Source organism: Sporosarcina sp. P3, from assembly GCF_002743415.1.
Classification (GTDB): domain Bacteria; phylum Bacillota; class Bacilli; order Bacillales_A; family Planococcaceae; genus Sporosarcina; species Sporosarcina ureae_A.
This window is the reverse complement of sequence record NZ_PDZE01000007.1, coordinates 57,672-114,078: the sequence shown is the minus strand read 5'-3', so window position 1 is coordinate 114,078 and position 56,407 is coordinate 57,672. Positions and strand designations below refer to the sequence as shown.

Genomic DNA, 56,407 nt, shown 5'->3' with positions numbered 1-56,407 from the left:
AGTCGCGCTCGCACTTTCCGTATTCATCAGTCATCCAAAGAATTGGTCTGCCGGAATTTTTATGGGGTTTTTTTATAGTGGTGCGGCAATGGGGATTATCTATTCGACTAAACAATCCTATTATGCGTATCGCAAACGTTAAAAACAGGCCTTCGCATAATGAGCGAAAGCCTGTTTTTCATAGTAATGGACAAAAACCGCAACGTATCAACCCAGGTACATCTTTAGAAAAACAACAAGTTTTGCGAACCGTCGTATTCAATAAAGCGGATGGTTCGGCGCCGTTTAAATAGCTTGCGAAACGAGAGTGATCAGCGATACCCGTCCATGTGGTATCGTTTTTTAGCGTCTCTAAATCCTCTCTTGCTTCCATCTCCGATCCTGGGTCAGATAATAATACATGATATTGCCAGAGCCAGAAACCGAAGATATTTTCCCATAAAGTAAGAGGAGATATGGATACCGCGCTACGCAATGAGGTAATCACGGCATGTGCATCATCCAGCACACGTTTAATATGTGCGTGTCTGTTTTCGTCATCAATCAGTTCCCAGTCTGCGCCATCTACAAATAGGCTAATCGTTTTATTACCGAACTCCTCCCGCGCACCGAACTGTAGATTTTCTGCCGATCCATTCCACATTTCGTCGTATGCAGCTAAATTATAGAGCTGCATGGCGAAAAACATACCCAGTCGACGTACGAAGAACGAGGTCGCGACAACTTCATTCGGACTTTGGCTGACCGTCTGGGCAACTTGGACGACACTCTGTACCTTTGAAGAATCCAGTACGTCCGCTAGCGTGAAGACGGGATGTGTGGGCTGTTCCAAGTAAACACTGTAACTATTCAATTCTCTGATTTGGTCTGATGTAAGTGTAGTCATATCTTCAGTATAATCAAACTACTTTGCGGAAACAACCCGAACGTGATGCCTGCCCAACCAGTTTACTAGGCCTTTACATACAATAGGCAGTGAAGAGGTGGTGAAGAGTGAAGACTCAAGAATTAGCTCGTAATGAATCATTTGAGGTGGAGCAAAGGGAATGGAAGTTGCGGCAACGCAAAGAACGCGGCAAGCAATTGCTGACGATTGTGTCGCCGGTATTCCTGTTGGTGCTATGGGAAGTGATGTCGAGAACGGGTATTTTAGATATTCGCTTTTTCCCGCCGCCTAGTACGATTGTGCAAACCTTTTATGACATGATTGTGAGCGGCGTGATGGCGAAACATGTTGGTGTCTCATTGTATCGGATTTTCATCGGATTTTTAGCAGGTGTTATTCCGGGTATTATCGTTGGTTTATTGATGGGGTTATACTCTCCAATCCGGCATTTCGTGCAACCGATCGTTATGGCGCTTATGCCGATTCCGACATTGGCATTATTGCCAATCATTATTATTTTATTCGGAATTGGAGATTTGTCGAAGGTCGTGACAATTGCAGGAAGTGTGTTTTTCCCAGTTGTCATCAATACGGCGGCGGGTGTATTAAATATCGATAAAATTTATTTGGATGTTGCCAATAATTATCAAACGAGCCAGTGGAACTTCTTCTTTAAAATCGCTCTTCCTGGTGCACTGCCTGTTATGCTCGAAGGAATCCAGATGGGGCAGGCAATTGCACTATTGACGATTGTGGCGGCAGAGATGATGGGAGCGACTTCTGGGATCGGTTATTTGATATGGACGTCCTATAAAGCCTTCTTATTACCCGAAATGTATGTGGGATTAATACTCATCTCCTTTTTTGGTTATTTATTCTCGCTTATACTGCGTGCGCTTCAAAATAAACTACTACCATGGAGGTGAAAGAAATGGAGGGGAAGCCAAAGATCACGGTGGATGGACTTATGAAAGCTTTTTATAAGAAACAGGGGAGTGTCATTGCGCTTGAAGATATATCCCTAACAGTGGATGAAGGGGAATTTGTTTGTCTTGTTGGACCGAGTGGATGCGGCAAAACGACACTGTTACGTATTTTGGCAGGACTTGAACAGCCGAGTGTCGGGAGTTTCACCATTGCGACAGAAACGAATGATCGTCCGTTGCAATCGATGGTATTTCAGGAACGTGGTGTCATTCCGTGGCTGACGGTACGCGAAAATGTAGCCTTCGGGTTGAAGATGCGTGACTTACCAAAAGCATTCATAAATGATCGAACGGACTATTACTTGAAGAAGACGGGATTGGAACGTTTCGCTTCTTTATACCCAAAGGAATTGTCTGGCGGAATGAAGCAACGGGTGAGTATTGCGAGGGCTTTTGCAAATGACCCGGAAATTTTATTGATGGATGAACCGTTTGGTGCACTTGATGAACAAAACCGCTTTATTTTGCAGGAAGAATTGCTGAGTATTTGGGCCGAAACGAAAAAGACGGTGTTGTTCATTACACATAGTATTGATGAAGCGTTATTGCTTAGTGATCGGATTTTATTGATGGGGGCTCAACCGGGTAAAATTATCGAAGAAATTATTATTGATAAACCGAGGCCAAGAAAGATGGAGGATGTCCGAAAAGATCCTGAAATGGCAGCCAAATTCATCGAGATCTGGCATCACTTACAAGAGGAAGTACAGAAATCAAGAGAATAAATGATAAAAGGAGAGATGATGTGGGGAAATGGATGAAGAAGGCAGGATTATTTAGCCTATTATCGGTCGTCTTGATGATGGGGGCATGTTCTCCAAAAGAAGTTGCGAAGCCTGTAACGAATGACGGCAAGCCGGCGTCAGGAGATTTGGCGCCGCTTGAGAAACAAGCGAAGGTATTTATAGCAGAAGATGGGGCTGCTTCTGGAGCTGGTTTCTATATTGCGAAAGAAAAGGGCTATTTTGAAGACTACAATATCCGTGTAGACTTTGCGGACTTTGCAAACAGCGATGACATGTTGCCTGCACTAGCTGCCGGTGAAGTGGATATCGCGGGTGGCGTTTCTACTGCATCATTCTTTAACGCGATTGCTCAAGGAATTGACGTACGGATCATCGCGGATAAAGGTCATAATATGCCCGGCAAGTCTTATTTCAGTTTCGTCATCGGTAATCATATGGTCGATGAAATTAAGGAGTACAGCGACTTTAAAGGAAAGAAAATCGCAGTATCGTCTCGCAACTCGATCGATGGATATATCTATGAAGAGATGCTGAAGCATGCTGGCTTGACAGAAGAGGATGTAGAATATGTGCATATCGCGGACTTCGGCGCAATGCTTGGAGCGATTGATTCAGGTACGATTGATGCAGCATTGAATATTGAGCCGCTTATCGCGCAAGGTATCCATCAAGGTTTTCACGTGCGTTTTGGTGACGCTACCGATTATGCACCTGAATCGCAGATCGCTATGGTGTTGGCTTCACCGCAGTTCATGGCGAATAAAGAACTTTCGTTACGCTTTATGGCAGCCTATCTAAAAGGGGTGCGTGACTATAATGACGCGTTCTTTAAAGATCAAGGTAAGGAAGAGATTATTGACATCATGGTGAAACACACGGCGCTGAAAGATCCTGAGCTATGGGAGAGAGTGTTTGTAACAGGGCTTGATCCGAACGGTAAAATGTTTATCGACGATATTAAGAAGCAGTATAAGATGTACAAAGCGAACGGCGCGATACGTGGTGAGATTGACTTCGATAAGTCTGTTGATCCATCGCTTGTCGAGCGTGCGATTAAAGAGATTGGAGTATACGAGGATTGATAGTTGGTGAAGTTGTCGGAGAAGTCATGATGTTTGTGACTTCTGGCGATGGCTTCATTTTTTGCTCTGGAAAGGCTGTTGGGGTAGGAGTGGCGTGTAGGAGGGGACGCGTTCCTGAGGGCTCGCGGCGAGCCAACTGTTCGCTAGTGCAAAGATACGTTCCTCACACATCATTTTCGCTGACAAAAGGCGGAATTCTCTATGAATTTGGCTATAATCTGACAGAAAATCATGCTAAAATAATAGGACTGATTAGTGGAAGTATGGTGAGGGGCATGAGGAAATACATAGGTGAGATTGGGTTGACGATCACTGCTATTATTTGGGGGAGCGGCTTTGTGATGAGCGCGCTCGCTTTGGAGTATTACACGCCGTATCAAATATTGGCCGTACGTTTTGCAATAGGGGCGCTATTACTTAGTGTCGTTTTCCATAAACGTCTACTTTGGGTGGACAAGTCGGTGCTATGGAAAGGTGCATTGCTTGGTGTATTGCTGTATGCGGCATTTGCTTTGCAAACGGTGGGCTTGCAGTTTACGACCCCTTCGAAAAATGCTTTTTTAACTGGTGTCAATGTAGTGATGGTCCCGTTTATCGCACTCATTTTATATAAGCGGAAGCTAGATACCTTTGAATTGTTTGGCGCGGTATTGGCATTGATTGGAGTGGCGGTTTTATCATTGCAGTGGTCCACCTCTATTAACATTGGCGATATGCTGACGCTCGGTTGTGCTGTGATGTTCGCGTTTCATATTTTCTACACGGCACGATTTGTCCGCACAGAAGATGCGATCTTGCTGACGTTATTGCAAATGGCTGCCGCCGCTGTGATCAGTTGGGTGACCGTAATTGGAATGGGCGAGATGTCATTCTCCATGGAACCAAAAGGTTTGAGTTCGGTGCTATACTTAGCTGTATTCTCTACGACTCTGGCATTCTTGATGCAGACAGTTGGACAAAAGCACTTGTCAGAAACGAAAGCGGCCATTATATTATCGACGGAATCAGTTTGGGGTATGATTTTCTCTGTAGCCCTTGCCTATGAACTGTTGACGTTCCGTATGTTCTTAGGTGCACTCATTATCTTCATTGCCATTTTATTGTCCGAAATTAGACCGCAACTGTTGAAAAAACGCATTTTGCCACAAGTGCGAAAGCGTGAAATTTGAAAAAGGGTTGTCCAACGGGTCATTAATTGACCTGAGGACAACCCTTTTCTATATTTTCTTTGCAGCTAATGAAGTTTGATAGCTATGCAATGACATGCCTCCGATAATGACCAGCACACCGACTAATGAAAGAGCGCTTGGTACTGGCAAGCTAAGCAATAGTATCTCTCCGAGCATGGCGAAAATTAATTCGACGGATTGCGTAGCTTCGACTGCTGCCAGTTTTCCTTGATCATGCTGCACCATATCCGTTGCCATGAAGAATAGTGAAGTGGCGATCACGCCTGAACTGACTGAGACAATTAATGATTGCACGACTTGGCTCATAGAGGGCAAGCCGACAGTTGCTGTTGCATAAATCGCCAGCAGTAACCAAATCGGTATCGTCATCAGTGTCATCGCTAGTACACGCTGGAACATATCGAGCCGTCCCCCGACTAGATTCATCATTTTTCGATTGCCGAGTGGATAGGAGAACGCAGCTATGACAAGCGGCAAGGTACCAAGGAGAATCGTTTTCGTCGATACGCTCCCTGCATGTGGAATCTGGATCAGCACAACCCCGACTAAGATGACCAATGAAATCACCAATGATGCAGCGGGAATACGGTGACGAATCGTGCGTATTTCGCCGTCTTCTGTTTTGGCTTGGAACGTGAAGAAGGGCGCTAGCAACACTCCAGCCACGATGGTCATCTGCCAGGTTCCTGCAACGAGCCACCCTGGACTATAACCAGCAGAAAACGTCAGAGGACCGTAAAACAGCACGAATGCTACGCAACTCCAGATGAAAAATGGCCAAGGTGCCGCATTCATCTCCCGCTTGACGCCAGACAGGCCACCGCGCATGGCTACGATGATCACTAGGAATGGTACCATGAAGAAATAACGCAAGGATGCACTCCACATCCAGCTGCCACCGTCCAGTTCCATCGACCGGTTCAGCACAAAAGTCACCGCGAAAAAGAGTGCAGACAATATGCCAATTCCAATTGCTTTCATGCGTTTAACCGCGCTGCTCTTGAAGTTTTAGCGCTTCAATAATGACTTGTGTAGCTTTCACCATATTGTCTGCTGAGATAAATTCGTATTTACCGTGGTAATTTTCACCGCCTGTGAAGATGTTTGGCGTTGGCATTCCCATGTAGGAAAGTTGTGAACCATCCGTACCGCCACGAATCGGTGCGATTTTAGGTTCAATATCGAGACTACGATAAACCTCTTCCATTACGTCAACAATTTCCATGACAGGCGTAATCTTCTCGCCCATATTGAAGTACTGATCTGTAACCGTCAGCTCTACCGTATGTTCACCGTGCTTTTCTTTTAAAAGTGCAGCAGTATCTTGTAAGAGTTGTTTGCGCGATTCAAAAGAGTTTTTGTCAAAGTCACGAATAATGTATTGATAAGTAGTTTTTTCTACGGAACCATTCGCTTCCATTAAATGAATGAAGCCTTCATAGTTCTCTGTTTCTTGTGGGATGTCATGTTCCGGCATAGCTTGATGGAACTCTGCCGCGATCAATAGAGAGTTGACCATTTTACCTTTTGCAGTTCCAGGATGCACATTCGTTCCGTGAAACGTTACTTCTGCGCCTGCCGCGTTGAAGCTCTCATACTGAAGTTCTCCAAGCGGACCGCCATCCATCGTGTAGGCGAAATCGGCACCGAATCGTTCTACATCAAACTTATGCGGGCCGCGTCCGATTTCTTCGTCAGGTGTAAAGCCGATACGTACTTTGCCGTGTTTGATTTCGGGGTGTTCAACTAAGTAATGCATAGCTGTCATAATTTCCGCGATCCCGGCTTTATCGTCAGCACCTAATAATGTTGTGCCATCCGTCGTGATCAACGTGTGGCCTACGTAGTTGTTGAGCTCAGGAAATGCATGCACGCTCATGAGGGTGGTTTCGTTCAATGAAATGTCTTTACCGTCATAGTTGTCGATGCGTTGCGGTTTGACGTTTGTCCCTGTATAGTCAGTTGCCGTGTCAACATGGGCTAGGAAACCGACTGTAGGCAGTTGTTTGTCGGTGTTAGCCGGTAATGTGCCGAATAGATAGCCGTTTTCATCAACTGAAATTTCTTCGAGACCGATGTCGGCCATTTCTTTTTCAAGCATGCGCAGTAGGTCCCACTGTTTTGCAGTAGACGGTGTCGTGTCCGAAGAAGCATCGGATTGAGTGTCAATTTTAGCATAGCGGATCAGCCGTTCGATCAGTTCTTCTTTCATGAAGCAGACTCCTCTCAAGATACGAATTAATGTTTTCATTTTAACAGAGCTGTATGAATATTTCGCTTAAAAAGAAAAAAAGAACCGAAATTCTCGGTTCTTGGAAATGGTTTAGGGTGAATTGCTGTTGGGGTTGGGAATTGGCGCTACGGAGGGGACGCATTTCTGGAGGGCCCGCGGTGAGACAACTGTTCGCTCCGCTCTCCTAGTTGTCTCACCTGATCGGGTTGATCCTCCCAGAGTCGCCCCTCCTACGCGCCAATCCCTTACAATCAGAGCGGGTGATACGTATTGAAGTCAATGAAATAAGTGTTGTAACTGGTTCTGTACTTTAACTTTAATAAGTTGAAACACAACAATAATTGAGACACTACCTACAATGAGCGATATAAGTACCTCCACTAGGTAAGTAGGATTGAAGCGGAAGTTGGGGGCGACTCCTGGGGAATCGAGTGATCTTGAGACCCTGGACTGAACGAAGTGAGGGAAGCGGCTCAAGATTGCTCCCCCGGAAAGCGTCCCCCAACTGGAGCTTCAATCCCCACGCACTCACTAATTAGCTTACATTTTTAAAGCGTTTAATTTACGACCATCAATTAAATATGTTAATCGTAGTGATAATGATCGGCATCGAGACAACGTCTATGAGGAAGGCGCCTACGATAGGAACGATCAAGAAGGCCTTGCGTGACGGACCATAACGTCCTGTAACGGCTGCCATGTTCGCCATCGCGTTAGGTGTCGCACCTAGGCTGTGGCCTGCGAAACCAGCAATCATAACTGCTGCATCGTAATCCTTACCGAGCAAACGGAACAGAATGAAGATCGCAAACAATGCGACGAAGACTACTTGTACAAAGACGATCAGCAACAATGGAAGCGCCAAATCCGCAACTTCCCACAGCTTGATGCTCATTAACGCCATCGATAAGAAAATACCAAGTGATACGTCGCCGATCAAGTTGATGCTCGTCATATGAACCGCATCTTCCTTCACGCGGTCCACAATGTTTCGTACAATCACTGCAACAAACATTGCGCCTACGTAACCAGGCATGACGAAACCAGTAGCGCTAGAGAACAGATCCCCAATTAACGTACCGCCTGCGATACAAAGTGTAATCAATAACGTTTGTATCAGGAAGTTATCGGTGTTGATTGGTTTTTCAAAGGATTCCACGGAATACGCTTCTCCGTGCTCGACTTCCGTAGATTTTAAATCATATTTGTTGATCAAGTATTTCACGATAGGGCCGCCAATGAGACCGCCTGCTACGAGTCCGAAAGTAGCTGCCGCAATACCGATGGATAATGCAGAATCAATTCCAAGACTTTCTAACGTTTCCCCGTAAGCAGTAGCACCTCCATGCCCGCCTTCCATGGAGACAGCTCCAGCCATCATACCGATCAACGGATGCAGACCAAATATGTAGGACATGGAAACCCCTATAGCGTTTTGAGCCAGTGCTAAGAAACCACAAGCTGCCCAGTAGATCATCAATAGTTTTCCGCCCAGACGGATTAGGCGAAAACTAGCGCCAAGACCGACTGTTGTGAAAAACGTCAGCATAAATAAGTTTTGCAAAGAAGTGTCCAATGTAAAACTCAGTAAATTGAAGTACTTTAAAATAGTCGCTAAAATTGCGAACAGTAAACCGCCGACAACAGGGGCAGGGATACAGAATTTCTGGAGAAAGCCGACTTTACGGACTAACATCGTACCCAGTGTTAGGAGAGCTAACGCTAAAAATAGCGTAGTAATTTGATTTAGCTCAATTGTCATGTGTTTCGACCTCCCAGCAATGCAAAGATTGCTTCATTTGTAAGATAAGCCCCGAGCTTAACCGTTTGATTATGATGGTCAAGTGACGGATTGATTTCGGAAATGTCGAATGAAAGGGTTTTCTTATGCGATGCAACAGTTTGTATGAAAGAGCGTACAATCAACGGATCCAATCCGAAGGGAGACGGCGCACTGACACCTGGAGCAAACGCAGAGTTCAAGACATCCGAGCATAATGTTAACAAAATAGCGTCCTGTTTTTCAATGAATAACTGTATTTTTTGTAATGTATCGTCTAAAGGACTTGTCGTAATCTGTTGTTCTGTGACATATGTCACGCCTTGTGCATCGGCTTCCGCGAACAATGCGTCCGTATTGCCGAATTCTTGAATCCCCAGCACGAGGTAATCCACATTCGGATCAGCGTCAAGCATCTGCTTGAACATTGTGCCTGAAGAAGGTTGTTCATCGTAGCCGCGCAAATCGAAATGAGCGTCAATATTTATGACACCAAGTTTCGCGTCAGGACCAAGAAAGTCTCGAACTCCTGTATAATGACCGTAAGCGGTTTCATGTCCACCGCCTAAAATGACAGGCTTCGTACGATACTGAAGGCTCTTTTGAACGACTGCGCCTAATTCAGCTTGCGCTTGTTCTAGCTGATCGTCTTCACACACGACAGTCCCTATATCAACTAGCTGACAGTTAGCAGGCAAGCGCCAAGGTAGTTTCGCTAGTTCGTTACGTAATGCATTCGGTCCTTCTGCAGCACCGAGACGGCCGTTATTTCGACGTACACCTTCTTCGGAAGAAAATCCGATGAGAGTACAAGTTTTATTGGTAGCGCTTTCTTTTAATTCGGAAAATTGGATGATTTGATGCATTCGGAAGGAAGCTCTGTCGGTCTCGTGATCAGTACGACCTGTCCAGTATTTTTCATTTGATGGAACTAACAATATACTTCACCCTTTCCAACGTGATATTCTTACTATACTGGTTTGTACTTATTAATTCTAATACATGTTTTTCATATACTTATGCATTCGGGTTATAAATGGAGGTGAGATGAATGGAATTCAAGCAATTGCAGTATTTTGTCATGGTAGTGCAACAGTCGAGCTTTTCTGAAGCGGCTAAAAAACTTCATCTTTCACAGCCTTCACTCAGTAAAGCGATCAAGAACTTGGAGTCTGAAGTAGGATTTCAGTTACTTGAACGAACGACCAAACGTGTCCAATTAACGGAATCGGGTAGAGTGATTTATGAACGCGCATTGCAGATTCTCCATGAGGCAGATATTTTACAGCAAGAAATTAAAGAAGTGAAGTGGACAGGCAGTGGAAGTGTGCAGATCGGTATGATTGAATCGGTGAAAAATTGGCTTCCTTCTATATTATTAGCACACCGTCAAGAGTTTCCATCGATGCATGTGAAGTTAATAGAGGTGTTAGGACGTGGAGATGTTGAACGAGCGCTCCGTCAGTACGCTGTCCATGTTTGTTTAACCAATCAATTTATAGAAGCTTCGGATATCGTCACGATACCTTTATATCAAGAGCAGTTAGCAGTTATTATGCATCCCGAACATCGTCTGGCCAGCAAAGATTCAATTACGCTAGCCGACCTAGAAGAAGAGACGTTTATTGTCACGAGTGTTGGGCTGCAAACTAGACAAGATATTTTTGCTGCGTTTGCTGAAGAAGGAGTGCGCATGAATATATGTTACGAAGTTGAGCGCTTTGAAACGATTGTAGAGCTTGTACGAGAGAATATTGGAATTTCAATTATTCCACAAAAATATTTTGCGCATCGATCCGATCCAACCCTCGTAATTAAAACGACAAATTCGAAGACGTTGACACGCACAGTGTATCTCACTTATTTGGAAAAACGTTATATGCCACCAGCTATTGAGGTGTTGATCGGTAGTATGCAAATGCAGCGTGACTCTTCTATGAACTGGAAAGAAGGGGGAGAACTAGATGAATAAGTTTTTATTCGGTATGTTAGTTGTCATCACGACAGCTTTAATGGGATCGTCATTTGCTATTGGGAAAATCGGGTTGGAATACTCTTCACCGTTGTTGCTAGTCGCATTGCGCTTCACTATTGCAGGAGCCATCATGGCGGTAGTCGTGAAGATTATGAAAAAGCCACACCCTAAAACATTTGGAGAGTGGAAGTGGCTTGTGCTGATCGGCTCATTGCAGACCGCTGCAGTGATGGGGTGTATTTTTATAGCGCTTCGCACGATTACGTCAGGTGAAACGTCGATTTTAACATTTACAAACCCATTGCTTGTTGTGGTCATCGGAACACTAGTACTAAAAATTCGTTACCGCTTGCAACAGTGGGTTGGTGTGATCTGTGGTTTGTTTGGGGTATTTATTACAATGGGCGGTCATTTGGATTGGAAAATTGGTACGGTGTTAGGGTTTTTATCGGCAGTAGCGTGGGCTTGCGCGACGTTGCTTGTCAAAGTACATGGCTATCGTTTTGATACATGGGTGATGACTGCTTATCAGATGTTATTTGGCGGATTGATCCTATTTTTAGCGAGTTATGTACTCGAGGAACCATTTTTCGTAGCGAATCCATTGTCATTGGCGATTTTGGGATGGCTTGCGATTGCCGCTTCCATTGTGCAGTTTTCTATTTGGTTTTATTTATTGCAAACAGGAAATCCCGAGAGAACGAGTGCATTTCTGTTTTTGGCACCGTTCTTCGGGACATTGTCGGGATGGGTTCTGTTGGATGAGAAGTTATCTATGTCATTAATTTTAGGGGGCATGCTCATCAGTTTGGGAATATTCCTCGTGAACTGGCGCAGCAAACGAGAGTTGAATAAAGGACTAGTTGACTTGCCATAGACGACAATAGGCTTCGAGTTCGCTGAGAAATGCTTGTACTTCGTTGGTGTTAGAATAGGTTCCTGTATAAAACGTGCGTTGAATAGGTGTAACTTCATAATGGAGTACGGTGAGTTCACCTGTTGCCAGTTCATGTTTGCAACTATGGCGCGATAAAATGGCAATACCTAGTCCACTCAGAACAGCTTGTTTGATACTTTCCGGCGAGTCCATTATAGTGGGTTTTGCTTGTACTCCGTATTGTTGAAGAGCTTGATCAATCAACGAACGGCTAGGGTCTTCCGTGTCTGGTAAAATCCAATGCGTATTTTGCAAATCCAGAATCGACGATCTTTTTTTATGTGCGAGCGGATGCGTAGCAGAAGCAAAGAGTAACAGTTCGTCTTGCATAAATGCGTTTGACAATGGTAAGTTGTCTCGTTCACTGCAACCGATATCGGCCTTTTTGCTTTTGAGTAAGCGCAAAATGTTAGAAGGTGAAGCAGTCGTCAGTTCCAGGCGCATGTCGGGGTATTTCGCATGTAGCCGAGTGAGAACGTCGGGTAGAACAGCTTGCGAAATAACCGGTGAAGCGGCAATGCGTAGAGTGCCTTTGAGTGCTGTGGTTTGTGTGGATTCTGCGTTTGTACGATTGGTCAACTTCATCATCTCCAATGCGTGTTTTTATAGTAAATGTCCTACTGGTATGACTTGTTTTTGTGTGAAAAAATAGCCTTGCATTAATCTGCAAGGCATCGAACGTGCAATTATAGAACTGTGTAATTTTTGTGTGCGACGACAGTCATGTTGGAAGCTGCTCCAATGTTTTCTGCGTCTTCTTCAGAAATTTTCACAATGACGGAGTTTTCGAGAATCTTGTGTATGGTTCCGGAAACTTCATGTTCATTACGGTTGAAAGATATGACTTCGTCTACATACCGTGATGCTACAAAATCAGAAACTGGACGATCTTTTCGTGGGAATGCCAATCGAATCAACTCCTTCAGTAGTATGGAATCTAATTTGTCGTAATTTGTCATTAACGCTAGACGAAAAGTACGTACAATAGCTTACTAGAACTAGTATAACACATTTTGAGAAATTAATCATCATACTAGATTTGTGTCGAATGAGCAAGTTTTTCGAACAATCATTTATGGAAGTTGACTGGTACCATCCACAGAGATAGCATAGTACGGATAATAGGCAAATCAATTGGTTGACAATATACCTCAAGGGGTATATTGTAGAGTTAACAATAAGGAGGTTGAGCGATATGGAATACGATGATAAAGTCAAAAATCGATTAAAGCGTCTAGAGGGTCAAATCAAAGGTGTCTTGCGTATGATGGAAGAAGGCAAGGACTGTAAAGAAGTGATCACGCAATTATCAGCCAGTCGTTCTGCTATTGATCGTACAATTGGTGTAATTGTGAGCTCGAATTTGATCGCCTGCATGGAAAATCTAGACGAAGTGGATGATCGTACGCAAGAATCTATCATTAACGAAGCGGTGGATCTTCTAGTAAAGAGTCGATGAGCAACATCACTTGACTCTTTTTTTTACAACATATAATATACCCCTATAGGTATTTTGTTTAGTAATTTTACAATAAAGGAGAAGAGAATATGACGGAGCAAAAGAAAACGACGATCGTGTTATTTAGTGGTGATTATGATAAAGCAATGGCCGCTTATATTATTGCGAATGGTGCAGCGGCGTATGATCATGAAGTTACGATTTTTCATACGTTCTGGGGATTGAACGCGTTGCGGAAAGACGAACCTATTAAGAGTAATAAAAGCTTCATTGAGAAGGCGTTTGGGAAAATGATGCCGCGTGGAGCAGATAGAATGGGATTATCTCAAATGAATTTTGCGGGAATGGGTCCTAAGATGATCAAGCAAGTGATAAAGAAGCATAATGCGATGACATTACCACAACTGATCGATATGGCAGTAGAGCAAGATGTAAGATTGATCGCGTGTACGATGACAATGGATTTACTAGGGCTTGGTGAGGGCGAACTTCTTAAGGAAGTTGAGTATGGTGGTGTAGCGGCATACTTAGGAGAAGCGCAAGATGGTCAAGTGAACTTGTTTATTTAATTTTTTTCTTAAAATGGATACCCTAGGGTGTATAGGAGGAATACAATGATTCAGTCAGATAATGTGTTAGATGCAAAAGGTCTTGCTTGTCCGATGCCGATTGTGAAGACGAGAAAGATGATGAAAGACATGGAAGACGGCCAAGTGCTTGAAGTCCAGTCGACAGATTCAGGTACTACTGCAGATTTACAGGCGTGGACGGAAAGTGCTGGTCATCAATACGTTGGGAATGTGAAGGAAGCGGATGTATGGCGCCATTTCGTACGAAAAGCAGGCCAGGAAGATCAGTCGCAAAAAGAATATCCATTTACAGTCGACAATGATCGCTTAATGGAACAGCTGCAACACCCTGACGCTGTGCTACTAGACGTTCGTGAAGAAGCTGAATATGCATTTGCTCACATACCTGGCGCCCTATCTATACCTCTTGGCCAGTTGGGTGAACGCATGGCGTACTTGAGTAAAGACAGCAAGATCTTCGTAGTATGTCGAACAGGTAATCGCAGTGATATGGCATGCCGGAAACTAGTCGCAAATGGATTTGAACGTGTCACGAATGTACTTCCTGGCATGTCGGAATGGAATAGCGAGACGGAAAATACAACAGGGGGTATGAATAAATGAGAATCATTCAATCAAGTGAAGTAGCGAAGCGCGTTATGGCGAAAGAATCATTATTCATTTTGGATGTGCGAAATGAAGGCGCATTTGAAGATTGGAAAATTGAAGGGGAGCAAGTGCGCCATTTGAATGTACCGTACTTTGATTTATTGGATGGCATTGAAGATATTGAAGGCCAGTTGCCAAAGGATGAAGAGATCCTAGTTGTCTGTGCAAAAGAAGGCTCGTCCATCATGGTGGCGGAAATCCTGGAAGAAGCAGGATTCTCTGTAGGTTACCTTTTAGGTGGGATGAAAGCGTGGAGCGAGTATCTTGAACCGGTAAAAATTGCCGATTTGAAATCGGGTGGCGAGCTCTATCAATTCGTCCGTCTTGGTAAAGGGTGTCTTTCGTATATGATCATGTCGGGTGGAGAAGCGGCAATCGTAGACGCAACACGTATGACGGATGTGTACGTGGATTTTGCTGCGAAACACGGCGTCAAGATCACAAACGTACTGGATACGCACTTGCACGCTGATCATATTTCGGGTGGTCGTCAGATCGCAGAAGCGGCGGGTGCAACATATTGGTTGCCTCCGAAAGATGCAGAAGAGGCAGTATTTGAATATGCAGCGTTAGAAGGTGATACATGTATTCAGATAGGTGATACGAAAATTGATATTCAAGCACTTTATTCGCCAGGACATACCATTGGTTCGACTTCATTTATCGTCGATGAGAGCTATTTAATGACAGGTGATATTCTGTTTATTGATTCGATTGGACGTCCAGATTTAGCGGGTTTAGCGGAGGATTGGGTAAGTGATTTACGCGAGTCTTTATATAGTCGCTACAAAAAAATATCAGAGGACTTAATCGTCTTGCCAGCTCACTTTATGGTAATAGATGAGTTGAATGAAGATGGTAGCGTGGCAGAGAAGCTTAGCGTATTGTATGAAACAAATCATGGCTTGAATATTCAAGATGAAAAAGAGTTTAGAGAATTAGTTACTGATAACTTGCCACCACAGCCAAACGCTTATCAGGAAATTCGCCAGATGAATATGGGGAAGATCCAGCCTGACGTGGAAACGCAACGCGAGATGGAGATTGGTCCGAATCGCTGTGCGGTACGGTAAATAGTTAGTTAAATGGATAATGAACACTAAAACCCAAATTAAAAGGAGAAGATATATATGAATACAACAACATTTTTAGACGCTAAAGGCTTGGCATGCCCAATGCCGATCGTACGTGCAAAGAAAGCCATGAAAGACTTGCAAGCAGGGGACATTCTTGAAATCCATACAACAGACAAAGGTTCAGTGTCCGATCTGACTGCATGGGCGGCTTCTGGTAATCATGAAATAAAAGATCAACAACAAGAGTCAGATGTCTTTAAATTCTGGATCCAAAAAGGATAAACTAAGGGTAGAGGGAATGGTTATCTCCCTCTTTCATCAGGAAGAAGGGAGAACATCATGACGATTCCATTTATTATTACAATCTTTCTCATTGGCTTCGTTGGCTCATTCCTTTCGGGTATGATGGGAATTGGCGGTGCAATTGTCAAATATCCAATGTTGTTATTTATTCCTGCGTTACTTGGCTTTGCTGCGTTTACACCACATGAAGTATCTGGAATTACTGCAGTTGAAGTGTTTTTTGCATCACTTTCAGGAGTATTCGCGTATAGAAAGAGTAACTTAATATTGAAACCACTTGTCCTCTATATGGGAATCAGTGTATTAGTCGGCAGTGTGATCGGCGGCGCTGGTTCTAGTATGCTAGCAGAAGCGACGGTTAACATCATCTATGGTATTTTAGCCGTTATGGCGGCAATTATGATGTTCATTCCTAAAAAGGGTCTCGACGATCAGCCGATTGATGAAATTACATTTAATCGCTTCATCGCTTCCAGTGCGGCCTTTATCGTCGGTTTGGCAGCTGGAATTGTCGGAGCTGGCGGTGCATTCATTATGGTGCCGATTATGCTCGTGATACTAAAGATACCGACACGCGTTACGATCGCTACGTCCCTTGCAATTACGCTATTGTCATCTGTGGGCTCGGCATCAGGCAAGCTCCTAACAGGTCAAGTACCTTATGGACCGGCGCTCGTCATGATTGTCGCAAGCATCATTGCAGCGCCGATCGGTGTAAAAGTCAGTCGTAAAGTAAACACCAAAGTATTACAAAGCATTCTAGCCATACTCATCATGGCCTCCGCCGTGAAAATCTGGTGGGACATATTCTAACCAAATAGGATCGTCAGCACATCGTTCACTAAACGTGTTGCTGGCGATTTTTTGGTGAAATCATAAGTGGAAACATCAGGGAACTCACTTCAGCACTTGCGGCTGGCTGTCGTTTAGTAAATGAGGGAGTCTTTACATAATGCTATCATTCGAGATCAACAAAACCTTCCTAGTCCAAGCTCTAGACGATAGAAATAACACCGCTTTCTAAAGATTCTATTAATAAACCCTTGCAATAGACTAGGAATAGCCGTATACTATTTTTCAACGATGGAAAACGAATAGACACACTCTTATCAAGAGCGGCGGAGGGATTAGGCCCTGTGATGCCCGGCAACCGGCGAAAGCAAAGGTGCTACTTCCTACAAACTCTCGGCAGTTTGGAAGATAAGGGGGGAATGAGCGAAAGCAGAGCCCTCTTCTTATTATGGAAGATGGGCTTTTTCTATATAGTGAATCACACCCACGTGTTCCTTGTCTAGTCCTAAAGAAAAGATATTCGAGGCGTCTCGGTGTTCCATCAATACATGAAAAAGGGGAATGGATATGACGAATTTACAGCCAGAAACGATACTATTACACGGAGGGCAAAAACCGGATCCGGAAACAGGTTCACGGGCTTTACCGATTCATCGTACGACTTCTTATGTATTCAGAGACACAGAACACGCACAAAATCTATTTGGCTTGAAAGAAGCAGGCAATATCTACACACGAATTACCAACCCGACAGTAGCTGTCTTTGAAGAGCGTGTCGCACAGCTAGAAGGCGGAACGGCAGCAGTTGCATTGTCTTCGGGTATGGCGGCCATTGCATTCTCTATTCTCAATATTGCTGGAACAGGTGATGAAATCGTTGCAGCGAGCAATCTTTACGGAGGTACATACAATTTATTCGCTGTGACATTACCGCGCTATGGCATCACAGTGAAATTTGTTGACGCATCTGATCCGAAAAACTTTGAAGCAGCCATTACGGATAAAACGAAAGCATTGTTTGCAGAAACAATCGGTAACCCGAGCTTGCAAGTCCTTGACGTGGAAGCTATTGCGAACATTGCACATGAAAATGGAATTCCGTTGCTCGTAGACAATACATTCCCTTCTCCTTATGGGTCAAATCCAATCGAATACGGAGCGGATGTAGTCATTCACTCGGCGACGAAATGGATTGGCGGACACGGTACGACTATCGGTGGTGTGGCAGTGGACGCGGGGAAATTCGATTGGACACAAGGTAAGTTCCCTGGCTTTACAGAGCCGGATGAATCATATCATGGCTTACGTTACGGAATCGACACGGCTGCTGCAGCTTTCGCAACGAAACTGCGCGTGCAATTGCTAAGAGACTTTGGCCCATGCCTGTCACCGGACAGTGCATTCAACTTGTTGCAAGGTTTAGAAACACTTCATTTACGTGTACCACGCCATAATGAAAACGCACAAAAAGTCGCGGCATTCCTGCAGGATCATCCAGCAGTTGAATGGGTAACCTATACGGGTCTAGACGATCATCCAACAGCGGAATTGGCCAACAAACATTTAAAAAACGGGTATGGCTCAATTATCGTTTTCGGTATCAAAGGTGGACGCGATGCTGGGAGACAGGTGATCGACAATGTCGAAATTTGGTCTCATGTAGCAAACGTAGGAGATGCCAAGTCATTAATCATACATCCGGCATCTACTACTCATCAGCAGCTGTCTGTGGAAGACTTGAAAAACTCAGGCGTTAGCGAAGAGCTGATCCGCTTGTCAGTAGGGTTGGAGTCAGTAGACGATATGATCGCAGATTTGAAACAAGCAATCGAAAAAGCTGTCAACTAATACAAAAAATGAACACTACGCATGTGCGCAGTGTTCATTTTTTATTTTCGTTTGATTTTTCTTCGCTCTTCCTTTAAAGATTTGAAAAGCGAGGTGATCATCATAATCAGTATGATGGAGAATGGTAAGGCGGCTATGATAATGACGTTTTGAAGTGCATCCAAACCACCAACATATAATAGAATAATCGCGATGGAGGACTGAATGACGCCCCAGACGATTTTCAAGTTATTAGGTGGAGTCAATGAACCATATGACGACTGCATACCTAGTACGAATGTAGCCGAATCCGCTGACGTAATGAAGAATGAAGTAATCAGCAAAATTGCGACAACTGAAATGACGAATGACCAAGGTAATCCACTGAACATCTCAAAAATTGTCAACTCTGTTGCAGTAGAGGCTAAATCGATAATACCTTGCTTTTGTGTTTCAATAGCTGTTGTACCAAACGCTGAGAACCAAATTGCACTCAATACAGTCGGTACGACGAGCACACCGATCATGAATTCGCGAATTGTTCTTCCTTTTGAAACACGGGCAATGAACATACCGACAAATGGTGACCAAGCTATCCACCAAGACCAGTAGAATAGTGTCCAGTCATTCAACCATGAACGATTTTCAGGTGTAAGTGGTGCTGTGCGGAAACTCATACGAATGAGGTTTTCTAAATATCCGCCAATAGAATCAGTGAACATATTGAAAATCAGCAATGTTGGACCGAGTGCAATGATAAAGACCAACAAAGTAAGAGCTAATACCATATTGGTATTGGATAAAATACGAATCCCTTTTCCAAGGCCGCTCCAAGCGGATAGTAAGAATAATACAGTCACGATCGCAATAATAATAAACTGAGACCAGAAACCGATTGGAACACCGAATAAGTAATTCAATCCAGCATTAATCTGGACCGCTCCAAATCCGAGTGACGTGGCGACACCGAAAACAGTAGCGAAAACTGCAAAGACGTCAATTACGGTTCCGAGTTTGCCATCTACGCGATCACCGAAAATCGGGCGAAGTGTGGAGGAGATTAAACCAGGCTGGTTTTTGCGGAACTGGAAGTATGCCAGGGCTAAAGCTGTCATACCATATATAGCCCAAGCGTGGAAGCCCCAATGGAAAAATGTTGAACGCATCGCTTCTTTATACGCTTCTTTTGTTCCAACAGGTGCAGTAGCTGAACTTACCGCATAATGTGAGAGAGGTTCCGCAGCTCCATAGAACACGAGTCCAATTCCCATACCTGCGGAAAATAGCATGGCGAGCCAAGAAAACATGGAAAACTGTGGCCTGTCACTATCTTTCCCCAATCGAATCCTGCCGAGCGGACTGAATATCAAATAGACTGAAATGAAGAATAGCATAGAAACTGTCAGTAAGTAATACCAGCCGAATGAATCTGAAATGAGATTCCTTATATTGAGCGTGATCGCCTCAAAGTGTTCAGGAGCGATTACACCATAACCGACTGCCAATACGACAGCTACTAATGTAATATAAAATGTTGATGAAACTTTTCTCATAGGTCCTCCTTATGTAAATGTAGTTTGTGAAATGAACTAAGTAAATAATCAAAGTCGTAGAATAAAATTGCACACATACACTTTAAAATACCCTTTTAATCATTCGTGTAAACGCTTGGAACATGACAATGTGTTGACAATGTCATCAGAAGTGAAAATAAAAAAGACGAGAAAATTCCTTCTCGTCCAATATGTAAGTTGGTTTCGTAGTGCAATTCATCTACTCGCATAGAATGCTCAGCCCGTACTTGTGACAGTATACATGAAACGTAGGGGTAATTTCCAGCCAGAGGAACGATTTCCTTTCATACAACAAGAACTGTGGCCATGTTATACTATAGAAACAAATGAAATGAGGAGGGAATTTTTCATGCAATATTCACAACCTAAGATGCTACAGCTCGTAAAGCATAGCCCAGAGTTAAACAGACGATTGAAAGAAATTATGAAAGAGCATGAGCTAGAGAAAAGCTTTGCATTGAAAGCACTTTACCATGCAGAAGTGAAAGACGGCGGAGTCTATCAGCGGGATTATCAGGAGCTGTAAGCATCCATTCATGTATATAGCGCACGATGTACTGGATGTTTGACGGAAAAATCGTAGCAGGTGGGACGCCGGATGAATTATTCAAAGGCTCTTATTTCTATATGACGTTGGTCAAACGTCCTCTTTTGTTCTAGAGCTAGTTGGATGAAAATCTTACAGCGCATTCAGCGGAAGTGTGGATTGCTATATGAACGGCCGAGATAACTTCTATATATACACACAAAAAGAGTAGCCAAAATTGGCTGCTCTTTTTGAGTGTGATAAATGAAAAACGAATGATTGTGTTTGACGTCGGTGCCTTCTCCACCGAAAATTACGAAGGATTAAACGGTTGATTACCTTCAGTTTGCTTGTTTTTCTTCGAATTGGCATTCTTTTTCTTCGCCGCATCGTTCTGTCCAATCACGTCAAAATCGTCAGGACTTAAATCATATCCAAAACCATATTCCTCGCGCATGTTCTCAGTATTCTTGTTGTTCTTCTTGTTGTTCTTGTTCTTCTCATTGTTAGGCATATTCGCCACCTCCATGACAAGAGTGTGGCATTCTGATTGAAGATTATACATCAGTTATGAGCGGTTGTGACGGTTTATAGAGCGGTTGGATGTGTTCTATGAGCGCTTGTGTGGCACGATAGAGCGGTTGTCGAAGTTCTATGAGCACTTGTGGATTTTTAAGAGCGGTTGAAGCAGTTTAATGAGCGCAAATGAATTCATTCGAAAACTTCTTAAGAATTTCTTCATATTTATCCTCAGTCTTTGTTAAGAGTGGGGTGATAGAATGAAGTTATTAGTGAGACGGGGTGACGTACATGGCAGAATTTACAGTGCTTGTGGCGGATGACGATAAGGAAATTCGCGAGGGAATTGAAATTTATTTGAAAAATGAAGGGTATCGTGTACTGAAAGCGAAAGATGGTCAAGAAGCGCTAGAGCTACTGGCGTTGAATGAAATCCATTTATTGATTTTAGATATTATGATGCCGAATATGGATGGGATCACCGCAACATTCAAAATACGGGAAATGCAAAACATTCCCATTATCATGTTGAGTGCGAAAGTGGAAGACTCGGATAAAATTCATGGTTTGTCGGTAGGTGCAGACGACTATGTGACGAAGCCATTCCATCCGCTGGAGTTGATGGCTCGAGTGAAGTCGCAACTCCGTCGGTACGTGCAGCTCGGAACATATGAAGGCCAAAAAGTCATTGAAGTCAATGGCCTAGTTTTGAATGAAGAAGAGAAGGAGCTGACAGTGGATGGGACACCGGTTCGGTTAACGCCAATTGAATTCAAAATTACGGAGTTACTGATGAAACATCCGGGACGTGTATTTTCAATTAACGAAATATATGAACGCGTGTGGAATGAACAGGCATATAACGCAGAAAATATCGTAGCAGTGCATATACGAAAAATACGAGAGAAAATTGAAGCGGATCCGAAAAATCCGCGGTATGTGAAGGTGGTGTGGGGCGTTGGCTATAAAATCGAAAAATAGAAACGGCTTGGTTGGGTCACTTATAGCTATTACGCTAGCGCTGGGAAGTCTGGTATATTGTGCCTCATTTACGGTCGACCTGTTCGTGGAGGGGTGGGAAAGATTAAGTATGGCCACCGATTACTTTAGACGAATTATACAAGGGGGAGCCGTGTGATGAATAAAAATATAAAACTGGCCATCTGGTCCGCACTTGTGACACTGGTATTGATCGCATTGCCGTCCATTATTCATTATGCACCGCAACTTGTTGGTAAGTCATTTACCGACCAAGAAGATTTTACCTACAGAATGGAACAAGTATATGATAATCTGTCGGCTACCGTACTGAATCCAGTCGACTTGAAAAAAGCGGAGAAGGAATTAACGGTCTCGCGAGATGAAATTGAAGAATACCGACAGCGATACGGTACGCTTTCTGAACAGCTCGATAATATCCAGCAACAATATGCAGAACGAATTGCAGAAGCGAAAAGTGAGAAAAATGAAACGGTATTATTGGCTCTAGTCAAGGAGCGAAATACGAAACTAGAAGATATCCAAAAGAACTTTGAAAGCGATCAGTATGTGGAAGATAAAATCCGTTCGGAAAAAGCAAAAGCTTTAGCGCGTCAGATTAAAGAAACTGAAAATAATCGGCAAACGAATATTCCCATTGCCTATGATCTCGTGAATGTTGAAACGGGTGAACGATTTACTCGAGGAGATGTTGAGGTTACGTCACTTTTCCAACAACAATTTACGGATGCGACAGGATATTTTAAGGCGAACTCGGCTGTGTATGACAATGGATACTCTGACTATTCCTTGGAACAACAATCGATGTTCACAGATGACGATGTGGAAGGCATTAGCAACCCTCCTCAATATTTTGAAGGAACCATTATAATTCCATCGGATGCGACGGCGTTAAATGATATGGCCAAGGAAAACGATCAATTCATCCGTGGAAAGTATCTGTTATACGCTTTCTGGGTTCTCGGTTTTTTTGCCCTTGTGGCGTTGTTTACCGTGATGAAGTTTCAGAAAGAATGGGTGCTTCAGTCAAGGTTGGCTGCTGCGTATTCACGCTGGAAACTAGACGTGAAAGTAGTTCTTTTACTGCTGACTGCTTTTATACTGACACTATACATCGAATCAGCGATCTTCAACATTTTCAATCAGTTTAGATACGTCAGCTTGGGGACGATCAGTAATATAGGCGTCAGTTTCTTGTTGATCGGTGTACTGTTTACCGCGTTGTTGGCGTTTCAGGCTGTTCATTTATTTAGGCTATATCGCGAACCTGGGCAACTGATGGAAGATTGGCGTGAAAGTTTTACTATGCAATTTGCCAAAGATATTAGGGACACGTTCAGTAATCGTACGATCGGTGTACAGTTATCGTTATTACTCATGATCTTTTTCCTTGCTGGCGTAGGCTTGGTTGGTGGATTCATGAACCCAGTGCTTATCGTGATTTACGCCTTTTGTGTATTATTTGTCGCGCTACCCGCAGTATTCATTTTCGTGAAAAAAACAGCCTATTTGAATCGCATATTGGCTGCAACGAACGATATGGCGGCGGGGCATCTGACGCAGGCGATACCGGTCAAAGGTAATTCGCAGCTTGCAAAACATGCCGCGAACTTGAACAATCTTCGCGAAGGAGTTCGTGTGTCGATCAATGAACAAGCGAAAAGTGAACGGTTAAAAACGGAGCTGATCACGAATGTCAGCCATGACTTACGGACACCGCTTACTTCCATTATTACGTATACCGATTTATTGAAAGATGAGACGTTAACTGCGGAAGAACGAGCGAAGTACGTCGGCATTCTGGATCAGAAATCACAGCGCTTGAAAACGCTCATTGAAGATTTATTCGAAGTATCAAAAATGGCAAGCGGCAATTTGGAAATGGTGAAGCAACGTGTAGAGTTGAATCAGTTGATCCAGCAAGCGTTAGCAGAACATGCGGAAGAACTCGCTGAGCAAGATTTGCATATCCGAACTACTTTACCTGAAGAACCAATCTTCGCGATGGTGGACGGACAAAAGTGGTGGAGAGTACTTGATAATCTGTTCATCAATATATGGAAGTATTCATTGCCAGGTACGAGAGTATATGTCAATCTTCAGCAAGTGGGGTCGACTGCACGCATTGTGTTGAAAAACGTGGCGAGATATGAACTGGGTGATACTACGGATGAATTGTTAGAACGCTTTAAGCGCGGCGATGAATCCAGACAGACGGAAGGTTCGGGTTTAGGACTGGCTATTGCTCAATCTATTGTCGAGCTGCATGGCGGCCGGATGGAAGTAGAAGTCGATGGAGATTTATTCAAAGTGACGATTGATGTCGTAAGTGGGTAAATGGACGCGGAGTAAGATGGGAGGAAATTCCTGTCTTACTCTTTTTTTGATTTTTAAAAGGAATTAGTTTAGTTTATGACGAATACGGGTATGTATAGAGAGTGCGGTCTATACATTATGGAGTGCATGAAAGGGAGGAATGGTTATATGACAATCGTTGACGGGAAGTATCCAAACAAAAAAGATCTAACTCCGAAAGTAGAAGAGATCAATGAGGAACAGTGTGTGGTGGAAGATGTAGTAGTGCCAGATGAACTGCCTCTTGCCGATCCGGCAGATTCTGATTCAAGTGTTGCGTTTAGAGAAAATGCACAGGATGAAACGGGAGAACATAAACCTTCCGCTTACAGTCAAAATAAATCCCCAAGCCAAAATTATCATGATCTGACGCCGGGTGAAATGTTCCCATATGGAGATCAGGAAGAATATAATCGTAAATACAACCACGAAGCGCATGACCAGTGGAATGAGCACAAAAATATCAAAAAGCAAGACGAAAATCCATCGTAAAGTCAGCCTGCCTACGTGCAAGGCTGTTTTTAGATTTACAGAAAGGGTGGTACGAATGGGTACATTGCAACAGTTTTCTATGGCAAGAGGCTATACGTTAAGCCGTATTAAACAAGCAGAGGAACACGCGTGGGACGCTCAACCTGAAGGTTTTTCTAATACTATACGATGGAATGTAGGACATATCTATACATTTACTGAAGACTTTCTGAATCGTGCAATGAATGAATACCCAGTCGACAAGCCGGAATGGGCAGAATTTTTTGCGCCAGGAACGAGCCCGTCGACCTGGCCGAGTATTCCTCCGTCAGAAGAGGAGTTGGTCGCTGCGATGAAAGACCAAGGCAAGCGAATTTCGCAACTGACCGAACAACAGCTGGCGCATCGATTGAGTACCCCGCTTTCGATCGGTAAGCTACTTACGATGGAAACTGTCGAGGAAGTTTTACAACTTCTTACATGGCACGAAGGTATGCATGCAGGTTTGATAGATGGTTTACTAAAGGTTACTAAATAAAGTAGAATACAGCTGCTCAGGAAATCACAGTGGATTTCCTGAGCGGCTTTTTTGTATGGAGATAGGAATTCTATTTAGCAGGCCTAATAAGCGGCGTACGGCTGTGGTTCTTGCACGTGCTTTTCTTTTTCCTGTTCAATTAGGGGATTGTGGTTTAGCTGGCAATCTAAGCGGCAAAGTCGTTGTCCCCACTACGGCGCTGGTGGATGGCTCCCGCGATGAGCCACAGACAGGGAAGTGCGCCTGTCTCTGTCTCTTCGCTACGCCTACCACAGCAGGCGCCTTCGTTGCAGCGAGTGTAGGGCAGTTCGTGGACTTCTTTCGCAAGCAATACGTACTAGATATCATGATGTAGCAGATACTTTTATTATTAGAACCACAACCAAAATACATACCACTTAGTAGCGCAGGCACAACTGCGGGGTAGGCCGTGGCCAGGAGACAACTGGCGGCACTATCGCCAGCTGGCTCCTGGCTGAAGGCAATCCCCCACGTGCCTGCGCGGGTCTAGAAAGCAGACACTCAGTGAATGCAGTCCCCAACAACCAGTCGAGCAACGACCCCAACTAAAGTGACAAAGCCCCGCGGCTGCCTAGTCTTTCTATCAACTGCGCTTGCAGGTAGGGTTAGGAGTGCAATTGATCATTCTAAGAACCACAACCAAAATACATACCACTCAGTAGCGCAGGCACAACTGCGGGGTAGGCCGTGGCCAGGAGACAACTGGCAGCACCACCGCCAGCTGGCTCCTGGCTGTAGGCAATCCCCCACGTGCCTGCGCGGGTCTAGAACACGAACACTCAGAGACTTCAGTACCCAACGACCAGTCGAGCAACGACCCCAACCAAAAGTGACAAAGACCCGCAGCCGCCTAGTCGTTCCACGAAAACAGTTTCCAGTTTCGGTACCTACTCGCACTCAGCCTTAAGTCTGAGTAGGAAATCCGCTACGAGACCGTCGGAGAAAACCGGAATTCATTATAAACTAAGGTTACAAATGAAGGGAGGACATCAACATGAAGAAATTTGGATTAGTTGTACTAGGAATTGTAGCAGGTTTAATTTTAGCTATAAACGTAGGCCCCATCATCGCCTTAGCTGTAACAGGGGTGATCGCGCTTGTGAGCTACCACTACTGGAGAAAAAGCCACTCGATGTTCGCGAAAGTATTTTGGATGACGATCTTGGTCATCAGCGTAATCAGCTCGATTTCAAACATCGGTGCATTCATTGGAATCATCGCATTGATTGGAATCTATTATGTATATCGCAAATGGAATGACCGCCATGTAAACCCGGACGTCCTAACCAACGACCCGTTCACAAATTTCGAGCGGCAGTGGAATGAATTGACAAAATAAAAGGAGAGATGCACTATGAACGCATTTTGGCACAAAGTGAAATATACGATACAAGAAGATTTGAATAGTTTGATGGATAAGCCACAGAAGAAAGAAAATCCGCTAGAGCTACTGAATCAGTATTTCCTAGATGCGCAAAAGCAAACAGCGGAAATCGGTAAGTTGCTGGAACGCCAAGGCAGACTGAAAGAAGAATTGGAAAACGAATGTCAGGATGCGGATTTGATGGCGATGAAACGTCGTCGTCAGTTGGAGCTCGCTGAAGCGACGGGAGATGCAGAGTTAATCGCGTTTGCACGAGAAGAAGTAGAAGCGTATGAAGGTCGAGTTGCCCGTTTGTCTGCGAGCATCCAAGACGCGACGCAAGAGTTACTGTCATTGGAACGGAAGTTTGAAGAGATGAAGCATCGCGTAAAGGATATGCGCGTTCGCCAGTTGCAATTGATGGGCAAGGAGAATGTGACACGTGCGCAGGAAAAGATGGATCGATTCGTCAAGCCGGATCCATCGTTTTCAACGCTTGACGACTTGCATTCGTACATTGAAAATCTAGGTGGGGGAACGAGAACGCCACAATCGCACTCGTCCATGGAGCAACGTCTAGATTCATTAGAGAAAACTAACGCAAAAACGCAAGATATTGTGTAAACTATAAGAGGAAGCATTGCGCTTCCTCTATCGAGAAGGGAGAGAATGGAATGGCTAAGAAGGATTCTACTAACGTTTCAGTATATTTTCTTGCTCTTTTGACGATTGCATTCGTCGAATCGATGTTGTTTTCGAACGGTAATGTCATCTTCCTCCTTCTCGGTTGGGGATTTCTCGATTATGGTTATCGAAAACGAGAAAAGTGGACAGCGATCACAGGTATCGTCTTTATAGTCATTGCGCTTTTGACTTTATGGAGTGTACGTCTGCTAATTTTAGCAATTGTCTTGTATATTATCATGAAATTATGGAAAGGCACGCCTGCTAGTGAAGTGTTTGGGGATTTGCAACAGCCTCGGGCTAGACGATCGCAAGGGATGTGGAGGAATCGCTTATTCTCTGTCCAATCTACGCCATTCTCGACGTATGAGTGGGAAGACATGCATCTACAAGGTTTTTTCGGTGATGTGCATGTCGATGTGACAGATACGGTATTGCCTAAAGGAGCTTCCTTTATTTCGATTCGACAAAATTTCGGTAAAGTGCGTATTGAATTGCCTTATGATATCCCGGTGCGCATTCATTATGCCACGTTGTATGGTGAAGCGAGTATATTAGGCAAAGCTCCACGGCAATTATTCAATGAAACGATACAGGAACATGAAGGCTATGAAACGAAGCGACCGAATGATCCTGAGTTGATTATTTCGATATTTACTTGGATCGGCGATGTGGAGGTGCGTAGAAAATGAAAGCAATCATTGGTCGCACCGTTCTTATGACGTTGATGCTTAGTACGATTGTCGCGGGTTTTTTCTATCTGTTCATTAATGTATCCATCGCTGAATATCAGAGCTTGCTACTTGATACAGAAGCTGCGGATATGCCGTTGCTTGCCTGGTTGTTCACGACGATTTTCCTCATCAGTTTAGGAATTGCGAGCTGGATGAGTCTGAACAGTAGAACGAAAGAGAATATCATTAGTGGGAAACTGCAGGATTTGTATGCTAAACAAGAGTTTACCACCTCGAATAAAATGAAAAAACAGACCAACCGTTCAATTGAACAGTTATATGAAGTACTTGAAGCGCAGCGAAACAGTTTGCGTAAAATTACGGATGAGCGTGTTGAGACACAAGATAAAATGATTGAAGAACGAATCGTTCAAGAACGTCAACGCTTGGCAAGGGAACTGCACGACTCGGTGTCGCAACAATTGTTTGCGGCGTCCATGCTATTGTCGGCACTTGCCGAACAGGAGGAAGAAGGTCCGATCAGCAAGCCGTTACAGCAAGTAGAACGAATGGTTCAGCAAGCGCAGCTAGAAATGCGAGCGTTGCTTCTCCACTTACGTCCGGCTGCACTGCATAACCAAACGCTTGCGAAAGGTCTCGAAGAGTTATTGAATGAACTACAGGAAAAAGTGACGTTCGATATTACACATCGATTAGAAGATATGGAGTTGTCTAAAGGTGCGGAAGATCATTTATTCCGTATTGCACAGGAAACGTTATCGAATACACTTCGCCATGCGCAGGCGACGGAAGTAGAGATTTTATTGATCGAACGAGATGGTTTGGCGATTTTGCGCGTGCAAGATAATGGGGTTGGATTTAAACAAGATGACGGTAAAGGCGGATCATATGGTCTGCAGAATGTGAAGGAACGTGCGATTGAGATCGGAGGCAGTTGTAAGATTGTTTCGGTGCCATCTCAAGGAACGATCGTAGAAGTGAAATTACCGATTTTGAAAGGGGAGCTGGCGGATGATTCGAGTGCTGTTGGTAGATGATCACGAAATGGTGCGCATTGGTGTATCGACGTATTTGCAGATGCAGCCGGATATCGAAGTAATTGCGGAGGCGGAAAATGGTCAGGTCGGTGTTGTGAAAGCACTCGATTTACGTCCGGATATTATTTTGATGGATATGGTCATGCCGGTTATGAATGGTGCCGAGGCGACGGCTGCGATTATCAACAAGTGGCCGGAAGCAAAAGTAATTATTGTTACCAGCTTCCTCGATGATGATAAATTATATCCGGCACTTGAAGCGGGGGCTGTCAGCTATATTTTGAAAACGTCCAATGCGAAGCGTGTGGCGGATGCTATTAGGGAAACGATGCAGGGGCAAACTGTGCTCGAGCCCGAAGTAACATCTAAAATGATGACAAAAATGCGCGGCGGCCAGACACATGCCTTGCATGATGAGTTAACCGAACGTGAGCTAGAAGTATTATTACTATTGGCGAAGGGTAAATCGAATCAGGAAATAGCGGATGAACTATTCATTGCGTTAAAAACGGTTAAGACTCACGTCAGTAATCTATTATCGAAATTGGAAGTCCAAGACCGCACACAGGCGGTTATTTATGCGTTTCAAAATAAATTAACGGAATAATAGTCTACAAGTAAAAGCTGCAGCATATTAGTAAATAGACGACTCAACTGTGGATAAATAGCATTACTAACGATAATAATCTGAAATTACTAACTTTTCCACAATCTATCCACGCACTATGTGCATAAGTACTCAGTTGTATGTAAAAATAAAAAGTATGCACATGTGGATAAAAATATTCTGTCCGAAACTTATCCACTACTTGTTGCGTCATGGTAAACTGGATAACAGAAAATAGAATAGCAGAAGGGAAGCCTTCGCGGAAAGAGAGTCATATGGAATTATTTGATTTAATTAAAGCACTAATTTTAGGATTCGTAGAAGGAATGACGGAATTCGCGCCCGTTTCTTCGACAGGTCATTTGATTATTGTCGACGATATGTGGTTGAAGACAGAAGAATTCCTTGGGAAATATCCCGCAATTACGTTTAAGATCGTAATTCAGCTCGGTTCGATCTTAGCTGTAGTCGTTGTATTTTGGAAACGTCTATTTAGTTTAGTCGGTTTGTATAAAGTGGATAGCGGAGTGAAGATGAGTGAACGCTTCAACTTGCTGCACGTCATCGTCGGTATGTTGCCGGCTGTAATTTTCGGTTTTGCGTTCAAGGATTTGATCGATGATTATTTATTTGGCGTGGAAACGGTTATTTATGCGCTAGTTGCTGGTGCATTGCTGATGATTGCCGCGGATAAGTTTGGGCCTAAAAAGCCACGGGTACAGACGTTGGATCAGATTACATATAAACAGGCATTTACAGTGGGACTGGTTCAGTGTTTGTCATTGTGGCCAGGGTTCTCTCGTTCGGGTGCAACGATTTCCGGAGGTGTGTTGTTCGGGATGAATCACCGGACGGCTGCTGATTTTACGTTCATCATGGCGGTTCCGATTATGATGGGCGCGAGTCTAGTGTCGGTGTTGAAGAACTGGGAGTATATGTCGATGGATGCCATCGGGTTTTACGTGGTTGGTTTCTTGAGTGCGTTTGTATTCGCGCTGATTTCGATCCGTTTCTTCCTGAAGTTGATTTCGAAAGTCAAGCTGATGCCGTTTGCGATTTATCGTATTGTGTTGGCAGCAATCTTGGCAGTGATTGTGTTTTTATAAGAAGTAAGAGGACCTTTGCAGTAGTTGCAGAGGTCTTTTTTGTGCTAGAAGGCTGTTGGATGGGGGATGGGCGCTGCGGAGGGGACGCTTTCCTGAGGGCTCGCGGTGAGCTGATCCTCTGGGAGTCGCCCCTCCTCCGCACCAATCCCTTGTAAACTGAGTGGAATACACTTTCTATTGTGCATTGTATGAGGGATTGTAATCTATTTTTTATTAGTTTTTGACCCAACTTTGATTTAACTAGGTTCAAGGTTTTTTATTCATTCACATACTATTGATAGTAAGGGATATGCGTTTTTCACTCTATAGTTAGGATTGCAACGGAAGATAGGGGCGACTCCCGATGGCTCACCGCGGGCCCATGGGAAAGCGTCCCCTATCTGGAGTTGCAATCCCTTCATACTCAACAGTTTACTATTCCAGTTTTAAAGTACTGCATACGTCTTTCCTACTTCTGCAATTTCCGCCGAACCACTAAATGTTTTCTTTGCTTCATTTACTATTTCATTAATATCACCATGATGTGGCAAGTGGGTGAGGATGAGTTGCCCCACTTCTGCTTGCTCTGCCAATGCGCCTGCTTGACTACCGGCTAGGTGACCTGGTGCTTTACCGAGGTGTTCTTCGTAGAGATTGGCCTCGCAGAATACGATATCAGCGTGTTGCGAGAATGTCACGAGCTTGTCGGACCATTCCGTGTCGGCTGTGAAAACCGCGGATTGACCGTCTACTGTGAACTTCATGGCGAGACAGTATACGGGATGGATGGTTGGACAGAATGTGACGGTAAATGGACCGATTTGGACGGATTGATTTTCCCGGATTTCGATTCCTCGTGTTTGTTCTTTATATGTCAGCCTCTCAAATTGCTCTTTGTCTCGCGCGTGACTGTAAATGGGTAAGACGGGTGACGGTTGTCCGAGATAATACTGGATCAGGCGGCTGTATTGTAGGCTACCGATGTCCGCGATGTGATCCGCGTGATAGTGACTGATGACGACTGCGTCGAGCTGGTCCAGTTCGATATGATTTTGCAGGGAAGATAGTACGCCGCTACCGCAGTCAAATAAGCAATGAAATCCTTCGTGTTCGACGAGAAATGAAGAAGTGGCGCTGTTCGCTTTTGGGTAGCCGCCCCAGATACCTAAAGGGATGATATTCATAAGAGTTCCTCCTGTTTAGTTATTTTAGTACTTTCATTGTAAGTGAAGGATGAGTAAATGTCGTGAAAATAAGTAGTTCTTTTAAGATGCGGACTCTAAACGCCACCTTTCACTTTTGTGTCATCCAGTTCCAGCGGCTAGGATCTCGGGTCATAAGTCGTGCTGGTCGTGAGGCAAAGAGCGCCTCAAGTCCAGCCCGTCTTATGCCTGTCGATCCTAACGAGCCGCTTCCACTTTTGGTTCATCCAGTTACAGGTGGCAGAGTCTCGGGTCATAAGTCAAAGCTGCTGTGCGGCAAAAAACGCCGCTTCGCATCTTCGCCTTATGCCTGCCGACTCTAAACGCCACCTTTCACTTTTGTGTCATCCATGCGATAATGGAGAAAATACACTTTGAGGATGACGATATGAGTAAATTAGTGGAAATACAGTTAAATGCACAGGGCGCGGTGGCTGTGAAGAAGGGGTATCCTTTGATTTTGAAGGATGCTGTGATGACTAGTGAGATTCAGGCGAAGGAAGGTAGTTTGATTCGTCTGACGGATCGGTACCATAAGTATTTGGCTACGGGTTATTATGGAATTCAAAATAAAGGAATCGGCTGGGTGCTGACTTCGAATGAACGTGAAGAGATTGATTTTGATTTCTTTGATCAGAAAATGGCTACAGCTTTTGAGCGTCGTGAAGCGTATGCGAATGATCCGGATACGACGGCTTACCGTTTGTTTAATGGGGAAGGCGATGGGATCGGTGGTTTGACGATCGATTATTTCGATGGCTATTATATGGTGAGTTGGTACAGTGAAGGTATTTATGCGTTCCGTCACCATGTCTATAATGTGTTGGATAAGCGTGGGGATTATCAAGCGGTCTATGAGAAAAAGCGTTTTGATTCGAAGGGGCAGTATGTCGAGCAAGATGATTTTGTTAAAGGAACGCCAGGAGATTTCCCGATCATTATTAGGGAAAATGGCATGAACTTTGCGATTGATTTGAATGATGGCGCGATGACTGGGATTTTCCTTGATCAGCGTGATGTTCGCGAGGCCATTCGGGACAATTATTCGGAAGGTCGCGAAGTGTTGAATACGTTCTCTTATACCGGGGCATTTTCAGTTGCAGCTGCTCTAGGTGGTGCGGTGAAGACGACGAGTGTGGATTTGGCGAAGCGCAGTGTGGCGAAGACGATTGAGCAGTTCAGTGTCAATGGGATTGATTACGAGCAACAGGATATTAAGGTAATGGATGTTTTTGATTATTTCCGTTATGCGAAGCGTCATGACATGAAATTTGGATTAGTTGTACTGGATCCGCCGAGCTTTGCGCGTTCGAAGAAGTACACATTTAGTACAGCGAAGGATTATCCTATGCTAATGAAAGAAGCGATTGCGGTTACGGAGAAGAACGGTATTATTGTAGCTTCTACGAATAACGCAAGCTTCAGTATGAAGAAGTTCAAAGGCTTTATTGAGCAAGCTTTCAAAGAGACGGATATTCGCTATAAAGTACTGGAAGAATCTACATTACCAAGAGACTTCCGTACGCCACGAGACTATCCTGAATTTAATTATTTAAAAGTCGTTATTGTGCAGAAGTTGCGTTAATTCGACACAAAAACGTTGGGTGACAATGGCCATATTTCCTAGTACGATGGATCTAATGAAGTCGTGAAACGGGAGGTAAACGTATGAAACAACTACTTGCGCTGTTGGCTGCGGTATCTGTCTTAGTACTGACTGGCTGTTCCAATGTGTATAGTCAGGAAGACGGCTACCGCATGGCGATTATCAATCAAGGGTTCCCTGTTCCGAAAGAAGCGTATGAAGTGAAAGCGGAAGATTGTGTAGGGGAAATTTCTAAATCAGCGAAGTATAAGTTGAAGGGAATTGGCGACGCCGAAGGTAATCCGCCAGATCATTACTTGCGTACGATCGAGGAATGGGGTTGGACAGAAATGATGGATGACCGCAGAGGATCCATCCATTTCTATGAGAAACAAGGCAAGATCATCTCACTCAATATTAAAGAGAATGTCTTTGATGTATTTGAAATGACGAGCGCAACAGAATCATAGACAAGGTGGCGAGAGTATGGAGACGAAAAAACCGAAGCTAGACATAGAGAAACCTGTTGTTGCAAAAGCGTTCGATGTGTTGGTTATCGCTTTATTCGCTGCGGCTCTCGTCTATTTAATGTTGCAATGGAATCAATTCCCGGATCGTATTCCTGCGCATTTTGGTGCGGACGGGGAAGTGGACCGTTACGGTTCGAGGATGGAATTACTGCTGTTACCGGTCATTGGTCTAGTCATGTGGATAGGGATGGGGATATTAGAGAAGTATCCGCATACGTATAACTACTTGAATTTACGTTCGGATAACGTAGAAATCCAGTACCGCTATGGTGTGCTATTTATGAATGTCACCAAAAACATTTCGACACTATTATTTGTCTTTTTAATATGGCAGACGACCGATATCGCTTTGGCCCGAATCGATTCATTACACATGCCTCTCTTTATCACGATACTTGTCCTGTTATTCGGTTCGATGGGTGTTTATCTGTATAAAGTAATGAAATTATAAAGGGTAATTGAAACGAATACTTAATACTCTGCCAATAAATGAATCTATTGATCACCTCTTATCGTATACTTCTGATAAGAGGTGATTTTTTATGAAATGGAAACTGTTACTTGTCGGTTTACTCGCGTTCCTTGTGTTGCCGACGACAGCCGGGGCTGTAGATTTCAGTATTTCAGATGTGAAAATCAACGCACAGTTGGAAGCAGATGGTACCGTTCAAGTTAGGGAGCAGCATACGTATGACTTCGACAGTGAATTTAACGGGATCATTCGCGAAATTCAACCGAAAAGAGGAGCATCAATTGATGATTTTACCGCCTCTGAAAAGGGTAAACAGTTAGAAGTTGAAAAGCGAGGCGCGGAATATCGTGTACATCGAAAAGGAGACAGTGAAGTCATTGTCTTCGATTTGCAGTACACCATTCGCAATGGAATGGAAAAGTATAATGATGGTGCACAGTTCCACTGGCCATTTTTTGACCGTCGTAATGAAACCGACTATGGCAATATGACGATAACTATCGTGCCTCCTAGTAAAGCGTCTGACGCAATGTTCATAGGTTATGACAGTGCGGAAGAGACGGGAGAAGTACAAGCGGATGGTACGGTCGTATTTTCAGTAGGAGAGGTACATGCAGGAGATAATGGCGATATTCGCGTGATTTATGAGCCATCTTTATTTTCAGCAATGACAGCAATAGATCATGATATCCGCCCGACGGTGAAAGAGGATCAGGAAACAGCAGCTAGGCTACGTCAGGAGTTCATTGAGAACCAAAAGATTGTGGGCATTGTCGGTAGTGTGAGTGCTGCAGTGGGTATTCTCGGAGTCGGTTTGATTGGTTTCTTTGCGAATGCTAGGAAGAAAAGATACGTTCAGGAAGCGAACTATCAAATGGAGTCGAATGGCTTCTATGTTCCGACGAATGATATGAGCTTACCGGCAGTACTTCTTTTTAAGAAGGGAGTAGCTTCCGTCGAGCTAATGTCTGCGGCGCTACTGGATCTTGTCCGTAAAGGACATGTGAAACAATTATCTGATGAAGAGTTTGAGTTGGTCAATGCGAATGTCCAATTAGAACACGAAAAGCAACTGATTCAGCTGTTGTTTTTCCAAATTGGCCATGATCAAAAATTTACATTGAGCGAGTTGAAAAGTTACACAAAAGAACAGAAGAATTATGAAGCATTTGATAAGAAATTTGTTATGTGGAAAGATCTTCTAAAGGCGGAATTGAATGAATATGAACTGAAGGTCAAGACTACGAAAGAACGCGTAATCCTTAGTTTGATTGGTGTGCTTGGCATCGGATTCGCGATCGCCTTTATTTATTATGAATTGTATGTGCCACTAGTGATAGTGGGAATTTTGACGTTGAGTGCATTCGGATTTGCGTTGTTTTACAGTCCGTATAATGCTAAAGGGACTTTGCTCAAACTTGAATGGGAGGGGGTGGAGCGATGGATGAAAGAACTAGACACGAAGAAATGGGAAGGATTATCGCTTGATGATCGATTCCGTGTGTTGATTTACGGAGTAGGCGTGAAGCATCCTGAACTGGACGCATATTATCAGGATTTCGTCAGTGCCCAAAAGCTGCTTGATCAACATCGTACCCGTAACGAAGAAAGACATCGACAGAATGCAGGGGACGCGCAGTATGAAAACTCTTATTATGGGGGCGCGGTCTATAATCCGGTATTCCTCGCAGGTTCTTTCAATCAAGCGTCGTCCAATGTATCAAACAACGCTCCAAGCAGTGACAGTGGCAGTAGCGGTGGAGGAGGAACTGGCGGTGGTGGCGGAGGATCGGGTGCGTTTTAAAGGAAGTTAAAGGAGTGAACAAAGTGAGTAAAACAATAGTTTGGTTCCGAAAAGATCTGCGTTTGCATGATCATCCGGCATTAGTAGAGGCGGCAGCACATGGTGAAGTGTTGCCCGTTTTCATTTTACCGGAAACGCGTTACGCAGCGTCCGATTGGTGGTTACATCACAGTTTGCTGGAACTAATCGAGCGCTTTGCGGAACAGCAGATTCAGTTCGTGGTCAGACAAGGATCGCCAGTTGAACAGTTCATAAAGTTACTAGATGAAAGCGGAGCTGATCAGCTGGTGTTCAATGAATTATATGATCCGGAAAGCCGCGCGGCCGAACGTGAAGTGGCAGAGGCTTGTGAGAAAAACCATGTTCAAGTGCGTTCATTCCAAGGGTCCTTACTCGTTGCGCCGGATGCGATATTTACTAAAACGAATCAGCCATATAAAGTATTTACACCGTTTTGGAAGCGACTGCGCCAAGAACCGATTGCGACACCGCTTGCAGTTCCTGAACTAGTTCCGTCTACAGCTACCCTACAGTCATTGCCTGCGGATGAATGGGGACTGTTATCGGATTACCCTTGGTATGACAAGCTTGCGAATCATTGGCGACCTGGCGAAAAAGCCGCGATAAAATGTTGGGAAGCGTTCCGAGATAGTGGATTGTACGATTATTTAGTGGGACGGGATCTTCCTGCGCAATCTAGTGTTTCCCGGCTGTCTCCTTACTTGGCTTGGGGAAATGTGAGCGTACGTTCGTTATGGTACGGTGCGTTAGCAGCTGCGGATGATGTCGGCGATCAGCAAGTGGAAGCTTTTATTCGACAATTGGCGTGGCGAGATTTCGATAATTATCAGCTACTGTATTTTCCGGAGATGTTGACGAAGCCTGTGCGACCGGAGTTTGAAAAATTTCCGTGGCAGACTGCAGACAATCAGCTAGAGGCGTGGAAAACAGGGCATACTGGCTATCCGTTAGTCGATGCGGGAATGCGTGAATTATGGGAAACCGGCTATATGCATAATCGTGTGCGAATGGTCGTAGCTTCCTTTTTGATTAAGCATTTATTGATCGATTGGCGAGAAGGCATGGCGTGGTTTGAGGAGACGCTGGTAGATTTGGATTTAGCGAACAATGCGATGGGGTGGCAATGGGTGGCAGGCAGTGGTTTTGATGCATCGCCGTACTTTAGAGTATTTAATCCAATTCTTCAGGCGGAGAAATTCGACGGAGAAGCGCGGTATATAAAAAAATGGCTGCCCGAGTTAACGGACATGCCAGTAAAGTACGTATTTCAACCGGCGGAAGCACCGAATGACGTGTTGGAATCAGCAGGAATCACGATAGGTACATCTTATCCTGCTCCAATTGTTGATCATCGAGCTGCTCGTGCACGTGCATTGGCAGCGTATGATACATGTAAGAATATTTAAATATGTTCAATCGATTCAAGTAGGCGAATATGTTGCAAATTCAGCTGATCCGCCCACATGAATGCTCCGTATCCGCCCAGATAAAATTCGGTACTAGGATGTTGGCCTGCAAACTCGTCCAGCTCCAGTATCATCTGTGGATCTTTCTCAAATGGAAACGTAGTGGATGTCGACAGCAACACTTTGGCTGGCTGAATCTTCTCTACAAGAGACTGGATAGCGCCCGGAGCCGGTAAGGATCCAATCATCGCTGTACGCCAACCTTTTAACATCAATTGCAATAAAATAATATGCACCGGAATTTCATGCGATTCATGAGGAAGACAAGCGCCAAGTAATAGGGGGGAGTCTTCCCGATAGTGAAAATTGCGCCGTAGTTGGACGAGTTGATCGCGTACGACCAGACTCGACAACGCCTCTTGATATTCATCCCACTCACCGCTTGCCCAGTGATCGCCTACCTCCTGTAAAAACGGGATGACGATTTGCTGGAGATACCGTTCAAGTCCTAATCGATGGTAGGCGGCTTGCAAGGAGAAGTTTAACTCTAACTCATCACACCTTTTACCATGGCGCAATAAATCACGCACTGTATCCTCTACATACATTTCTTCAGGATTTGAAGGAGTAGTGGAGTTCTTCTGGGATTTTGCCATATCAGCTGCTTGCGATAGCGCAAAACCATCTTCTGCATAACGCTTCATCCGTAAAAATAACTGAATATCTTCGTCACGATAGATTCGATAGCCATTATCGAGACGTTGTGGAATCACGATATCATAGCGCTCTTCCCACTTCCTCAAGACTTGCCTCGACAAGCCTGTGTGATCTGCAACCTGTTTAATTGTATAGGTAGGAGTTTCAGATGACGGCTTCAAAGCAATCAACCTTTCTATGTACTAGAATGAGCGAACTATCACCGTTTTGTTGTTCTTGACTAACATTATACATAGATTTGACGAGTTACGTCAAATCTGTTAATTTTACATTCTAGGGCGGTGTCGAAATGAAAATTACACATATTGTACAAGGTACGTGGATAGGTATAGTAACAGGGATTTTTCTCGCTCTGTTCTTGAAAGTCATACAGTCGTTCACGGAAGAAAAAGTGTATACATTATTATTGAATGTAGATTACATACCCATCGTAAAAGAGTATCAATTTCCGGAAGTGATTGAAGTGTTTTTCCATCTGATCGTTTCGGTCGTGCTCTGTATCATCCTGGTGATTTTGTATAATAAAAGTAATGGTTTTATCCGCAACCACGCGATTCTTTTCCCTTTTCTAGTGAATGTCGCCATCGGATTAGTATTGTATCCGACGACTTCATTTTCTGACCGAACGCCAACAGTCACGAACACGACTTCTCTGTTTTGGTGGATCGCGGGACACGCTGCGTATGGCTTATTCATTGGAGTTTTGATCAGCAGGAAATCAAAAAGTATGAGATAGATGCATACGAGTCAATTATTCTAGTATTTATGAATAGAACTATGTATAATCAACTGTAACCTAACATTGTACAAAGTTTAAACGGCATAGAAAATAGCCAGTTGTTTGTGTGAGTAGAAGAAAAAGGAGAATTCCAACATGTGGATCACTAAAAAGCGTAAGACACCATCGTTTATTCAATCTATTTCCTCTGTTCCTGTCAAATGATGATTGGTGATATCCAGGATTTTCAGAACATATGTAAATCTACAAAACGTGATTACATCGATAGGTGGCGTATCGAAAGAAGTCGTTTCAACTTCTTATCAGCTTGAAGAAGCGATAAATGTCCTATAAAAGGAAGTGAGTATGAATGTTTTTAGCTTGGAGTGAAATCAAAAAGAATAAATTACGGTTTTTATTAATCACATCCATTTTGCTATTGGTGTCGTTCCTCGTATTCTTCCTATCTGGACTGGCAAACGGATTAGCCAGCATGAACAGGGAAGCGATCGATACGTGGAAAGTGGATGCCGTTTTACTGACAGAGGAATCCGACAAAAGTTTATACGAATCCGCGCTCAACAAGGAAGTAGCCGATGAGCTCAATGCGAAAGAAACCGCTGTTGTCAGCCAAATGGGGGCCATCGCGAGCAACGGAGATCAAAAGCAAAATGTTATGCTTTTCGGTATTGATAGAGAAGAGTTCATCAAGCCGGAAGTCACTGAAGGAGACCCGACGTTTTACGTTCAAAACGGTGTCGTAGCATCGGATGTATTGAAAGATGAAGGCTTTAAGATCGGAGACACGCTTGAATTGTCATCATCTGATACAGAATTGACGATTGTGGGCTTCACGAAAAAAGCTCGTTTTAATGCATCACCTATTCTCTATATGAAGTTACATGATATGCAGAAAATTAAATACGGTGACGCCTATACAATGAATAAAGACGTGGTCAATGCGATTGTCATCAAAGACAAAGACTGGGATACGCTTTCTTTACCAGACAATATAGAAATCATAGAAACCGAAACATTTATCGAGAATCTTCCAGGCTATACAGAGCAGAATTTGACGTTAACATATATGATTTACTTCCTATTTGTCATCTCGGCAGCAATCGTTGCCATCTTCTTGTACGTGTTGACAGTACAGAAAATCAGCATGTTTGGTCTAATGAAAGCGCAAGGAATTTCCAGCGCCTATTTGGCCAGATCAGTTGTCGCACAGACATTCATTCTGGCACTAATCGGGGTTGTTCTCGCATTTGGCCTGACCTTACTGGCGGGAAGCTTCCTGCCCAATGCAGTTCCGATTATGTTTGATATACCTACCATGATACTTTATGGTTTGATTTTAATAGCGGTAGCAATTCTTGGAGCTGTCATTTCGGTATGGACGATTATCCGCATTGATCCGCTCGAAGCGATAGGAGGGTAAACGATGGTACTGGAATTACGAAAAGCGAAAAAGACGTTCGGTGAAGGCAATACGCTTGTGGAGGCGATGAAAGAGACCAACTTCATAGTCGAACGTGGCGAATTGGTCGCAGTCATCGGCCCGTCCGGTTCAGGTAAAAGTACGTTCTTGACGGTAGCTGGCGGTTTGCAAACGCCAAGCGTAGGGCAAGTCATCATTAACGGCAAAGAGTTATCGCAGCTAAATGAAAAGCAGCGTTCTAAAGTCCGTTTGCAAGAAATTGGGTTTATATTGCAAGCTTCCAATCTTGTGCCGTTTCTCACTGTCGACGAGCAGCTAGAATTGCTGAATAAAGTAAAGAAAGACAATATGTCGAAAGACGAGCAACGGAAGTTATACGATGATTTAGGCATTACCAAGCTGCATAAAAATTATCCATCCGATTTATCGGGCGGCGAGCGGCAGCGTGTGGCGATTGCCAAAGCGTTGTTCAGTAAGCCATCGATACTTTTAGCAGATGAGCCTACCGCTTCACTCGATTCCGATCGAGCGTTTGAAGTAATGGAGTTGTTGCGTAATGAAACGAAGTCCAATCAGACCGCAACCATTGTCGTGACACATGATGTACGGCTGATTAAATACGTAGATAAAGTGTATAAGATGACGGATGGTGTGTTGAAGCTGGAGAGTGCAGCTGAGGTGGGTTTGGGTTTGACTGAGTGATTGGATGTTAGATGTTTAATGAGATAAACGCTTCGGGCGGCCGATTTATGGCTTTCCGAAGCGTTTTTTTGGTGGTGAGGTTGTGGAGGGGGGCGTGAAGTCGCGGCTGCGCTCAATACTTTTGGTTATCCGCTCTATGCGACGCGCCACCCGCTCAACGCAGAGGGTTAACCGCTCATAATGCGGTGCGAGCGCTCAATCCCGCGGGCTATCCGCTCTATGTGATGTGTTATCCGCTCAATCGGGCAATTCATTGTGGAGTTGCTTATAAATTTCTTGTGGGCGCTCAATGTTGCCGGCTATCCGCTCTATGCGACGCGCCATCCGCTCAATGCGGCGGGTTAACCGCTCATAAAACGGTGCGAGCGCTCAATCCCGCTAGCTATCCGCTCTATGTGACGTGTTATTCGCTCAATCCCAAGTTTAGTCGTGGGGTTGCTTACAAATTTCGTGGGGGCGCTCAATGTTTCCGACTAACCGCTCTATGCGACGCGCCATCCGCTCAATTCGGCGGGTTAACCGCTCATAAAACCACACGAGCGCTCAATGTTCCGAGCTATCCGCTCAATCAAACACACAATCCGCTCATAAAGCCCCACATCCGACCGCTCTACACTCCAACCATCACCCGAGCAAACCCGCCACCATCTTCCGAGCAGCCGTAATATCCTTCGTTCCGTGCACCAACATCCGACCATCGCGGAATAATACGAGGCGATGGTTGTGATATTCACAGGAAACCAGATACGGGTTTTGTTTTAAATTGGAGACGATATCGCGGATGGACTCCGCAAAAGGGATTAGTTCTACTTGTCGGTTTTTCGGCCATGTTAGTTGTACGGTGTCGCGTCCGCATAGCACAGCGGTCCGAACGACTTCATTGGCAGACAAATAAGGATAGACAGGGGTGTCTGAGCAACTTGGACAATTGGGTTTCTTCAAGCTTTGTACGTTCATTGCGGCGCGTTCACCTGTCCATAGATCGACCGATTCGAGGCGTGGTTCCATCGTAGCGCCCGTTATATACTTCAGCAGTTCGGCGGTTTGACGGGCGGCGGTCGTGACGACGATGGGCGAGATGACGCCGACTGTATCGCATGTCAAAGACTGTGGCGGCAAAGCTTCGAGCAGGCAATGCAGGCAGGGCGTTCCTTCTTTTACGCCAATAGGAAATGTCAGCCCGTAGCTTCCGACGCAAGCGCCCATGAAGAATGGAATGCCGAGTTGTAGGGCAGCGTCGTTTGCGAGTAATCGAGTTTCGATATTATCTGTGCCGTCGAGAATGAATGGATGGCCTTCGAATAGTTCGAGGACGTTTTCGGGCGTGACGTCCGCCACAATCCCACGAACTTTCACGTCGCTGTTGATTGCACGCAATCGACTTTCCGCTGCGATCGCTTTAGGTAATTGATCGATAACGTCTTGCTCCGTGTATAATTGTTGTCTATGCAGATTGGTCCACTCCAAAATATCGCGGTCGACAATCGTCAGTTCGCCGACACCCGCGCGCACTAGCATCTCCGCTCCGGCAGAACCGAGTGCACCAGCTCCTAAGACGAAAACTTTTGCCTCGCGAATACGCTGTTGACCAACTGGTCCGATGGGGGCAAACAGCTCTTGCCGAGAATATTTACTAATCAATTCGTCACAAGCCCTTCAGTTGGACTACTAGCTACGCCATAGTCACGCACTGGCATACGCCCAGCTTTATAACCGAGACGTCCCGCTTCGATCGCCAACTTCATTGCTTCCGCCATCATGATAGGATTGGCGGCTTCGGATACTGCCGTATTCAACAATACACCGTCTGCTCCGAGTTCCATCGCAAAAGCCGCGTCTTTTGGCGAGCCGACGCCAGCGTCAATGATGACGGGCACATTGGATTGCTCGATGATGAATGATAGATTCAGTGGGTTCAGAATGCCTCTGCCCGAACCGATTGGCGCAGCGCCTGGCATGATAGCGTGAACGCCTAATTCGCATAGTTTTCTCGCGAGCACCACATCGTCTGACGTATAAGGTAATACAATGAAGCCTTCTTCTAACAGCATTTCAGACGCACGTAATGTTTCCACGGGATCAGGGAGTAATGAACGGCTACACCCGATGATTTCAACTTTTACCATGTCGCATAGTCCGGATGCTTTGGCGAGACGTGCGATATGTACGGCTTCTTCTGCTGTATTCGCTCCTGCCGTATTCGGTAGCAATGTATAGCGCGTTAAATCTAGTTGCTCGAGGAAATTGGGTTGTGATTTTTCGAAAATATCCATGCGTCGTACCGCAAACGTCAGGATTTCTGCTTCCGACACCGCAACAGCTTGCTTTTGTATGTCAAATGAAGGGTATTTCCCTGTACCTAGTAATAACCGTGAAGAGAATTCTTTATCTGCAATTTTTAACATCTTCATCCGCCTCCTACAAAATGTATGATTTCAATTTGATCTCGGTCCATAATCGGTGCATCGTAGTACTCTTTCTGCAAAATCTCTTTGTTTTTCTCTACAATCAAAATACGATCACCAAGTCCTAAATGCTCAAGTAACTGCTGGATCGTCCCTACTTCCGGAACGACGGAATACGACTTACCGTTCAGGTCAATCACTTTCTCCACTAGATACCACTCCTTTTCTATAACCTTGTAAGACGTTTAGTGAACGCATAGGGGATAATACGGCCGCACCTGCTACGTTGTTTCGCTGTAAGTCGAGCAAGTGATGCGGCTGAATTCCGCCAATTGCATACACAGGAATCGGACTACGCTCTGCAATAGAAAACAATTCTTCCGTTCCGCGTGCTGGGAGTCCGGGCTTCGAATTCGTTTCGAAAACATGGCCGTATAAGAGCCAGTCCGCTCCTTCTTGCACAGCTTCTTTTGCTTCTGCCGATGAATGAATCGAGCAACCGAAAGTGAGCTTGGGAAATTTCCGTTGTGCATCCCGTAACGACATGCCATAACTAGTCAGTTGCACTTTTTTGATGTTCAACCTGCTCGCCAGGTGAGGTCTAGCGTGTAGAATGAGCCGGTCGAGTGAAAATCCACTGCTTGCAAGACGTGTGATCAAATCTTCCAACTGTTCATCTGTCTTGGACTTTTCCCGCAAAATAATGGCATCAAGATACGGTGCTGTTTGTTGCAAGTGTAGTGTTAGTTCCTCAACCGAAAGACGGTCGTCGGTCACGCCAAGTAATTTCATTCATTCACCTCCAATAGAAAAAACCACTTCCTGAATCGGAAAGTGGTAGAAATGTCGACAGAAATATTTACGGAACGACTCGCCACTTCCCTCCGCAGGTGCTAGCCTGTTCAGGTAATAAGGGTTTCAGAGCCACACTCTTTTCTCAGTCCTTGTAAAGGATTCCCCTAATGGTCAAAATATTTGGTTTTCAGAACTAGCGTATCATGTGCGCGGTGGAATGAAAAGGATTTCTTTTATAACAGTAACAAAGCATCCAAATCAAGAATTTCCACCGTTTTCATGCCGGATTGTCGAATCCAACCAGACTCTTCGAAGACAGTTAATTTTCGACTGATCGTTTCGGGTGTCGTTCCGAGGTGAGAGGCAAGGTCTTTGCGACTCATTGGTAATTCGACTTTCAATTGACGTTGTTCTTCTGATAAATCGGCCAGGTAAAGGGCGATCCGCGTTTCTGCAGATTCCATGCCGATTCGCGCTGCCCGTTGTTCTGTCCGGCCGAGGCGGGAGGAGAATTCCTCCAACATTTTCAATGAAATCGCGGGATGCTTTTGCAGCAGTTGTTGCATTTGGTCTCGTTGAATGACGCATAATTCTACGGGTTCGAGTGTTTCTGCATAGGCGTCATGAGGTTTGGCATCAAATAACGATAGCTCGCCCGTGAAATCTCCCGGTTCTAAAATTCGTACGATCTGCTCTTTTCCGTTTTCCGACAGACGGTATACTTTGATTCGTCCTTTATGCAAGATATACAGGCCTTCGGAGCGGTCGCCTTCGTTGTAAATAATTTTCCCCCGTGGATAGGGGGTGCTTCGTGCGAGTTCTACAATGCGCTTCATCTGATCTGTTTCCAAGTGATTGAACAGTGGAACAAGCGATACACACATACTATGATCGGTCGTGTTATTGTGGGGCTGCTGACTCATTCACTTTCACCTCGTTTACCTTTCGATTGGACGCTCTGTCACTAGTATAGCGTATTAATCGAATGGCGTTCAATATGACAAGGAGTACACTCGCTTCGTGGACGAGCATTCCGGATGCTAGGAAGACTTTGCCTAGCAGTACGCCAATTAACAGGAGGAATACTGTGCCAACTGCGAAAAATGTATTTTGTTTCATATTGTTAACCGTTGCTTTCGATAAGGCATACGCATGGGCGAATTGATCAAGTCGATCCGCCATCAAGACGATATCCGCTGTTTCCATGGAAATGTCGGTTCCGCCTTTACCCATCGCGAGCCCAATATCTGCAGTGGCAATGGCAGGCGCGTCATTGATTCCGTCACCCGCCATAGCGACTCGGTGTCCTTGCTTTTTCAATTTTTGTACAGCTGCTACTTTCTCTTCGGGTAACAACTCTGCATGGACATTGTCGAGACCAAGTTGTTCACCGACTAGGCGAGCTGTATGAACATTGTCGCCCGTTAGCATAATCATTTGTTTAATCCCATTTTGTCGTAGTTTGGCGAGAGCAGCTGCGGCTTCCGGACGGATTTGATCCGCAATGGAAATAATACCTGCGATTTCTCCACGAATGCTAATGAACACAGCCGTATTGCCTGCTTTTTCTCGTTTGGATGCATAGGCTTCGATGTCTGGAGAAATAGGTACCCCTTGTAAAACCATCAGCTTTCGGTTGCCGGCTGCGAGTTGCTGTCCCTCTACATCCGCTAGAATTCCGTTACCTTTCATAACTTCTGCATCTTGTGCTTGATGTTTTAACTGAATCGAGCGTTTTTTGGCTTCACGGACAATGGTTTGACCGAGATGGTGTTCAGACAGTAGTTCAGCTTCTGCAGTTAGGCGCAGTAGCTCCTCTTTTTCGATGCCAAAGCTATGAATATCGGTTACTTCGGGACGTCCTTTTGTCAAAGTACCTGTTTTATCAAAGACGACAGTGTCGATTTTCGCCAATTGCTCCATCACGTCGCCACCTTTAATGAGCACACCATGACGGGCTCCGTTTCCAATTCCCGCTACGATCGAGACGGGAGCGGAAATGACAAGAGCGCCTGGACAAGCAATGACAAGGAATGTCAATGTCATTTCGATGTTACGTGTGAATAGGTAGACGACGATCGATAGAATGACGATGGAAGGTGTATAAATAGTGGCGAATCGCTCAAGGAATTTTTGCGTTTTGGACTTAGCTTCCTGTGCTTCTTCGACTAGCTCGATAATACGAGCAAATGTTGTATCGTCACCTACGCGTTCTGCAAGTATTTCGATATATCCATGGTCGACCAATGTACCGCTGAATACTGGATCGTCTAACGATTTGGCAGCGGGTACCGATTCACCTGTGATGGCGGCTTCATTGATAGACGCATTTCCTGTAACAATCGGCCCATCGACTGGTACTTGTTCGCCTGAACGAACGATGACCCGGTCGCCGATTTCTACATCATCCACGGCCATCGTCACTATGCTACCATCCCGAAGGACACTCGCTTCTAGCGGCGCCAGATCGACAAGTGCTTTGAGGGAAGAGCGTGTTTTCTCCATTGTGCGAATTTCAAGCAGTGCCCCGAATAAAAATAGGAATGTCACTGCAGCGGATTCTACATATTCGCCAATAAACAGTGCGCCGATTACTGCGATCGTAACGAGAAGTTCAATACTGAAAGCTTTCATGCGGATAGCTTTCCAAGCTTTTATGGCGATTGGAGTACCAGCAAGTAATGTGGCGGTGATTAATGTAAATTGACGCGCATCATGAAAGCCTGCGAAGTGCAAAATGATGGCTGTGACAAGCAAAAACGCGGATATAGCAGTGATCCGTACGGTTTGTTTTGCGTTCATTGGAATGCCTCCTTTCTATGAGACTTTTTGATGAAGAACTGGATAGCCGAGTTGTACAATCAGTTCCTGCAATTCATTGACACCTACACTAGATTCATCAAACTCGACCCGAACTTTACTTGAATGAAATAAAACTTTCACTTGCTGTACGCCTTTCGCTCGGGATAGGGCACCTTCAATTTTCTTGACACATGATGGGCAACTGAATGGTTCCATTAAAAATACGACTTTTTTCATTGATCTCATCCTTTTCGTTTGTATTTAGTATCCTAAGTATAAGATGATTTTGTGAAATCTACCTTGACACCCGTCAACTTTCGTCAAACAATACTTTTTCTTCTCGCCAAAGTGCTTTATACTGAATAAGTAGTACACATTTATGAATAGAGGAGAATCGTACGGATGAAATTAACCTATTCTGGTAAAACGAAAGACGTCTACCGCTTGGAAGATGGCCACGTGCTATTGAAATTCAAGGATGATGTAACAGGGGAAGATGGTGTATTCGATCCAGGTGCTAACACAGTGGGCTTGACGATTGATGGTGCCGGAAAGTCTGGACTTCGCATGACGAAATACTTTTTCGAGAAATTGGAGGAGCAAAACGTACCGACACATTACATCGATGCCGATTTGGATGAAGTCACGATGACGGTGAAGCCTGCTACGGTCTTTGGTAAAGGATTAGAAGTGATTTGTCGATACCGTGCGGTCGGAAGTTTCTTGCGCAGATTCGGTGCGTACGCTGAAGAAGGACAAGTACTTGATGCCTTCGTGGAAGTAACGCTAAAAGACGACGAGCGTCAAGATCCACCCATTTCAGAAGATGCTTTGGCTCAGCTTCATATTTTGACACATGAAGAATACGCAACGCTTAAAGAATTAACTCAGCAAATTTCTGAATTAGTCCGATCAGAAATGGCCGAAAAAGGGTTAGAGCTATATGATATCAAATTGGAATTTGGTCGCGATCCTGAACGAAACATCATGTTGATCGATGAAATTTCAGGAGGTAATATGCGCGTCTATCAAGGAGATACATATATTGCACCAATGGAATTGGAAAAAATATTATTTTCATAAGATTCAACCGGAAACGAAAAATGTTTCCGGTTTTTTATATTCGCTCTTAAGCCATACGCTGACTGACTTAGCAGTGCTTTACTTTTTAATCAAATAAATAAAACGATATATTTACTGTTGACAACGTTTTCAGAGTTTCCTATAATAGCAACCAGTGTCAGAGGTGACACATAGTTTGCTTCTTAACCAGTGTGTGAACGTTGGTTGGATGAATGCGTATGGTAGTAAATTCAAGATAATGAAAGTGTCTTTCATATCAGCGAATCTTTAATATATCTGCTGTTTCCATGAACAAAAGCTCCCCGCTTTTGTAAAGGCGCTCTTTTTTGCTCTTCATACCGCAAGGCAGAAAGATAGCACCCATAGTAGCCAGCACGAATCTCCATTTTGGCTTTTCTACGTAAGTACCCTTGCTATGTCCGCTAGATTCCTAAGAAGAATCAGCCGAGTGTATTTGCTCGGTCCCAAAAAACCTCACATTGATGACGATTCGACGAACGGATTGCAGTTAGATGGCGTTGTCGGATAAAGAAGCACGCATCCCAGAGAATTTCAGATGATGGAAATGTGTAAATTATATGTAAGAGAACTTGGAGGAGAAACTATTTGCATACTAAACACAAAGTTTCGATTGCAGGGTTAGATCCGAACGATCCGTATTCATTTCGTATGCCGACTGTAGAAGATGGGAAATTCATCTGGCAGCTCATTAAGGATACGAAAATACTCGATTTGAATTCCTCCTACAGTTATTTACTGTGGGCAGATCAATTCAGCGACACGAGTATCGTAGTAGAAGATCACGGCAAGCTTGTAGGCTTCATTTCGGGCTTCATTCAACCAAAAGCGAAAGATACCTTGTTTATTTGGCAAGTGGCAGTCGATGAATCAGCACGTGGAAAGCGGATCGCTTCTCGTATGCTGCATACGATTTTGCAGCGTGACGCCTGTCGGAATATTCGGTATTTGGAATCGACCGTGACACCTTCTAATATCCCGTCGATTAAGTTATTTAAAGGCTTGGCACGTGATTTGGAGACGGAATGCACGATCACAGATGGTTATACGGAAGATCAATTTCCGGGTGGAGGGCACGAATCAGAAGAACTGTTCCGCATTGGACCATTCTGAGTAACGAGTCGATTGCCGCAATTTGACACTGGAAAATACAGAATTTAACGGAGGAATTAATTACACATGGTACTGACAAAAAGTCAGCAGGTAATGGAAGTATTTGAGAATCGTGAGTCGCAAGTGAGAAGTTATAGCAGAAGTTTCCCGACAGTATTCACTAAAGCAAAAGGCTATAAGATGTGGGACACGGAAGGTAAAGAGTATATTGATTTCTTTGCCGGTGCAGGTGCTTTAAACTACGGCCACAACAACGATAAAATGAAAGAAAAGTTAATTGAATATATTCAAGACGATGGAATTTCACATAGCTTGGATATGGGAACGACAGTTCGAAAAGAGTTTCTTGAACGATTTAACGAAGTGATCTTGCAGCCGAGAAACATGGACTATAAAGTAATGTTTCCAGGACCTACTGGGACGAATACAGTGGAAAGTGCACTGAAAATCGCCCGCAAAGTAACGGGACGTCAAAGTATTGTAAGCTTTACAAACGGATTCCACGGTATGACGCTTGGCGCATTATCTGTAACAGGCAACTCATACAACCGCGGTGGAGCTGGTGTGCCGCTTAACCATACGACATCTATGCCATTCGATACGTTTTTAGGAGAAGATCAGTCTTTGAACTTCCTTAAAAAGTATTTAGCGAATGCAAGCAGTGGCTTAGACTTACCGGCAGCTATGATTCTAGAAACGGTACAAGGGGAAGGCGGCATCAATCCCGCAAGCTTTAATTGGTTGCGTGAAGTAGAACGTCTCTGCAGAAATTACGATATCTTATTAATTGTCGATGATGTGCAAGCAGGTTGCGGACGAACTGGAACTTTCTTCAGTTTTGAACCGGCCGGCATTAAGCCCGACATCGTTTGCCTGTCAAAATCCATTGGCGGCTACGGATTGCCTTTAGCACTCACGCTGATCAAACCAGAATATGATACATTCGGTCCAGCTGAGCATAACGGAACATTCCGTGGTAACAACATGGCCATCTTGACAGCGACTGAAGCTTTATCGTATTGGGAAACAGATGAATTCGCTAAATCGGTACAAGAAAAATCGAAGCTCATCACGAAGCGCATGGAAACAATTGTCGAGGACTATCCACAATTAAAAGCTACAACCCGTGGCCGCGGCTTCATGCAAGGAATTGTCTGTGGTGAAGGCAAGGAAGACTACGCAGATAAAATCTGTGCCAAAGCATTTGAAAAAGGCCTGATCATTGAAACATCCGGACCCGAAGGCGAAGTCGTCAAATTCCTTGGTTCATTGATCATGGATGAAAAAGGTATCGATCAAGGATTCGATATTCTAGAAGAAGCAATCGAAGAAATCGTAAGAAACTAAGGGAGAGAATGCTCAGTGATAGTACGTACAATAGATGAAATTATTGGTAGCGAAAATGAAACAAAAGCAGAAACGTGGGCAAGCCGCCGTTTCTTACTGAAGAAAGACAATATGGGCTTCTCGTTCCATGAAACGATTATTTATGCTGGAACAGAAACGCATATCCATTATCAAAACCACCTAGAAGCGGTTTACTGCGTGGCGGGCGATGGAGAAATTGAAACGGTCGCAGACGGCAAAGTCTACCCGATTAAAAACGGTACGATGTATGCGCTGAATGAACACGACGAGCACTACTTACGTGGAGGAAGGGAAGACATGCGCCTGATCTGTGTCTTTAATCCCCCCCTCGTCGGAACGGAGACGCATGATGAAAATGGTGTGTATCCACTGATTGAAGATTGAGTGTTGTGGAATGTAATGTAGGGAGAGAACGCTCTGAGGGTAATTCCTTGGAGTGTTTTTTATTGTTGTGGGTGAGGTCGGTGGGGTGGGCGCTCATTAATTTGGCTGAGCGCTCTATCTTGCGGCTTATCCGCTCATAGTTGCTGGTTGATCGCTCTATACTTCGTGGCAAGCGCTCAATGCGGGTTTGGATTCGCTCAATGTTAGGCGTTAAGCGCTCAATGTTGGCCGTCAAGCGCTCAATGCGAAGCTGAATTCGCTCAATGTTGGCCGTCAAACGCTCAATGCGAAGCTGAATTCGCTCAATGTTGGCCGTCAAACGCTCAATGCGAAGCTGAATTCGCTCAATGTTGGCCGTCAAGCGCTCAATGCGAAGCTGAATCCGCTCAATGTTGGCCGTCAAACGCTCAATGCGAAGCTGAATTCGCTCAATGTTGGCCGTCAAACGCTCAATGCGAAGCTGCATCCGCTCAATGTTGGCCGTTAAGCGCTCAATGCGAAGTTGAATCCGCTCAATGTTGGCCGTCAAGCGCTCAATGCGAAGTTGAATCCGCTCAATGTTGGCTGTCAAACGCTCAATGCGAAGCTGAATTCGCTCAATGTTGGCCGTTAAGCGCTCAATGCGAAGTTGAATCCGCTCAATGTTGGCCGTCAAGCGATCAATGCGAAGCTGCATCCGCTCAATGTTGGCCGTTAAGCGCTCAATGCGAAGTTGAATCCGCTCAATGTTGACCGTTAAGCGCTCAATGCGAAGCTGAATCCGCTCAATGTCCGACATTAAGCGCTCAATGCAATCCTCAATCCGCTCAAAGTCAGACATTAAACGCTCAATCCAACCCCACATCCGCTCATAGAATTTCCGCAACATGTTAGAAAATCGTAAAAGTGGGTACACTAGACACTATGAGTTCATTATCCAATGGGTAATGAACAGCAAATTACATAACTACACAAGGAGGAATTCAATTATGTGGAAATTACCGAGTATCGTATTGGGCTCAGCATTAATGATGGCAGCTTGTGGTGGCGGGGCGGATGAAGAAAAAGAACCGGTGGACGGTGGCGATGATCCGGTTGTGGAAGAAGAGGAAACAGCGGAGCCGGAAGTGATGGCGCCGGTCATGAATGTTGATGGAGAAGAAATCGGTTCAGTAACGCTCACGCAAGGACCGTCTGGTGTAGCGATGGACGTGGATGTAACAGGCCTTGAGCCAGGGGAACACGGCATGCATTTCCATGAGACGGGTGTCTGTACAGCACCAGACTTTAAAGAGTCTGCGGGCGGTCACTTCAACCCGACAGACAAAAAGCACGGGTTAGACAATCCGGATGGACACCACGCGGGTGATTTGGAGAATCTTGTGGTGGATGAAGATGGAAGTGCGAAAGTTTCTGTGACGACAGATGCGGTGACGCTTGAGTCTGGAGAAGACAATTCATTACTGGATGAAGACGGAACGGCATTGGTGATCCATGAAGGTGCGGATGATAACATCACGGATCCAGCAGGCGATTCAGGAACGCCATTTGCTTGTGCAGAGATTACATCCGAAAATATGAAGTAAGAAATAAAAAAGGATGTCCCCGATGTGGGGGCATCCTTTTTTCATTGGTAACTAAAAGTATAGTGGAAAGACAGACATCTCCACTTCATTGCCGATAGACGAAAAAAAAGAACGCCCTCCCGGAAAGGGGCGTCCTGTTGATTATCGAACGATGGCGATAATCCCTTCTTCATCATCCAGCTTTAGCTGAATGCCTGCTGCCATCGGATCTTGATCGAGATACTGCTCGATCCAAAGGCGAAGCGCTTCGACGAGACGGGAGGTGTCCAAATGATGCATGTTGCCGTTAAGCTCGGCATCTGCTGAAAACCCGGTGTCGTCATCGTAAGCAAGTTCGACTTCCACGTCGTCTGGCATTGCACGTGACTCTTTTGCGATCAATACACACACTGCATTGACTACGTCTTGTTCGTAGATTATCTGTTGTTCCATTGATTCATTTCCTCATTGCGTTTACGCTCTTTCTCTTTGAAGATCGCGAAAATCTTTCGAACCATGTAAATGATGAAGACAATCGCTAACACGTTAATTAGTAAGCCCATAATGGATCCAAGCATTCCCATATTCGCAAACAAGCTGCCGAATAATAGACCCGCCAGTCCACCAACGAATAGACCTTTCATTAAGCCGCCAGCCATACCGCCTGGCTTCTTCGCTGTGTTACCTGCTGTTGCTTTATCATTGCTTTGATTGGTATCTTGTTTCTTTTCCGCTTTATTCGGTTGCACACGATTCGGTGTACTGAAACTCTTCTTACCAGACTTATAGCCACGTGCTTCGGCAGTAATTTCATCTTGGAAGATGATGTTTCCAAGTGGTGACAAAATCAACGTCGCGGCCAAGAAAAATGCAGCAAATTTTTTCAATTGATAATCTCCTTTAATGCTGTAATGAAGGTCTTGGATCTACCAAAGCCCTTCTCTTTATTTTACTGGATAACGTAACGTATTGAAAGGAAATTCACTTACTTGGCAAAGAAATTCTCCGTATAAAATGGCTGTTCTTTGTCGTTGAAATCCACACCGACTCCAAGGAACTGATAATCACGGATTAATATATTTTCACGATGGCCTTTGGAATTCATTAGACCTTCGTGTGCAAAAATACTGCTTGACTGACCGTAAGCCAGATTTTCACCGGCACTGACGAATTGGACGCCTTGCTTTTTCATTCGGTCGAAAGGGGACTCCCCTTGCAAGTTTTCATGACTGAAATAATCTTGCACGGCCATGTCCGTACTATGCAGACGTGCCGTTTCGGATGCGAGTTCATCCCATGTTAAAATGGAACGACCGTGTCGAACTCTTGCCGCATTCGTCAAATCAAATAGTTGCATCTCGAAGCCCCTACGCATCGCCTCGTTTTGAGGGGCATAGAGCGCAGACTTTTTTTGTTCTAGCGAATCCGAGATCAATTGCACGGCCGTGACGGTATTCTCTTTATGCAAATCATAAAAGACATACATATAGAGACCATCCGAATGAAAGATGTCCATGCCTTCGTCGTTTTGCAACTTATAAATATTCGTACCTTTACGTATTTCAGAAATCGGGTCACCGAGCTCTTCACGTACTTCCGACTTCGGCACACCGTATTCAATACCGATAGATGAAGCGATGAGACGATCATTTGTATAGATCGCATTGACGCGACGTTTAATATCATAGGACAGCATGACGAAGTTCTGGTAGTTGTCATGGAACGTCAGCCATTCCGTGCCGTATTCATTGGTGGATTTCCGCACAGGGTCCCCAAGCTTTTCTTTCACTTGCGCTTCGGTCGTGCCAATTTCTATATTGTGAATAGAAATAATGCCTGTTGCCGGCGCATCGAGCACGGGTTGGGCAACTTCATCTGGGGGATTGCTTCCGTTTGCTTTATCGGAAACGAAGGTTATTAAATCGACAATCGATTCTTTTGTATAGTCAAGCGCAGATCCAACTACTTCCTCGTTCAGCACGGTTTCTACTTTGGCATCAAGCGGATCAAGAAACGATAAGTCCACGTATTCCGATACTGGACCTTCCCATAAGGGCTTGAAAGCGTAAATCAGTACTGCGAGAAAGAGTAACTGAAACAGGCGTTTTATCATATGAAACTCACTCCTCGACTACATTATACTCTGTTTATACCTTGGCAATACAGCAGGAACTATGAAATGTTGAAAAATATCCTCAATAGTAGCGGGAAAAAGGGTATACTAAAAAAAGAATGGAAAGTTTGGAAGGGGTGGATGGCATGTTCGGCGGTGTTAGCAGTGTACCTTCCTGGTTTTATATAGTCGCATTTGTCGTCGTCATATTGCTCGTTCTCATTACGGAATGGCGGACAAGATGAGAAACGAATTTCATTAGAAAGAAGGAATGAATATGTTAACATTTGAAGAGAAACAACAGATTATAGAAGAGTTTCCGGAGTTAGTGAAAAAAGAAGTGTCCATGAAGCGCTTGAACTATCATTACGAAGAATCTTTGTACGATAAAACGGTAGTCGTGCAGCATTTGCACCCGAATGGTAATGCATTTGTCTACGTGGCAGATGTTGAAGGCTATGAAGCGGATGATCGTGGTCTAGTCAATGTACGCGAATATTCTGCGGATGAATTCCGTGCAGTGATCCGTGCGGCAATTGAAGGGTTGGCGACAGAAGTCGAGGAGCCTGAAACGATCGCAGAAACGTGGCAAAATTCCAATGGTCAGAAGCTGACACTTCTTGAGGAAGATGGCTTCTTTAATGTTTATCATGAAGTAAACTTGGAAGAGGGCTTTGGAGATTATCAAGAGGCGGCAAGTTATTTAAAAGAAGAAGGCTTCTCCGTCAAAACGAAATAACGGCTACAGGAGTGATATCGAATGAAGGGTAAAACAGTTGCGATTTGGATGGTCGTGGTGTTGATTGTGGCAGTAGTGGGCATCGTGTTCATGGTGCAGGCTACCTTCAAAAATAATCCTACACAAAAGAATCATCAGTCCATGGACAACCAGTCGTATACCGAAATCGGTACGTTCGGCTGGCAATAAACGGCAAAGTAGCTGTCGGGGATCTAGTATTCCCGGCAGTTTTTTGTCGCACCAAAACAAAAAAACCACTTCCTATAAGGAAGTGGTTTGTATAGGCAAATTAGTTTTTAGTAACGTTAGTTGCTTGAAGTCCGCGTTGTCCTTGTTCGATTTCGAAAGACACGTCTTGACCTTCTTCAAGAGTTTTGAAGCCATCACCTTGGATAGCTGAGAAGTGTACGAATACGTCGTCGCCATCTTCACGTTCGATGAAGCCGTAACCTTTTTCTGCG

63 protein-coding genes and 2 riboswitches (2 of these 65 only partly in view) are annotated in these 56,407 nt (G+C 44.5%); of the genes, 40 read left to right on the top strand and 23 right to left on the bottom strand.

Translation table 11 applies throughout. From position 1 onward, the window contains the following. Nucleotides 1-142: the 3' portion of a hypothetical protein gene (locus tag CSV61_RS10550; RefSeq protein ID WP_099639194.1), read on the top strand. The gene continues 137 nt to the left of window position 1, outside the view; the window shows 142 of its 279 coding nt (coding positions 138-279); the start codon falls outside the window, past its left edge; its stop codon occupies nt 140-142. A gap of 36 nt (nt 143-178) precedes the next feature. On the opposite strand, the gene CSV61_RS10545 is transcribed toward CSV61_RS10550, so the two are convergent. Further along, nucleotides 179-886 carry a hypothetical protein gene (locus CSV61_RS10545; protein WP_083034637.1) on the bottom strand — a complete coding sequence of 236 codons (708 nt, stop codon included), beginning with the start codon at nt 884-886 and terminating at the stop codon, nt 179-181. Nucleotides 887-993: 107 nt separating this feature from the next. Between CSV61_RS10545 and CSV61_RS10540 the strand changes: the two genes are divergently transcribed. Genes CSV61_RS10540 through CSV61_RS10525 form a run of 4 tightly spaced genes read left to right on the top strand, consistent with a single transcriptional unit; the run spans nt 994 to nt 4,869 of the window. Continuing rightward, nucleotides 994-1,812 (top strand): ABC transporter permease, encoded by an 819-nt coding sequence (locus CSV61_RS10540; RefSeq protein ID WP_099639193.1) that lies wholly within the window; start codon nt 994-996, stop codon nt 1,810-1,812. A 5-nt stretch (nt 1,813-1,817) separates the two neighbouring features. Beyond that, nucleotides 1,818-2,597, top strand: a complete 780-nt coding sequence (locus CSV61_RS10535; RefSeq protein ID WP_099639192.1) for an ABC transporter ATP-binding protein — start codon at nt 1,818-1,820, stop codon at nt 2,595-2,597. 32 nt (nt 2,598-2,629) lie between these two features. Continuing rightward, nucleotides 2,630-3,700, top strand: coding sequence for an ABC transporter substrate-binding protein (locus CSV61_RS10530; RefSeq protein WP_099639245.1), 1,071 nt, complete (start codon nt 2,630-2,632; stop codon nt 3,698-3,700). Beyond that, nucleotides 3,697-4,869, top strand: coding sequence for a DMT family transporter (locus CSV61_RS10525; protein WP_369824355.1), 1,173 nt, complete (start codon nt 3,697-3,699; stop codon nt 4,867-4,869). The genes CSV61_RS10530 and CSV61_RS10525 overlap by 4 nt, the downstream gene beginning before the upstream one ends. A 48-nt stretch (nt 4,870-4,917) precedes the next feature. On the opposite strand, the gene CSV61_RS10520 is transcribed toward CSV61_RS10525, so the two are convergent. The 4 genes from CSV61_RS10520 to hutG all read right to left on the bottom strand — a co-directional run bounded on the left by CSV61_RS10520 (nt 4,918) and on the right by hutG (nt 9,841). Then, entirely contained in the window at nt 4,918-5,871 is a 954-nt protein-coding gene (locus CSV61_RS10520; protein WP_099639191.1) for a DMT family transporter, read from the bottom strand. Nucleotides 5,872-5,875: 4 nt separating this feature from the next. Next, the gene (gene pepT / locus CSV61_RS10515) at nt 5,876-7,102 is read right to left on the bottom strand and encodes a peptidase T (RefSeq protein WP_099639190.1); all 1,227 of its coding nucleotides are present in this window, start codon (nt 7,100-7,102) and stop codon (nt 5,876-5,878) included. Nucleotides 7,103-7,694: 592 nt separating this feature from the next. Beyond that, nucleotides 7,695-8,885 carry a sodium/glutamate symporter gene (gene gltS / locus CSV61_RS10510; RefSeq protein WP_099639189.1) on the bottom strand — a complete coding sequence of 397 codons (1,191 nt, stop codon included), beginning with the start codon at nt 8,883-8,885 and terminating at the stop codon, nt 7,695-7,697. Continuing rightward, nucleotides 8,882-9,841 carry a formimidoylglutamase gene (hutG, locus tag CSV61_RS10505; RefSeq protein WP_099639188.1) on the bottom strand — a complete coding sequence of 320 codons (960 nt, stop codon included), beginning with the start codon at nt 9,839-9,841 and terminating at the stop codon, nt 8,882-8,884. The genes gltS and hutG overlap by 4 nt, the downstream gene beginning before the upstream one ends. A 113-nt stretch (nt 9,842-9,954) precedes the next feature. Here hutG and CSV61_RS10500 point away from each other — a divergent pair, with 113 nt between their 5' ends. After that, nucleotides 9,955-10,875: a LysR family transcriptional regulator gene (locus tag CSV61_RS10500; RefSeq protein ID WP_099639187.1), complete on the top strand. Its 921-nt coding sequence runs from the start codon at nt 9,955-9,957 to the stop codon at nt 10,873-10,875. Next, nucleotides 10,868-11,755, top strand: a complete 888-nt coding sequence (locus CSV61_RS10495; protein WP_083034646.1) for a DMT family transporter — start codon at nt 10,868-10,870, stop codon at nt 11,753-11,755. Before CSV61_RS10500 ends, CSV61_RS10495 begins: the two co-directional genes overlap by 8 nt. On the opposite strand, the gene CSV61_RS10490 is transcribed toward CSV61_RS10495, so the two are convergent. Both CSV61_RS10490 and CSV61_RS10485 read right to left on the bottom strand, forming a co-directional pair. After that, on the bottom strand, nt 11,738-12,394 hold the full coding sequence (locus CSV61_RS10490) for a LysR substrate-binding domain-containing protein (RefSeq protein ID WP_158233838.1): 657 nt from the start codon (nt 12,392-12,394) through the stop codon (nt 11,738-11,740). The two genes, CSV61_RS10495 and CSV61_RS10490, sit on opposite strands and share 18 nt — an antisense overlap. Nucleotides 12,395-12,501: 107 nt before the next feature. Then, nucleotides 12,502-12,723: a DUF2187 family protein gene (locus tag CSV61_RS10485; RefSeq protein ID WP_029053955.1), complete on the bottom strand. Its 222-nt coding sequence runs from the start codon at nt 12,721-12,723 to the stop codon at nt 12,502-12,504. 287 nt (nt 12,724-13,010) lie between these two features. Between CSV61_RS10485 and CSV61_RS10480 the strand changes: the two genes are divergently transcribed. The 7 genes from CSV61_RS10480 (at nt 13,011) to CSV61_RS10450 (ending at nt 18,531) form a co-directional block, all read left to right on the top strand. After that, nucleotides 13,011-13,274 (top strand): metal-sensitive transcriptional regulator, encoded by a 264-nt coding sequence (locus tag CSV61_RS10480; RefSeq protein WP_083034648.1) that lies wholly within the window; start codon nt 13,011-13,013, stop codon nt 13,272-13,274. An 89-nt stretch (nt 13,275-13,363) separates the two neighbouring features. After that, nucleotides 13,364-13,843, top strand: a complete 480-nt coding sequence (locus CSV61_RS10475; protein ID WP_099639185.1) for a DsrE/DsrF/DrsH-like family protein — start codon at nt 13,364-13,366, stop codon at nt 13,841-13,843. A gap of 45 nt (nt 13,844-13,888) precedes the next feature. After that, nucleotides 13,889-14,467, top strand: a complete 579-nt coding sequence (locus tag CSV61_RS10470) for a sulfurtransferase TusA family protein (protein WP_099639184.1) — start codon at nt 13,889-13,891, stop codon at nt 14,465-14,467. After that, nucleotides 14,464-15,585 carry an MBL fold metallo-hydrolase gene (locus tag CSV61_RS10465; RefSeq protein WP_099639183.1) on the top strand — a complete coding sequence of 374 codons (1,122 nt, stop codon included), beginning with the start codon at nt 14,464-14,466 and terminating at the stop codon, nt 15,583-15,585. The genes CSV61_RS10470 and CSV61_RS10465 overlap by 4 nt, the downstream gene beginning before the upstream one ends. A gap of 57 nt (nt 15,586-15,642) precedes the next feature. Further along, nucleotides 15,643-15,870, top strand: a complete 228-nt coding sequence (locus CSV61_RS10460) for a sulfurtransferase TusA family protein (protein ID WP_083034652.1) — start codon at nt 15,643-15,645, stop codon at nt 15,868-15,870. A 57-nt stretch (nt 15,871-15,927) separates the two neighbouring features. After that, on the top strand, nt 15,928-16,704 hold the full coding sequence (locus tag CSV61_RS10455) for a sulfite exporter TauE/SafE family protein (protein ID WP_083034653.1): 777 nt from the start codon (nt 15,928-15,930) through the stop codon (nt 16,702-16,704). A 290-nt stretch (nt 16,705-16,994) separates the two neighbouring features. Beyond that, nucleotides 16,995-17,098: riboswitch (SAM riboswitch) on the top strand. A 152-nt stretch (nt 17,099-17,250) separates the two neighbouring features. After that, the gene (locus CSV61_RS10450) at nt 17,251-18,531 is read left to right on the top strand and encodes an O-acetylhomoserine aminocarboxypropyltransferase/cysteine synthase family protein (RefSeq protein ID WP_099639182.1); all 1,281 of its coding nucleotides are present in this window, start codon (nt 17,251-17,253) and stop codon (nt 18,529-18,531) included. Nucleotides 18,532-18,572: 41 nt separating this feature from the next. Here the strand turns inward: CSV61_RS10450 and CSV61_RS10445 are convergent, their stop codons facing one another. Next, nucleotides 18,573-20,063 carry a glycine betaine uptake BCCT transporter gene (locus CSV61_RS10445; protein ID WP_099639181.1) on the bottom strand — a complete coding sequence of 497 codons (1,491 nt, stop codon included), beginning with the start codon at nt 20,061-20,063 and terminating at the stop codon, nt 18,573-18,575. Between the two features lie 370 nt (nt 20,064-20,433). Here CSV61_RS10445 and CSV61_RS16935 point away from each other — a divergent pair, with 370 nt between their 5' ends. Beyond that, complete coding sequence (locus tag CSV61_RS16935; RefSeq protein WP_099625366.1) at nt 20,434-20,610, top strand: hypothetical protein; 177 nt, start codon at nt 20,434-20,436, stop codon at nt 20,608-20,610. Between the two features lie 313 nt (nt 20,611-20,923). Here the strand turns inward: CSV61_RS16935 and CSV61_RS10435 are convergent, their stop codons facing one another. Beyond that, the gene (locus tag CSV61_RS10435; protein ID WP_199173614.1) at nt 20,924-21,124 is read right to left on the bottom strand and encodes a hypothetical protein; all 201 of its coding nucleotides are present in this window, start codon (nt 21,122-21,124) and stop codon (nt 20,924-20,926) included. Nucleotides 21,125-21,420: 296 nt separating this feature from the next. On the opposite strand from CSV61_RS10435, the gene CSV61_RS10430 reads away from it, so the two are divergent. The 10 genes from CSV61_RS10430 (at nt 21,421) to CSV61_RS10375 (ending at nt 31,005) form a co-directional block, all read left to right on the top strand. Further along, entirely contained in the window at nt 21,421-22,110 is a 690-nt protein-coding gene (locus CSV61_RS10430; protein ID WP_083034657.1) for a response regulator transcription factor, read from the top strand. Between the two features lie 156 nt (nt 22,111-22,266). After that, nucleotides 22,267-24,465, top strand: coding sequence for a sensor histidine kinase (locus CSV61_RS10420; RefSeq protein WP_099639179.1), 2,199 nt, complete (start codon nt 22,267-22,269; stop codon nt 24,463-24,465). 147 nt (nt 24,466-24,612) lie between these two features. After that, nucleotides 24,613-24,975 (top strand): hypothetical protein, encoded by a 363-nt coding sequence (locus tag CSV61_RS10415; protein ID WP_099639178.1) that lies wholly within the window; start codon nt 24,613-24,615, stop codon nt 24,973-24,975. 55 nt (nt 24,976-25,030) lie between these two features. Beyond that, nucleotides 25,031-25,492 (top strand): DinB family protein, encoded by a 462-nt coding sequence (locus CSV61_RS10410; protein ID WP_158233837.1) that lies wholly within the window; start codon nt 25,031-25,033, stop codon nt 25,490-25,492. 1,015 nt (nt 25,493-26,507) lie between these two features. Then, a complete protein-coding gene (locus CSV61_RS10400; protein ID WP_099639175.1) occupies nt 26,508-26,852 on the top strand; it encodes a lmo0954 family membrane protein in 345 nt (114 codons plus the stop codon). Between the two features lie 15 nt (nt 26,853-26,867). Further along, entirely contained in the window at nt 26,868-27,500 is a 633-nt protein-coding gene (locus CSV61_RS10395; protein ID WP_099639174.1) for a PspA/IM30 family protein, read from the top strand. 50 nt (nt 27,501-27,550) lie between these two features. Then, a complete protein-coding gene (liaF, locus tag CSV61_RS10390) occupies nt 27,551-28,252 on the top strand; it encodes a cell wall-active antibiotics response protein LiaF (RefSeq protein WP_099639173.1) in 702 nt (233 codons plus the stop codon). Beyond that, nucleotides 28,249-29,292 carry a sensor histidine kinase gene (locus CSV61_RS10385; protein ID WP_099639172.1) on the top strand — a complete coding sequence of 348 codons (1,044 nt, stop codon included), beginning with the start codon at nt 28,249-28,251 and terminating at the stop codon, nt 29,290-29,292. The genes liaF and CSV61_RS10385 overlap by 4 nt, the downstream gene beginning before the upstream one ends. Then, nucleotides 29,267-29,899, top strand: coding sequence for a response regulator transcription factor (locus CSV61_RS10380; protein ID WP_099639171.1), 633 nt, complete (start codon nt 29,267-29,269; stop codon nt 29,897-29,899). The genes CSV61_RS10385 and CSV61_RS10380 overlap by 26 nt, the downstream gene beginning before the upstream one ends. Before the next feature lie 275 nt (nt 29,900-30,174). Further along, a complete protein-coding gene (locus CSV61_RS10375; RefSeq protein ID WP_083034668.1) occupies nt 30,175-31,005 on the top strand; it encodes an undecaprenyl-diphosphate phosphatase in 831 nt (276 codons plus the stop codon). Between the two features lie 425 nt (nt 31,006-31,430). Here CSV61_RS10375 and CSV61_RS10370 read toward each other — a convergent pair whose 3' ends face one another. Continuing rightward, nucleotides 31,431-32,168, bottom strand: coding sequence for an MBL fold metallo-hydrolase (locus CSV61_RS10370; protein WP_099639170.1), 738 nt, complete (start codon nt 32,166-32,168; stop codon nt 31,431-31,433). A 406-nt stretch (nt 32,169-32,574) separates the two neighbouring features. On the opposite strand from CSV61_RS10370, the gene CSV61_RS10365 reads away from it, so the two are divergent. From CSV61_RS10365 to CSV61_RS10345, 5 genes are all read left to right on the top strand, one after another. After that, nucleotides 32,575-33,771 carry a class I SAM-dependent rRNA methyltransferase gene (locus CSV61_RS10365; protein ID WP_099639169.1) on the top strand — a complete coding sequence of 399 codons (1,197 nt, stop codon included), beginning with the start codon at nt 32,575-32,577 and terminating at the stop codon, nt 33,769-33,771. Between the two features lie 83 nt (nt 33,772-33,854). Continuing rightward, nucleotides 33,855-34,241: a hypothetical protein gene (locus CSV61_RS10360; RefSeq protein WP_099639168.1), complete on the top strand. Its 387-nt coding sequence runs from the start codon at nt 33,855-33,857 to the stop codon at nt 34,239-34,241. 16 nt (nt 34,242-34,257) lie between these two features. Next, complete coding sequence (locus tag CSV61_RS10355; protein ID WP_099639167.1) at nt 34,258-34,752, top strand: DUF1648 domain-containing protein; 495 nt, start codon at nt 34,258-34,260, stop codon at nt 34,750-34,752. Between the two features lie 91 nt (nt 34,753-34,843). Further along, the gene (locus CSV61_RS10350) at nt 34,844-36,577 is read left to right on the top strand and encodes a DUF2207 domain-containing protein (RefSeq protein ID WP_099639166.1); all 1,734 of its coding nucleotides are present in this window, start codon (nt 34,844-34,846) and stop codon (nt 36,575-36,577) included. 23 nt (nt 36,578-36,600) lie between these two features. Further along, complete coding sequence (locus CSV61_RS10345) at nt 36,601-38,004, top strand: cryptochrome/photolyase family protein (protein ID WP_143561089.1); 1,404 nt, start codon at nt 36,601-36,603, stop codon at nt 38,002-38,004. On the opposite strand, the gene CSV61_RS10340 is transcribed toward CSV61_RS10345, so the two are convergent. Beyond that, a complete protein-coding gene (locus CSV61_RS10340; RefSeq protein ID WP_158233836.1) occupies nt 38,001-38,882 on the bottom strand; it encodes a MerR family transcriptional regulator in 882 nt (293 codons plus the stop codon). The genes CSV61_RS10345 and CSV61_RS10340 overlap by 4 nt on opposite strands. Nucleotides 38,883-39,010: 128 nt before the next feature. Between CSV61_RS10340 and CSV61_RS10335 the strand changes: the two genes are divergently transcribed. The 3 genes from CSV61_RS10335 (at nt 39,011) to CSV61_RS10325 (ending at nt 41,582) form a co-directional block, all read left to right on the top strand. Then, nucleotides 39,011-39,457, top strand: a complete 447-nt coding sequence (locus CSV61_RS10335) for a hypothetical protein (protein ID WP_099639163.1) — start codon at nt 39,011-39,013, stop codon at nt 39,455-39,457. Between the two features lie 352 nt (nt 39,458-39,809). After that, nucleotides 39,810-40,880, top strand: coding sequence for an ABC transporter permease (locus tag CSV61_RS10330; protein WP_099639162.1), 1,071 nt, complete (start codon nt 39,810-39,812; stop codon nt 40,878-40,880). A 3-nt stretch (nt 40,881-40,883) separates the two neighbouring features. Further along, nucleotides 40,884-41,582: an ABC transporter ATP-binding protein gene (locus tag CSV61_RS10325; RefSeq protein WP_099639161.1), complete on the top strand. Its 699-nt coding sequence runs from the start codon at nt 40,884-40,886 to the stop codon at nt 41,580-41,582. A gap of 624 nt (nt 41,583-42,206) precedes the next feature. On the opposite strand, the gene CSV61_RS10320 is transcribed toward CSV61_RS10325, so the two are convergent. From CSV61_RS10320 to CSV61_RS10290, 7 genes are all read right to left on the bottom strand, one after another. Next, nucleotides 42,207-43,223: a ThiF family adenylyltransferase gene (locus tag CSV61_RS10320; protein ID WP_099639160.1), complete on the bottom strand. Its 1,017-nt coding sequence runs from the start codon at nt 43,221-43,223 to the stop codon at nt 42,207-42,209. Beyond that, nucleotides 43,220-43,993, bottom strand: a complete 774-nt coding sequence (locus CSV61_RS10315; RefSeq protein WP_099639159.1) for a thiazole synthase — start codon at nt 43,991-43,993, stop codon at nt 43,220-43,222. Before CSV61_RS10315 ends, CSV61_RS10320 begins: the two co-directional genes overlap by 4 nt. Then, nucleotides 43,990-44,196: a sulfur carrier protein ThiS gene (gene thiS, locus CSV61_RS10310; RefSeq protein WP_083034681.1), complete on the bottom strand. Its 207-nt coding sequence runs from the start codon at nt 44,194-44,196 to the stop codon at nt 43,990-43,992. Before thiS ends, CSV61_RS10315 begins: the two co-directional genes overlap by 4 nt. Further along, nucleotides 44,180-44,779 carry a thiamine phosphate synthase gene (locus tag CSV61_RS10305; RefSeq protein WP_099639158.1) on the bottom strand — a complete coding sequence of 200 codons (600 nt, stop codon included), beginning with the start codon at nt 44,777-44,779 and terminating at the stop codon, nt 44,180-44,182. The genes thiS and CSV61_RS10305 overlap by 17 nt, the downstream gene beginning before the upstream one ends. A 70-nt stretch (nt 44,780-44,849) precedes the next feature. Next, nucleotides 44,850-44,958: riboswitch (TPP riboswitch) on the bottom strand. Between the two features lie 57 nt (nt 44,959-45,015). Next, nucleotides 45,016-45,705: a Crp/Fnr family transcriptional regulator gene (locus CSV61_RS10300; RefSeq protein ID WP_099639157.1), complete on the bottom strand. Its 690-nt coding sequence runs from the start codon at nt 45,703-45,705 to the stop codon at nt 45,016-45,018. Further along, nucleotides 45,683-47,584 carry a heavy metal translocating P-type ATPase gene (locus CSV61_RS10295; RefSeq protein ID WP_099639156.1) on the bottom strand — a complete coding sequence of 634 codons (1,902 nt, stop codon included), beginning with the start codon at nt 47,582-47,584 and terminating at the stop codon, nt 45,683-45,685. Before CSV61_RS10295 ends, CSV61_RS10300 begins: the two co-directional genes overlap by 23 nt. Before the next feature lie 15 nt (nt 47,585-47,599). After that, on the bottom strand, nt 47,600-47,821 hold the full coding sequence (locus CSV61_RS10290) for a heavy-metal-associated domain-containing protein (protein WP_099639155.1): 222 nt from the start codon (nt 47,819-47,821) through the stop codon (nt 47,600-47,602). A 165-nt stretch (nt 47,822-47,986) separates the two neighbouring features. On the opposite strand from CSV61_RS10290, the gene CSV61_RS10285 reads away from it, so the two are divergent. From CSV61_RS10285 to CSV61_RS10270, 4 genes are all read left to right on the top strand, one after another. Continuing rightward, complete coding sequence (locus CSV61_RS10285; RefSeq protein ID WP_099639154.1) at nt 47,987-48,667, top strand: phosphoribosylaminoimidazolesuccinocarboxamide synthase; 681 nt, start codon at nt 47,987-47,989, stop codon at nt 48,665-48,667. Between the two features lie 606 nt (nt 48,668-49,273). Beyond that, nucleotides 49,274-49,798: a diaminobutyrate acetyltransferase gene (ectA, locus tag CSV61_RS10280; protein WP_233193577.1), complete on the top strand. Its 525-nt coding sequence runs from the start codon at nt 49,274-49,276 to the stop codon at nt 49,796-49,798. Nucleotides 49,799-49,864: 66 nt separating this feature from the next. Continuing rightward, a complete protein-coding gene (gene ectB, locus CSV61_RS10275; protein WP_099639153.1) occupies nt 49,865-51,145 on the top strand; it encodes a diaminobutyrate--2-oxoglutarate transaminase in 1,281 nt (426 codons plus the stop codon). 15 nt (nt 51,146-51,160) lie between these two features. Beyond that, on the top strand, nt 51,161-51,550 hold the full coding sequence (locus tag CSV61_RS10270; RefSeq protein WP_083034688.1) for an ectoine synthase: 390 nt from the start codon (nt 51,161-51,163) through the stop codon (nt 51,548-51,550). Here the strand turns inward: CSV61_RS10270 and CSV61_RS16825 are convergent. Then, nucleotides 51,483-52,418 (bottom strand): coiled-coil domain-containing protein, encoded by a 936-nt coding sequence (locus CSV61_RS16825; protein ID WP_158233835.1) that lies wholly within the window; start codon nt 52,416-52,418, stop codon nt 51,483-51,485. The two genes, CSV61_RS10270 and CSV61_RS16825, sit on opposite strands and share 68 nt — an antisense overlap. Before the next feature lie 100 nt (nt 52,419-52,518). On the opposite strand from CSV61_RS16825, the gene CSV61_RS10260 reads away from it, so the two are divergent. Beyond that, nucleotides 52,519-53,115 (top strand): superoxide dismutase family protein, encoded by a 597-nt coding sequence (locus CSV61_RS10260; protein WP_099639152.1) that lies wholly within the window; start codon nt 52,519-52,521, stop codon nt 53,113-53,115. Nucleotides 53,116-53,256: 141 nt separating this feature from the next. Here CSV61_RS10260 and CSV61_RS10255 read toward each other — a convergent pair whose 3' ends face one another. From CSV61_RS10255 to CSV61_RS10245, 3 genes are all read right to left on the bottom strand, one after another. Then, nucleotides 53,257-53,547 (bottom strand): DUF2653 family protein, encoded by a 291-nt coding sequence (locus tag CSV61_RS10255; RefSeq protein ID WP_083034691.1) that lies wholly within the window; start codon nt 53,545-53,547, stop codon nt 53,257-53,259. Then, nucleotides 53,532-53,981, bottom strand: coding sequence for a hypothetical protein (locus tag CSV61_RS10250; RefSeq protein ID WP_099639151.1), 450 nt, complete (start codon nt 53,979-53,981; stop codon nt 53,532-53,534). Before CSV61_RS10250 ends, CSV61_RS10255 begins: the two co-directional genes overlap by 16 nt. Nucleotides 53,982-54,079: 98 nt before the next feature. After that, the gene (locus tag CSV61_RS10245) at nt 54,080-55,207 is read right to left on the bottom strand and encodes a CAP domain-containing protein (RefSeq protein WP_099639150.1); all 1,128 of its coding nucleotides are present in this window, start codon (nt 55,205-55,207) and stop codon (nt 54,080-54,082) included. Nucleotides 55,208-55,484: 277 nt separating this feature from the next. Here CSV61_RS10245 and CSV61_RS10240 point away from each other — a divergent pair, with 277 nt between their 5' ends. Together CSV61_RS10240 and CSV61_RS16820 are read left to right on the top strand one after the other, a co-directional pair. After that, the gene (locus CSV61_RS10240) at nt 55,485-55,946 is read left to right on the top strand and encodes a hypothetical protein (RefSeq protein ID WP_083034694.1); all 462 of its coding nucleotides are present in this window, start codon (nt 55,485-55,487) and stop codon (nt 55,944-55,946) included. A 21-nt stretch (nt 55,947-55,967) separates the two neighbouring features. After that, entirely contained in the window at nt 55,968-56,135 is a 168-nt protein-coding gene (locus tag CSV61_RS16820; protein WP_158233834.1) for a hypothetical protein, read from the top strand. A gap of 100 nt (nt 56,136-56,235) precedes the next feature. Here the strand turns inward: CSV61_RS16820 and CSV61_RS10235 are convergent, their stop codons facing one another. Continuing rightward, nucleotides 56,236-56,407 carry the 3' portion of a cold-shock protein gene (locus CSV61_RS10235; protein ID WP_009766462.1) on the bottom strand. Its footprint extends 29 nt past the window's final position, so the window shows 172 of its 201 coding nt (coding positions 30-201); its start codon lies off the right edge, out of view; it ends in the stop codon at nt 56,236-56,238.

Excerpts from the sequence above, each read along its gene's own strand:
- CSV61_RS10455 (WP_083034653.1), top strand. The coding sequence starts at position 15,928 with ATGACGATTCCATTTATTATTACAATCTTTCTCATTGGCTTCGTTGGC.
- CSV61_RS10530 (WP_099639245.1), top strand. The coding sequence starts at position 2,630 with ATGAAGAAGGCAGGATTATTTAGCCTATTATCGGTCGTCTTGATGATG.
- CSV61_RS10295 (WP_099639156.1), bottom strand. The coding sequence starts at position 47,584 with ATGAACGCAAAACAAACCGTACGGATCACTGCTATATCCGCGTTTTTG.
- CSV61_RS10335 (WP_099639163.1), top strand. The coding sequence starts at position 39,011 with ATGAAAATTACACATATTGTACAAGGTACGTGGATAGGTATAGTAACA.
- CSV61_RS10365 (WP_099639169.1), top strand. The coding sequence starts at position 32,575 with ATGAGTAAATTAGTGGAAATACAGTTAAATGCACAGGGCGCGGTGGCT.
- CSV61_RS10395 (WP_099639174.1), top strand. The coding sequence starts at position 26,868 with ATGAACGCATTTTGGCACAAAGTGAAATATACGATACAAGAAGATTTG.
- CSV61_RS10420 (WP_099639179.1), top strand. The coding sequence starts at position 22,267 with ATGAATAAAAATATAAAACTGGCCATCTGGTCCGCACTTGTGACACTG.
- CSV61_RS10435 (WP_199173614.1), bottom strand. The coding sequence starts at position 21,124 with ATGCCTAACAATGAGAAGAACAAGAACAACAAGAAGAACAACAAGAAT.
- CSV61_RS10245 (WP_099639150.1), bottom strand. The coding sequence starts at position 55,207 with ATGATAAAACGCCTGTTTCAGTTACTCTTTCTCGCAGTACTGATTTAC.
- CSV61_RS16825 (WP_158233835.1), bottom strand. The coding sequence starts at position 52,418 with ATGTTGCGGAAATTCTATGAGCGGATGTGGGGTTGGATTGAGCGTTTA.
- CSV61_RS10315 (WP_099639159.1), bottom strand. The coding sequence starts at position 43,993 with ATGAAGATGTTAAAAATTGCAGATAAAGAATTCTCTTCACGGTTATTA.
- ectB (WP_099639153.1), top strand. The coding sequence starts at position 49,865 with ATGGTACTGACAAAAAGTCAGCAGGTAATGGAAGTATTTGAGAATCGT.
- CSV61_RS16820 (WP_158233834.1), top strand. The coding sequence starts at position 55,968 with ATGAAGGGTAAAACAGTTGCGATTTGGATGGTCGTGGTGTTGATTGTG.
- pepT (WP_099639190.1), bottom strand. The coding sequence starts at position 7,102 with ATGAAAGAAGAACTGATCGAACGGCTGATCCGCTATGCTAAAATTGAC.
- CSV61_RS10470 (WP_099639184.1), top strand. The coding sequence starts at position 13,889 with ATGATTCAGTCAGATAATGTGTTAGATGCAAAAGGTCTTGCTTGTCCG.
- CSV61_RS10445 (WP_099639181.1), bottom strand. The coding sequence starts at position 20,063 with ATGAGAAAAGTTTCATCAACATTTTATATTACATTAGTAGCTGTCGTA.
- CSV61_RS10260 (WP_099639152.1), top strand. The coding sequence starts at position 52,519 with ATGTGGAAATTACCGAGTATCGTATTGGGCTCAGCATTAATGATGGCA.
- CSV61_RS10370 (WP_099639170.1), bottom strand. The coding sequence starts at position 32,168 with ATGAATATCATCCCTTTAGGTATCTGGGGCGGCTACCCAAAAGCGAAC.
- CSV61_RS10350 (WP_099639166.1), top strand. The coding sequence starts at position 34,844 with ATGAAATGGAAACTGTTACTTGTCGGTTTACTCGCGTTCCTTGTGTTG.
- CSV61_RS10255 (WP_083034691.1), bottom strand. The coding sequence starts at position 53,547 with ATGGAACAACAGATAATCTACGAACAAGACGTAGTCAATGCAGTGTGT.
- CSV61_RS10290 (WP_099639155.1), bottom strand. The coding sequence starts at position 47,821 with ATGAAAAAAGTCGTATTTTTAATGGAACCATTCAGTTGCCCATCATGT.
- CSV61_RS10450 (WP_099639182.1), top strand. The coding sequence starts at position 17,251 with ATGACGAATTTACAGCCAGAAACGATACTATTACACGGAGGGCAAAAA.
- gltS (WP_099639189.1), bottom strand. The coding sequence starts at position 8,885 with ATGACAATTGAGCTAAATCAAATTACTACGCTATTTTTAGCGTTAGCT.
- CSV61_RS10325 (WP_099639161.1), top strand. The coding sequence starts at position 40,884 with ATGGTACTGGAATTACGAAAAGCGAAAAAGACGTTCGGTGAAGGCAAT.
- CSV61_RS10520 (WP_099639191.1), bottom strand. The coding sequence starts at position 5,871 with ATGAAAGCAATTGGAATTGGCATATTGTCTGCACTCTTTTTCGCGGTG.
- CSV61_RS10415 (WP_099639178.1), top strand. The coding sequence starts at position 24,613 with ATGACAATCGTTGACGGGAAGTATCCAAACAAAAAAGATCTAACTCCG.
- CSV61_RS10355 (WP_099639167.1), top strand. The coding sequence starts at position 34,258 with ATGGAGACGAAAAAACCGAAGCTAGACATAGAGAAACCTGTTGTTGCA.
- CSV61_RS10460 (WP_083034652.1), top strand. The coding sequence starts at position 15,643 with ATGAATACAACAACATTTTTAGACGCTAAAGGCTTGGCATGCCCAATG.
- CSV61_RS10400 (WP_099639175.1), top strand. The coding sequence starts at position 26,508 with ATGAAGAAATTTGGATTAGTTGTACTAGGAATTGTAGCAGGTTTAATT.
- CSV61_RS10360 (WP_099639168.1), top strand. The coding sequence starts at position 33,855 with ATGAAACAACTACTTGCGCTGTTGGCTGCGGTATCTGTCTTAGTACTG.
- CSV61_RS10380 (WP_099639171.1), top strand. The coding sequence starts at position 29,267 with ATGATTCGAGTGCTGTTGGTAGATGATCACGAAATGGTGCGCATTGGT.
- CSV61_RS10465 (WP_099639183.1), top strand. The coding sequence starts at position 14,464 with ATGAGAATCATTCAATCAAGTGAAGTAGCGAAGCGCGTTATGGCGAAA.
- CSV61_RS10305 (WP_099639158.1), bottom strand. The coding sequence starts at position 44,779 with ATGAAATTACTTGGCGTGACCGACGACCGTCTTTCGGTTGAGGAACTA.
- CSV61_RS10500 (WP_099639187.1), top strand. The coding sequence starts at position 9,955 with ATGGAATTCAAGCAATTGCAGTATTTTGTCATGGTAGTGCAACAGTCG.
- liaF (WP_099639173.1), top strand. The coding sequence starts at position 27,551 with ATGGCTAAGAAGGATTCTACTAACGTTTCAGTATATTTTCTTGCTCTT.
- CSV61_RS10480 (WP_083034648.1), top strand. The coding sequence starts at position 13,011 with ATGGAATACGATGATAAAGTCAAAAATCGATTAAAGCGTCTAGAGGGT.
- CSV61_RS10285 (WP_099639154.1), top strand. The coding sequence starts at position 47,987 with ATGAAATTAACCTATTCTGGTAAAACGAAAGACGTCTACCGCTTGGAA.
- CSV61_RS16935 (WP_099625366.1), top strand. The coding sequence starts at position 20,434 with ATGCAATATTCACAACCTAAGATGCTACAGCTCGTAAAGCATAGCCCA.
- CSV61_RS10495 (WP_083034646.1), top strand. The coding sequence starts at position 10,868 with ATGAATAAGTTTTTATTCGGTATGTTAGTTGTCATCACGACAGCTTTA.
- CSV61_RS10330 (WP_099639162.1), top strand. The coding sequence starts at position 39,810 with ATGTTTTTAGCTTGGAGTGAAATCAAAAAGAATAAATTACGGTTTTTA.
- CSV61_RS10545 (WP_083034637.1), bottom strand. The coding sequence starts at position 886 with ATGACTACACTTACATCAGACCAAATCAGAGAATTGAATAGTTACAGT.
- CSV61_RS10475 (WP_099639185.1), top strand. The coding sequence starts at position 13,364 with ATGACGGAGCAAAAGAAAACGACGATCGTGTTATTTAGTGGTGATTAT.
- CSV61_RS10385 (WP_099639172.1), top strand. The coding sequence starts at position 28,249 with ATGAAAGCAATCATTGGTCGCACCGTTCTTATGACGTTGATGCTTAGT.
- CSV61_RS10410 (WP_158233837.1), top strand. The coding sequence starts at position 25,031 with ATGGGTACATTGCAACAGTTTTCTATGGCAAGAGGCTATACGTTAAGC.
- CSV61_RS10430 (WP_083034657.1), top strand. The coding sequence starts at position 21,421 with ATGGCAGAATTTACAGTGCTTGTGGCGGATGACGATAAGGAAATTCGC.
- CSV61_RS10300 (WP_099639157.1), bottom strand. The coding sequence starts at position 45,705 with ATGAGTCAGCAGCCCCACAATAACACGACCGATCATAGTATGTGTGTA.
- CSV61_RS10535 (WP_099639192.1), top strand. The coding sequence starts at position 1,818 with ATGGAGGGGAAGCCAAAGATCACGGTGGATGGACTTATGAAAGCTTTT.
- CSV61_RS10240 (WP_083034694.1), top strand. The coding sequence starts at position 55,485 with ATGTTAACATTTGAAGAGAAACAACAGATTATAGAAGAGTTTCCGGAG.
- CSV61_RS10375 (WP_083034668.1), top strand. The coding sequence starts at position 30,175 with ATGGAATTATTTGATTTAATTAAAGCACTAATTTTAGGATTCGTAGAA.